The sequence below is a fragment of the Candidatus Thermokryptus mobilis genome (assembly GCF_900070205.1).
In the GTDB taxonomy this organism is placed as follows: Bacteria; Bacteroidota; Ignavibacteria; order Kryptoniales; family Kryptoniaceae; genus Kryptonium; species Kryptonium mobile.
Genome location: NZ_FAOO01000007.1, coordinates 77,866 through 135,536, shown reverse-complemented (window position 1 = coordinate 135,536; position 57,671 = coordinate 77,866). Strand labels below are relative to the sequence as shown.

At 36.8% G+C, this 57,671-nt stretch carries 55 protein-coding genes and 1 tRNA gene (2 of these 56 only partly in view); 20 read left to right on the top strand and 36 right to left on the bottom strand.

Translation table 11 applies throughout. The features are described 5' to 3' along the window. On the top strand, window positions 1-1,497 hold part of the coding region annotated (locus FKZ43_RS06190) for a FlgD immunoglobulin-like domain containing protein (protein ID WP_320415051.1) (this coding region is incomplete at its 5' end). The annotated region extends 2,899 nt beyond the left edge of the window; 1,497 of 4,396 annotated nt are visible. 111 nt (window positions 1,498-1,608) lie between these two features. Here FKZ43_RS06190 and FKZ43_RS06185 read toward each other — a convergent pair. The 3 genes from FKZ43_RS06185 to FKZ43_RS06175 form a co-directional block, all read right to left on the bottom strand. Further along, window positions 1,609-2,124 carry a nitroreductase family protein gene (locus FKZ43_RS06185; protein ID WP_140945001.1) on the bottom strand — a complete coding sequence of 172 codons (516 nt, stop codon included), beginning with the start codon at window positions 2,122-2,124 and terminating at the stop codon, window positions 1,609-1,611. Then, entirely contained in the window at window positions 2,111-3,055 is a 945-nt protein-coding gene (locus tag FKZ43_RS06180) for a radical SAM protein (protein WP_140945000.1), read from the bottom strand. The genes FKZ43_RS06185 and FKZ43_RS06180 overlap by 14 nt, the downstream gene beginning before the upstream one ends. A 66-nt stretch (window positions 3,056-3,121) precedes the next feature. Then, window positions 3,122-3,445 carry a hypothetical protein gene (locus FKZ43_RS06175; RefSeq protein WP_140944999.1) on the bottom strand — a complete coding sequence of 108 codons (324 nt, stop codon included), beginning with the start codon at window positions 3,443-3,445 and terminating at the stop codon, window positions 3,122-3,124. A 197-nt stretch (window positions 3,446-3,642) separates the two neighbouring features. Between FKZ43_RS06175 and FKZ43_RS06170 the strand changes: the two genes are divergently transcribed. From FKZ43_RS06170 to FKZ43_RS06145, 6 genes are read left to right on the top strand one after another with little or no spacing between them, the layout of a single operon-like run. Beyond that, window positions 3,643-4,602, top strand: coding sequence for a site-2 protease family protein (locus tag FKZ43_RS06170; RefSeq protein WP_140944998.1), 960 nt, complete (start codon window positions 3,643-3,645; stop codon window positions 4,600-4,602). A gap of 9 nt (window positions 4,603-4,611) precedes the next feature. After that, a complete protein-coding gene (locus FKZ43_RS06165; RefSeq protein WP_140944997.1) occupies window positions 4,612-5,424 on the top strand; it encodes a hypothetical protein in 813 nt (270 codons plus the stop codon). Further along, on the top strand, window positions 5,421-6,932 hold the full coding sequence (locus FKZ43_RS06160) for a WD40/YVTN/BNR-like repeat-containing protein (protein WP_140944996.1): 1,512 nt from the start codon (window positions 5,421-5,423) through the stop codon (window positions 6,930-6,932). The genes FKZ43_RS06165 and FKZ43_RS06160 overlap by 4 nt, the downstream gene beginning before the upstream one ends. A gap of 37 nt (window positions 6,933-6,969) precedes the next feature. Further along, window positions 6,970-7,848, top strand: a complete 879-nt coding sequence (locus tag FKZ43_RS06155; protein ID WP_219916508.1) for a PorV/PorQ family protein — start codon at window positions 6,970-6,972, stop codon at window positions 7,846-7,848. A gap of 21 nt (window positions 7,849-7,869) precedes the next feature. Further along, a complete protein-coding gene (locus FKZ43_RS06150) occupies window positions 7,870-8,733 on the top strand; it encodes a PorV/PorQ family protein (protein WP_140944994.1) in 864 nt (287 codons plus the stop codon). 4 nt (window positions 8,734-8,737) lie between these two features. Beyond that, window positions 8,738-9,853, top strand: a complete 1,116-nt coding sequence (locus FKZ43_RS06145; protein WP_140944993.1) for a glycosyltransferase — start codon at window positions 8,738-8,740, stop codon at window positions 9,851-9,853. On the opposite strand, the gene FKZ43_RS06140 is transcribed toward FKZ43_RS06145, so the two are convergent. The 26 genes from FKZ43_RS06140 to sppA all read right to left on the bottom strand — a co-directional run bounded on the left by FKZ43_RS06140 (window position 9,848) and on the right by sppA (window position 37,524). After that, window positions 9,848-10,027: a hypothetical protein gene (locus FKZ43_RS06140; RefSeq protein ID WP_140944992.1), complete on the bottom strand. Its 180-nt coding sequence runs from the start codon at window positions 10,025-10,027 to the stop codon at window positions 9,848-9,850. The genes FKZ43_RS06145 and FKZ43_RS06140 overlap by 6 nt on opposite strands. After that, entirely contained in the window at window positions 10,015-10,890 is an 876-nt protein-coding gene (locus tag FKZ43_RS06135) for a prolipoprotein diacylglyceryl transferase (RefSeq protein WP_140944991.1), read from the bottom strand. The genes FKZ43_RS06140 and FKZ43_RS06135 overlap by 13 nt, the downstream gene beginning before the upstream one ends. A 4-nt stretch (window positions 10,891-10,894) precedes the next feature. After that, window positions 10,895-11,302, bottom strand: coding sequence for a hypothetical protein (locus tag FKZ43_RS06130; RefSeq protein WP_140944990.1), 408 nt, complete (start codon window positions 11,300-11,302; stop codon window positions 10,895-10,897). Next, window positions 11,277-12,602 (bottom strand): histidine--tRNA ligase, encoded by a 1,326-nt coding sequence (gene hisS, locus FKZ43_RS06125; RefSeq protein ID WP_320415050.1) that lies wholly within the window; start codon window positions 12,600-12,602, stop codon window positions 11,277-11,279. The genes FKZ43_RS06130 and hisS overlap by 26 nt, the downstream gene beginning before the upstream one ends. Next, a complete protein-coding gene (locus tag FKZ43_RS06120; protein ID WP_140944989.1) occupies window positions 12,562-13,029 on the bottom strand; it encodes a PTS sugar transporter subunit IIA in 468 nt (155 codons plus the stop codon). Before FKZ43_RS06120 ends, hisS begins: the two co-directional genes overlap by 41 nt. 14 nt (window positions 13,030-13,043) lie before the next feature. Continuing rightward, on the bottom strand, window positions 13,044-15,569 hold the full coding sequence (locus FKZ43_RS06115; protein WP_140944988.1) for a sugar phosphate nucleotidyltransferase: 2,526 nt from the start codon (window positions 15,567-15,569) through the stop codon (window positions 13,044-13,046). A 58-nt stretch (window positions 15,570-15,627) separates the two neighbouring features. Further along, window positions 15,628-17,109, bottom strand: coding sequence for an amino acid permease (locus tag FKZ43_RS06110; protein ID WP_140944987.1), 1,482 nt, complete (start codon window positions 17,107-17,109; stop codon window positions 15,628-15,630). 27 nt (window positions 17,110-17,136) lie between these two features. After that, window positions 17,137-18,522 (bottom strand): tryptophanase, encoded by a 1,386-nt coding sequence (locus FKZ43_RS06105; protein WP_140944986.1) that lies wholly within the window; start codon window positions 18,520-18,522, stop codon window positions 17,137-17,139. Window positions 18,523-18,536: 14 nt separating this feature from the next. Further along, the gene (locus tag FKZ43_RS06100) at window positions 18,537-20,468 is read right to left on the bottom strand and encodes a M1 family aminopeptidase (RefSeq protein ID WP_140944985.1); all 1,932 of its coding nucleotides are present in this window, start codon (window positions 20,466-20,468) and stop codon (window positions 18,537-18,539) included. A 10-nt stretch (window positions 20,469-20,478) separates the two neighbouring features. Then, window positions 20,479-21,390, bottom strand: a complete 912-nt coding sequence (locus FKZ43_RS06095) for a DMT family transporter (protein ID WP_140944984.1) — start codon at window positions 21,388-21,390, stop codon at window positions 20,479-20,481. 14 nt (window positions 21,391-21,404) lie between these two features. Beyond that, window positions 21,405-23,957, bottom strand: coding sequence for a M14 family metallopeptidase (locus FKZ43_RS06090; protein ID WP_140944983.1), 2,553 nt, complete (start codon window positions 23,955-23,957; stop codon window positions 21,405-21,407). A 9-nt stretch (window positions 23,958-23,966) separates the two neighbouring features. Further along, complete coding sequence (locus FKZ43_RS06085) at window positions 23,967-24,812, bottom strand: SPL family radical SAM protein (RefSeq protein ID WP_140944982.1); 846 nt, start codon at window positions 24,810-24,812, stop codon at window positions 23,967-23,969. Between the two features lie 5 nt (window positions 24,813-24,817). Beyond that, complete coding sequence (locus FKZ43_RS06080) at window positions 24,818-26,083, bottom strand: DUF1015 domain-containing protein (protein ID WP_140944981.1); 1,266 nt, start codon at window positions 26,081-26,083, stop codon at window positions 24,818-24,820. Between the two features lie 17 nt (window positions 26,084-26,100). Next, complete coding sequence (era, locus tag FKZ43_RS06075; protein WP_140944980.1) at window positions 26,101-27,027, bottom strand: GTPase Era; 927 nt, start codon at window positions 27,025-27,027, stop codon at window positions 26,101-26,103. A 1-nt stretch (window position 27,028) separates the two neighbouring features. Beyond that, window positions 27,029-27,988 carry a diacylglycerol/lipid kinase family protein gene (locus FKZ43_RS06070; protein ID WP_140944979.1) on the bottom strand — a complete coding sequence of 320 codons (960 nt, stop codon included), beginning with the start codon at window positions 27,986-27,988 and terminating at the stop codon, window positions 27,029-27,031. Between the two features lie 15 nt (window positions 27,989-28,003). Continuing rightward, window positions 28,004-29,017 carry an NAD(P)H-dependent amine dehydrogenase family protein gene (locus tag FKZ43_RS06065; protein WP_140944978.1) on the bottom strand — a complete coding sequence of 338 codons (1,014 nt, stop codon included), beginning with the start codon at window positions 29,015-29,017 and terminating at the stop codon, window positions 28,004-28,006. Window positions 29,018-29,057: 40 nt separating this feature from the next. Beyond that, window positions 29,058-29,765, bottom strand: coding sequence for a YIP1 family protein (locus FKZ43_RS06060; RefSeq protein WP_140944977.1), 708 nt, complete (start codon window positions 29,763-29,765; stop codon window positions 29,058-29,060). Beyond that, window positions 29,765-30,745: a methionyl-tRNA formyltransferase gene (gene fmt / locus FKZ43_RS06055; protein ID WP_140944976.1), complete on the bottom strand. Its 981-nt coding sequence runs from the start codon at window positions 30,743-30,745 to the stop codon at window positions 29,765-29,767. The genes FKZ43_RS06060 and fmt overlap by 1 nt, the downstream gene beginning before the upstream one ends. Before the next feature lie 23 nt (window positions 30,746-30,768). Beyond that, window positions 30,769-31,368 (bottom strand): peptide deformylase, encoded by a 600-nt coding sequence (def, locus tag FKZ43_RS06050; protein WP_140944975.1) that lies wholly within the window; start codon window positions 31,366-31,368, stop codon window positions 30,769-30,771. A 13-nt stretch (window positions 31,369-31,381) separates the two neighbouring features. Further along, window positions 31,382-32,794, bottom strand: a complete 1,413-nt coding sequence (gltX, locus tag FKZ43_RS06045) for a glutamate--tRNA ligase (RefSeq protein WP_140944974.1) — start codon at window positions 32,792-32,794, stop codon at window positions 31,382-31,384. Between the two features lie 30 nt (window positions 32,795-32,824). Then, window positions 32,825-34,216: a TrpB-like pyridoxal phosphate-dependent enzyme gene (locus FKZ43_RS06040; RefSeq protein WP_140944973.1), complete on the bottom strand. Its 1,392-nt coding sequence runs from the start codon at window positions 34,214-34,216 to the stop codon at window positions 32,825-32,827. 13 nt (window positions 34,217-34,229) lie between these two features. Beyond that, window positions 34,230-35,162, bottom strand: a complete 933-nt coding sequence (locus FKZ43_RS06035) for a S1/P1 nuclease (RefSeq protein WP_140944972.1) — start codon at window positions 35,160-35,162, stop codon at window positions 34,230-34,232. Window positions 35,163-35,247: 85 nt separating this feature from the next. Further along, complete coding sequence (locus tag FKZ43_RS06030; RefSeq protein WP_082349039.1) at window positions 35,248-35,343, bottom strand: AURKAIP1/COX24 domain-containing protein; 96 nt, start codon at window positions 35,341-35,343, stop codon at window positions 35,248-35,250. 27 nt (window positions 35,344-35,370) lie between these two features. Continuing rightward, on the bottom strand, window positions 35,371-36,207 hold the full coding sequence (locus FKZ43_RS06025; protein ID WP_140944971.1) for a tetratricopeptide repeat protein: 837 nt from the start codon (window positions 36,205-36,207) through the stop codon (window positions 35,371-35,373). Window positions 36,208-36,228: 21 nt separating this feature from the next. Continuing rightward, window positions 36,229-36,591: an HU family DNA-binding protein gene (locus tag FKZ43_RS06020; protein WP_140944970.1), complete on the bottom strand. Its 363-nt coding sequence runs from the start codon at window positions 36,589-36,591 to the stop codon at window positions 36,229-36,231. Window positions 36,592-36,618: 27 nt separating this feature from the next. Further along, window positions 36,619-37,524, bottom strand: a complete 906-nt coding sequence (sppA, locus tag FKZ43_RS06015; protein ID WP_140944969.1) for a signal peptide peptidase SppA — start codon at window positions 37,522-37,524, stop codon at window positions 36,619-36,621. A gap of 144 nt (window positions 37,525-37,668) precedes the next feature. On the opposite strand from sppA, the gene FKZ43_RS06010 reads away from it, so the two are divergent. Together FKZ43_RS06010 and FKZ43_RS06005 are read left to right on the top strand one after the other, a co-directional pair. Further along, window positions 37,669-39,180 (top strand): NOL1/NOP2/sun family putative RNA methylase, encoded by a 1,512-nt coding sequence (locus tag FKZ43_RS06010; protein WP_140944968.1) that lies wholly within the window; start codon window positions 37,669-37,671, stop codon window positions 39,178-39,180. 1 nt (window position 39,181) lies between these two features. Beyond that, window positions 39,182-41,470 carry a DNA polymerase domain-containing protein gene (locus FKZ43_RS06005; protein ID WP_140944967.1) on the top strand — a complete coding sequence of 763 codons (2,289 nt, stop codon included), beginning with the start codon at window positions 39,182-39,184 and terminating at the stop codon, window positions 41,468-41,470. Here FKZ43_RS06005 and FKZ43_RS06000 read toward each other — a convergent pair. The 3 genes from FKZ43_RS06000 to FKZ43_RS05990 form a co-directional block, all read right to left on the bottom strand. Further along, complete coding sequence (locus FKZ43_RS06000; RefSeq protein WP_140944966.1) at window positions 41,467-41,883, bottom strand: cobalamin B12-binding domain-containing protein; 417 nt, start codon at window positions 41,881-41,883, stop codon at window positions 41,467-41,469. The genes FKZ43_RS06005 and FKZ43_RS06000 overlap by 4 nt on opposite strands. Window positions 41,884-42,006: 123 nt before the next feature. Then, a complete protein-coding gene (rpsT, locus tag FKZ43_RS05995) occupies window positions 42,007-42,282 on the bottom strand; it encodes a 30S ribosomal protein S20 (protein WP_140944965.1) in 276 nt (91 codons plus the stop codon). 32 nt (window positions 42,283-42,314) lie between these two features. Then, a tRNA-Met gene (locus tag FKZ43_RS05990) sits at window positions 42,315-42,387 on the bottom strand. A gap of 94 nt (window positions 42,388-42,481) precedes the next feature. Here FKZ43_RS05990 and hflX point away from each other — a divergent pair. Next, window positions 42,482-43,759: a GTPase HflX gene (gene hflX / locus FKZ43_RS05985; protein ID WP_235894705.1), complete on the top strand. Its 1,278-nt coding sequence runs from the start codon at window positions 42,482-42,484 to the stop codon at window positions 43,757-43,759. On the opposite strand, the gene FKZ43_RS05980 is transcribed toward hflX, so the two are convergent. From FKZ43_RS05980 to FKZ43_RS05970, 3 genes are read right to left on the bottom strand one after another with little or no spacing between them, the layout of a single operon-like run. Continuing rightward, window positions 43,756-45,441, bottom strand: a complete 1,686-nt coding sequence (locus FKZ43_RS05980) for a hydrogenase maturation protein (RefSeq protein ID WP_140944963.1) — start codon at window positions 45,439-45,441, stop codon at window positions 43,756-43,758. The two genes, hflX and FKZ43_RS05980, sit on opposite strands and share 4 nt — an antisense overlap. Then, window positions 45,438-46,565 carry a hydrogenase formation protein HypD gene (hypD, locus tag FKZ43_RS05975; protein WP_140944962.1) on the bottom strand — a complete coding sequence of 376 codons (1,128 nt, stop codon included), beginning with the start codon at window positions 46,563-46,565 and terminating at the stop codon, window positions 45,438-45,440. The genes FKZ43_RS05980 and hypD overlap by 4 nt, the downstream gene beginning before the upstream one ends. A 22-nt stretch (window positions 46,566-46,587) precedes the next feature. Then, entirely contained in the window at window positions 46,588-47,613 is a 1,026-nt protein-coding gene (locus tag FKZ43_RS05970; RefSeq protein ID WP_140944961.1) for a bis-aminopropyl spermidine synthase family protein, read from the bottom strand. A 261-nt stretch (window positions 47,614-47,874) separates the two neighbouring features. Between FKZ43_RS05970 and FKZ43_RS05965 the strand changes: the two genes are divergently transcribed. The 4 genes from FKZ43_RS05965 to FKZ43_RS05950 all read left to right on the top strand — a co-directional run bounded on the left by FKZ43_RS05965 (window position 47,875) and on the right by FKZ43_RS05950 (window position 51,066). Next, a complete protein-coding gene (locus FKZ43_RS05965) occupies window positions 47,875-48,192 on the top strand; it encodes a hypothetical protein (RefSeq protein ID WP_140944960.1) in 318 nt (105 codons plus the stop codon). 20 nt (window positions 48,193-48,212) lie between these two features. Next, window positions 48,213-48,473, top strand: a complete 261-nt coding sequence (locus tag FKZ43_RS05960; protein ID WP_140944959.1) for a 4Fe-4S dicluster domain-containing protein — start codon at window positions 48,213-48,215, stop codon at window positions 48,471-48,473. A gap of 79 nt (window positions 48,474-48,552) precedes the next feature. Then, complete coding sequence (locus FKZ43_RS05955; RefSeq protein ID WP_140944958.1) at window positions 48,553-49,629, top strand: 3-methyl-2-oxobutanoate dehydrogenase subunit VorB; 1,077 nt, start codon at window positions 48,553-48,555, stop codon at window positions 49,627-49,629. 9 nt (window positions 49,630-49,638) lie between these two features. Next, window positions 49,639-51,066, top strand: a complete 1,428-nt coding sequence (locus FKZ43_RS05950; RefSeq protein ID WP_140944957.1) for a 2-oxoacid:acceptor oxidoreductase family protein — start codon at window positions 49,639-49,641, stop codon at window positions 51,064-51,066. An 18-nt stretch (window positions 51,067-51,084) separates the two neighbouring features. On the opposite strand, the gene FKZ43_RS05945 is transcribed toward FKZ43_RS05950, so the two are convergent. After that, window positions 51,085-52,128: a glycosyltransferase family 9 protein gene (locus FKZ43_RS05945; protein ID WP_181180284.1), complete on the bottom strand. Its 1,044-nt coding sequence runs from the start codon at window positions 52,126-52,128 to the stop codon at window positions 51,085-51,087. Between the two features lie 89 nt (window positions 52,129-52,217). Between FKZ43_RS05945 and FKZ43_RS05940 the strand changes: the two genes are divergently transcribed. From FKZ43_RS05940 to nuoH, 6 genes are all read left to right on the top strand, one after another. Beyond that, on the top strand, window positions 52,218-52,622 hold the full coding sequence (locus tag FKZ43_RS05940; RefSeq protein ID WP_235894704.1) for a bis(5'-nucleosyl)-tetraphosphatase: 405 nt from the start codon (window positions 52,218-52,220) through the stop codon (window positions 52,620-52,622). After that, window positions 52,619-52,756, top strand: a complete 138-nt coding sequence (locus tag FKZ43_RS11450) for a hypothetical protein (protein ID WP_181180283.1) — start codon at window positions 52,619-52,621, stop codon at window positions 52,754-52,756. Before FKZ43_RS05940 ends, FKZ43_RS11450 begins: the two co-directional genes overlap by 4 nt. Window positions 52,757-52,840: 84 nt before the next feature. Continuing rightward, the gene (locus FKZ43_RS05935) at window positions 52,841-54,160 is read left to right on the top strand and encodes a M16 family metallopeptidase (protein ID WP_140944954.1); all 1,320 of its coding nucleotides are present in this window, start codon (window positions 52,841-52,843) and stop codon (window positions 54,158-54,160) included. Continuing rightward, the gene (ald, locus tag FKZ43_RS05930; RefSeq protein WP_140944953.1) at window positions 54,132-55,253 is read left to right on the top strand and encodes an alanine dehydrogenase; all 1,122 of its coding nucleotides are present in this window, start codon (window positions 54,132-54,134) and stop codon (window positions 55,251-55,253) included. Before FKZ43_RS05935 ends, ald begins: the two co-directional genes overlap by 29 nt. 22 nt (window positions 55,254-55,275) lie before the next feature. Beyond that, window positions 55,276-56,979, top strand: a complete 1,704-nt coding sequence (locus FKZ43_RS05925) for an NADH-quinone oxidoreductase subunit G (protein WP_140944952.1) — start codon at window positions 55,276-55,278, stop codon at window positions 56,977-56,979. Window positions 56,980-57,001: 22 nt separating this feature from the next. Beyond that, window positions 57,002-57,671, top strand: partial view of an NADH-quinone oxidoreductase subunit NuoH gene (gene nuoH / locus FKZ43_RS05920; protein WP_140944951.1) — the 5' portion only. It continues 347 nt past the right edge of the window; only the first 670 of its 1,017 coding nucleotides appear in the window; its start codon is at window positions 57,002-57,004; its stop codon lies off the right edge, out of view.

The window sequence follows — 57,671 nt, the reverse complement described above, 5'->3', positions numbered from 1 at the left end:
TACAATCAAGATGTTTATGTTTATTTTAGGGTCACACCACTTGATATTGACACGGGTAGGGCTATGACAACTGGTAGATTTAAAGTTGACAACCAAACTGGACCTGTTATTATATCTGTTTTGCCATCAGATGTGGCGTTTTATAATGACACGATAAAATTAAAATTTGATCGGAAGGTGCGATACAACTCACTTTTGAGCGCATTAAATATAAACGCTTCAAGGACTGGGGTGCATCATTTTTCGGTTATGCCTTCGGTTGATGATTCAGTATTTAATGTGATTCCTTTGGTAAATTTTGCATCGGCTGAGACAGTTTTTATTTCCATAAGTGGTGATTTCAACTATGGTGTTAAGGACTTGTTGGGGAATCCGCTTGATGGGAATAAAAACGGTGACCCTGAGGGTTCTCCAAGTGATGATGTAAAAATTTCCTTTGTTACAAGTTTGCTTGGTGATTTTAACCTTGATAAAAAGGTCAATTTGTCTGATCTGAACGAATTTAGAAAGATTTGGAACTTTCAGCTCAAACATCGGGAGATCGGTCCAGCACTTGGGCAACCTCCGCAGATGATACCACAACCGGATGGCAAAATAGATTTTGAAGATTTGATGGTTTTTGTGATGAATTGGAATTGGACAGCAAAGACAGGTGGATTTAAACTTGCTGGCAAACTTTCGGAATATCTCCAGAATAACAATAAGGAATTAGTTGCGCTTTCGGTTGAGAATCAAAACAGTGACGAGATTTCAAATCACTTTGATGAAAGGATGATAGAATTTGTCAGGTTGAAAGATAAAAATTTATACGTCCGTGTTGGCGATAATGACAAAGATGTAGTTACATATAAGGTCAGCTTAAATTTCCCGGATTCTATAACAGCGGTAGAGGTCGTTTTGAAATATAATCCAGATATTTTAAAAGTTTTGGAGGTAAGAGACCTAAAAGCTTTTAATGTGATAAACGATGGTAAAAATGTATTTTTGTGCTATGTTGATTCATCAAACGGTTTAATCATCATTAATGTGGCAAACTTCGGCAGATTGGATTTAGTTGAGAAAATTGATATTACGACTTTAACCTTTTCTACTCATATAAAAGACGAAGTTGGTGCTTTACTTGCCTGTGAAGTCATAACAAGTCGTGGGGAAACCTATGATTTATCAAAGGTTGTTAAAATTAACACAAAGCCAGAAACCCCAAGCAGTTTTGAACTATTGCAGAATTTCCCGAATCCATTCAATCCAATTACAGTCATAAGATTTCACGTTCAACAGAGAAGTAAGGTAAAAATTAAAATTTATGATATAATCGGTCGTGAGGTTTTAACTCCGATAGATGGTGATTTTGAAGCGGGATATTATGAGTTTGTTTGGGATAGTAGAGATAAAAACGGGAATGAGGTTGCAAGTGGCGTATATACTTATGTTATGGAGGCGTTTGAAGAAGGTAGATTGTTATTCAGGCAAGTTAGGAAAATGGTCATGATAAAATAAATTTTTTGGGGTTCTTACAGTTAAGATTAATTGAAGTAGTTTTTGATTTCTATTGGTAGGGAAGGTTGAAGTTTACATAATATGCCTTGGGTTGAAATAAAATAGAGGTAATTACAATCCATGAAATAAATCTTCAATTCTTCTCCTTGGGGTTGGTTCGGGTTCCTCATCTGGAAATCCAATTGGCAAGATTGCAACTGGGATTAAATTTTCACTTGCTCCAATTATCTTTAAAACCTCTCTTTCATTAAACGCTCCAACCCAAACGCTCCCAAGCCCAAGTGCAGTAGCTGAAAGATGAGCGTATGTGCAGGCTATCGTTGCGTCCTGAATGCAATATAATTTTCTACCACGCAATCCATATCTAACTGCGGATCTATCAGGATTGGCACAAAACACAAACGCTATTGGCGCTTCAGCTATGAAATCTTGATCAAACGCTGCTTTTGAAATTTGCTTTAATTTTCCCTTATCTTTAACTATAAAAACTTCAAATGCTTGTAAATTGCCAGCAGACGGAGCAAGGTTGATCGCCTCACAGATAAATTTAATTTTTTCTTCAGGTATATCAATTGGTTTAAATCTTCTAATAGAACGTCTTTTTTTAATGACTTCAAAAAATTCCATACCATGAACTTATTTCAATTCTTGAAAGACCAAATTTAATTGCAAGTTTTACAGCTTCACTATATTCTTGCGGGGTTATTCTTCGGGCAAGTTCTGGTTTTAGATATGCATTGAAGCAGGGTCTATATTGTGCCATTATGTTCACATAGGTATTCTTTGAGATTTCGTTCGCCAAGAACTCAAAAACTTTTTCTGAGCCAGCGATATTATTTGGTAAAACAAGGTGACGGACAAGCAATCCCTTAACAGCAACACCATCAACTATTTTCAAGTCCCCAACCTGGCGCCACATCTCTTTTACCGCTTCACGAACAACATCCCAATAATCAGGAACACCAGAGTACCTCAATCCATAAAAATTATCCGAATATTTTATATCGGGCATGTAAATATCAATGATGCCATCAAGCAATTTCAAAGTTTCAACTGACTCATAACCGCCACAGTTATAAACTATTGGAATTCTCAACCCTTTTTTAACAGCGATCTCGATCGCTTCTACAATTTGTGGAACATAATGCGTTGGCGTCACAAGATTGATGTTATGACAACCGATCCTTTGCAAAAAAAGCATTGACTCAGCAAGTGTTTCAACCGTGACAATTTCACCGCGTTTAAACCTGCTTATTTCATAATTTTGACAATAAATGCAATTCATATTGCAACTTGCAAAGAAAATAGTCCCAGAACCATTAGTTCCAACCAAACAATTCTCTTCCCCGAAGTGAGGGTGAACACCTGAAATTATCAGCTCCTTCCCTACCCTACATTTGCCCTTTCTTCCAAGATTTCGGTTAACATGGCAATTTCGTGGACATAGGGTGCAATCATTTAAAATTTGCCTTAAAATTTCAACTCTATCCCTTAAAATTCCCTTTTCATTAAGCTCCACATATCTGGGCTCGTATTTGAATGAAATCAAGGTTTTCATAGAGGTCAGTTTAAAATTCAAACTAAAACAAACCCCGGGGGAAGTTCCCCCAGGGAGTTACTTACTTTACGCTGTGGATTTTGTCAGTGCACCCCAAAATCCAAGGACGATCAAAATAATGCCAAGAATGATTGCGTTTCCGATTCCCTGTAACCCAGAGATAAAGGCAGTGATACCAAGCCATATACCAGCTAATCCAATTACAACCGAAAAAACTTTCAACAAACCTTTAAGCTGACCGAAAAAAAGCCATAATCCAAGGGTGAACGAAAAGATCCCCGTTAGGAGATACAGCACCTCAAAATTCTCTTTTGATACAGAAACACTCATTAAACCTTGACCGAGAAGTAGCCAAAGCCCGATTAGGAAGGTTACCCAAAATTGCCACATGGCGGACCTCCTTAATTTAATTTTATTTCATCGCTCGCTCTTTTTAAGCGAGCGCTATTTTCAAGGGAGACAATTCAAGAGAAAGAAAAAAGCAATATCCAAAAATTAAATTAAAAAATTTTTAACTTATTTTCAAGTCAAGAAATTTGACTTTTTCTCAAATTTTGTTCAAATTCATTAAAAAAGTTAGGCGATAGATGAGTGGTTCTGAATTTTATCAACTTTTTAGCTATCGGGAATATAGACCAAATTACGCACTTCATTTGCTTTTGTTTGTGGTAACTTTCCTAACAGTTGCGATCGCTGGAGTGCAATGGATATTAAAAGACCCATATGAGTTGAGTAATTTACATCTTGGATTGCCTTACGCTCTCTCAATTCTTTTCATAATCGCCTCACATGAATTCGGACATTACTTTGCAGCTAAAAGACACGGTGTTGTAACAACGCTTCCCTTCTTTATTCCTTTCCCTCCTATTCCATTTGTCCTAAACTTTGGAACACTCGGTGCGATCATAAGGATAAAATCAGTTGTCCCTAACAAAAAGGCGTTGTTTGATATAGGGGTTGCCGGTCCAATTTCGGGATTTATTGCTACTTTACTTGTGCTAATTTATGGATTTTTAAACTTGCCTGATGTGGAATATCTTTATCAAATTCATCCTGAGTATCGCTTTCTCCCAACGCTTCCGAAAGGCGATTTAACATTTGGAGATACATTGCTATTTTTGATTTTTAAAAAATTTTTCTCTTTAATAAATCCCGATGCTTTTATCCCCCCGATGAATGAAATTTATCATTATCCGTATTTATGCGCTGGTTGGTTTGGTCTTCTTGTAACCGCTATGAACTTAATCCCGATTGGGCAACTTGATGGCGGACATATAATTTTTGCCATGTTTGGTGAAAACCATAAATATATAGCCAGAGGCTTCTTTTACAGCCTTATCGTCCTTGGTTTATTTGGAATTTTTGAACAAAATATCGGCTGGCCAGGTTGGCTTGTGTGGGCACTGGTTTTATATTTTGTTGTAAAAATAGAACATCCACCAGTCGGAACTTTTGGTGTGCTTGATAATAAAAGAAAAATAATTGGTTGGATAACAATCGCAATATTTATTCTTTCAATTTCTCCTGTTCCCATAACAATAAAGTGATAGCTGAGAATGAAAAAGATCATCCCTGTCTTGCTTTTGTCATTTATTTCCTGTCAGAAGGAAGATACATCTATGTTTGATGTCGTATTTTCAAACCAGCCGATTATAAAATCCGCTACCATAGAGCCCAAAGCTATAAATCTTGATAGCGTTTTAATTGGCGGTGAAAAGAAGCCAGAAGATACAATTTGGGTAAAGTTCAAAGCGACAGCTATCGTCTATGACATAGATGGTCTCAACGATATCGCAACTGTTAATCTTGAGGTCATAAACCCAATCAAAAATTTGACCCTGACTCGTGGAGACCTTCAAAGAATAAATGACTCAACTTTCACTTTACAAGCAAGTTTCAATGTTCAGAGGAAAGACGACGGAAATTATTATGTTAAATTTTCTGCAAGAGATAAAAATAATTTGCCAAGCAACGAGGTTTACTTAAGTTTAAAATTATATAGGGGAAATCGTCCGCCGTTTATATCTGATTTAAAAGCGCCAGATACTGTTTTTGTCCAAGATCAAACAACCTTGATAAAAATCAGCATTAAAGCCACAGATCCAGATGGAATTGAAGATATAAAAACGGTTCAATTCAACTCATTCAAACCTGATGGAACACCTTCATCAGGGAATCCGTTCAAGATGTATGACGATGGTAATTTAAGTGGAATTAGTGGTGACGATATTGCCGGAGATGGTATTTACTCAATTATAATCCAACTCCCCCCTAACACCCAAAAGGGGAAATATAGATTTGAATTTCAAGCAATTGATAAATCAAACACAAGCAGTAATATCTTAACACATTATATCTATGTGCTATGAGATGGAATACTTTATTGATAATTTTTGCTCTAAACTTTTCACTTGCACAAATCAAGCTTAGCTACAAATTGGATTCAACCGACTTTTCCGATCTCCCAGCGGGAAATGTTGTGACGAATATTTCAATTTGTGATGATAAGGTGTGGATAGGAACAAGTAAGGGATTAAGCAGAACAACGGATGGCGGAAAGACATGGAAAAACTATTATAACACACCGGAATTTGGAACAAGCAAAATTTCAGCGATCGCTTGCAGTGGTGAAACTGTTTGGGTCGCTATTGCTAGAACCGTTAAAATTGAAAACAATGAATTTCCCGAAGGGCTTGGACTTTTATATTCAACGGATGGAGGTGAAACTTGGACGAGGGTAAACCAACCTATTGATAATAGAATAGATACTATTGAAATTTACGGCATTAACAAATTAAAAGCATTGCCCATTACAACAACGATAAATAATATAACATATGATATAGCGCTAACAAAAGATGCAATTTTCATTGCTTCTTTTGCTGGAGGACTTAGAAAATCAACCGATATGGGAAGAACTTGGCAAAGGGTCGTTCTACCTCCCGATAACTTAAATCAAATAAATCCTGGCTTGGATTTGAATTTTGAACTTAATCCTGTCAAAAATTATAATCACCGTGTATTCTCAGTTATCGCGGTAGATGATTCAATTTTATGGGTTGGCACTGCAAACGGAATAAACAAATCAACTGATGGAGGAAAGAGCTGGGTTAAATTCAATCACCAAAATCAAACTAATCCAATTTCTGGAAATTTCGTAGTAGCTCTTGGAAATCAAAAAGTGAAAAGAGCAACAATGGAGGAAGAAAATATAATTTGGGGTGCAACGATAAACGCAAACGACCCCGATGAATTCAAAGCTTTGAGCTATTCAAGAGATGGTGGGAACTCTTGGAAAACAACTTTAATTGGTGAATTTGTCCATAACATCGCCTTTAAAGATTCAATTGTTTATGCGGTGAGTGATAACGGATTTTGGAGGTCAAACGATTTTGGAGATTCTTGGGAAAGATACACAAGGATGACAAACATTTTTACAAGGCAGGAAATTTACACAACTGTTTTCTATAGCGTTGGAGTACAAGCCGATACCGTTTGGATCGGTAGCGCTGACGGTCTCGTTAAATTCATTGATTCAGATACGAAAAAATGGGAAGTTATAAGGGCTTATGAAAAAGTTTATAATTCAGATAAAACATACGCATATCCAAATCCATTTTCCCCACTTAATGAAGTTACGAGGATACACTATGCTGTTGATAGAAATAATTCAAATGTTACGATTGAAATTTTTGATTTCTCAATGAGGAAGATAAGAACTGTTGTAAGAAACGCGGTAAGGAATGGTCCGAGGGAATTTGATGAGATATGGAATGGCCGGGATGAATCTGGAAATGTTGTCCCAAATGGAGTTTACTTCTACAGGGTTAAAATAGACAACAAGGAAGTATATGGCAAAATACTCGTTATTCAATAGCATAAAGATCGTTTTAATGACTGTATTATTTCAATCAATGGTTAATTCACAAAATCTTTCAATTGCGTCGTTTTCACGACTTGGCTTTGGGGCTAGAGGAATTTCCTTGGGTAATGCAATGGGAGCAGTCATAGAAGGAGAAGTAAATGGTTACTATAATCCTGCGGTTTTGCCATTCGTTAATTTAAAAAGAGGCACATTGACAGTGGGTTTTCTCTCGCTTGACCGAACCCTTGACTTTGTACACTACACTCAATCACTTTATCCGACGGCTGGCTTTTCCTTTTTTTTGATAAGAGCTGGTGTAAAAAATATTGATTTAAGAGATGTTGATGGTTTTCATATAGAAAATTTTAAAACAAGCGAATATATGTTTGGATTTTCATTCTCAAACAAATTAACCCAGAAATTTTCAATTGGTTTATCGCTTAAATTTTACTATAGCGAAATTTATCATGACTTTAATGCGCGAACCCTCGGTGTTGATTTTGGTTTCATTTTTAAATTACATGATAACTTATTTTTTGGCTTTGTTCTTCAGGACTTAAACGCTAAGTATAGATGGGATTCAACAAACCTATATGGAGAAAAAGGTCATCTTGTGATAGAGCGATTTCCTATTACTAAAAAAATCTCAACTTTTTACAAACTTAAAGATAAAATCCTTTTATCATTTGATTTCAGCTTTGTGGAAAAACAAAAAAGGATAAATTTGGGCTTAGAAACATATCCTATTGGTAGAAATCTTTCACTCAGAGGTGGATTTGACATGTTTAATACCCCTTCTCTATCTTTGGGCTTTGGACTGCGAAGGAAGATTAGCAAAGTTATTATTTCATTTGACTATGCTTATAAATATGAGGTTAATGTTCCATTCGCCTCAGTTCAATTTTTAGGTATTGGAGTAGAGATTTAAAACTTAAAATTTAAACCTGTGATGAAAAAAATAATTTTTATTTTTTTAATTACCTTGAAATTTGTAGCTGTCAGCGGTGGCAAAAGTAATTTTAATTTCTTAACTATAGGCATAGATGCAAAAGCGGTTTCAATGGGAGACGCTGTGGTTTCATCACCAATTAGTTTCGGCTTTATCTATTACAACCCAGCGATTTTATCTATGATTGAATCTCCCAGTGTGATGCTTTCTTATCGCAACTGGATGGTGGACGGCGATATTCTTTATAGCGCAATTGGCATAAAAAATAAATTTATTAACATGGCTTTATCCCTTCACACCTTGATAATATCGCACATAGAATTAAGGGAGAAACCGGGTGACCCAATTAGCTATTTCTCAGCGCGGGATATGGCTATTTCTTTTTCAATTTCTCCAAATTTCAAATCAAAATTTAAAATCGGGCTAACTACGAAATATATATTAGAAAAAATCTATGTATACGAAACCAACACCTTATCTGCCGATTTAGGTTTTTTATATACTTTAAATCTCAAAGAATTTGAACTTAACTTGGGTGGAGCAATAAGAAACATTGGCATTCCTTCATCTATTGTGTCATTTGGAGCATCCACAAAGTATGCCACCAATTTTGCAAAGTTGCTTCTAACTTCCGAATTAAGATATAGAACGCTTGAAAAAAGGTTTTTATACGGCTTTGGCTCAAGCTTTGAATTTAACTCTATCTTAAATTTTCAAGTAGGCTATGAATTTGGTTTGTATGTGCACTCTTTTAAATTTGGACTTGGGGTAAAAGTTGCAAAGTTCATTGTTAACTATGCATATTCACCTTTTGATTATAGTTTACCTTCTTCACATACATTATCATTAATCTATAAACTTTGAGAAGATGAAAAAAATACTCATTGTTTTTCTTGGAAATATTAAAAATGATTCAAGAAGTTTCAAAATTTATAAATCCTTAAAGGAGGCTGGCTATATCGTAAAAGTTATCTGTGCTGCTGAACCTAATGAACCAATTATTGAAAGCAATGATGAAGTAATACATATAAAACTAAGAAAATTCAGAAGAGCGCTTTTTAAAATTTTGTCTTTTTATTTTAAATCACTGCCTCTGATAATAAAAATATGCGCTGATATAGTTATATCATCGGACTTATTTTCACTTCCGATCGCATGGCTAATCTCCGTAAAATGCAATGCCAAAATGATCTACGATTCAAGGGAGTTTTACTCCTCCCTTGCTTCAACCAAAAATAGGCGTTTTGTCCAAAAAATAATATCATTATTTGAAGAAATTTTTACTTTAAGATGTTCAGTAATTTTAACGGTTAATCAATCCATTGCTAAGTTAATTTCAAGTAAATTTGAAAAACCAATTTTTATTGTAAGAAATTTTCCAACTGTTAAATGGAAATCAGAAAAAACATTTATCTACAAAAAGCAAATAGAAAATGCCCTTCTTTATCTTGGTCTTTTTCATCAAGATAGAGGATTTGATATTTATTTTGAGCTAATTCAAAGGTTATCCTTTGAATTTAACGATATCAAACTTTTAATCGTAGGTAAAGGTGAATTAAAAAATCTACTTCTGGAGGAAATTCAAAAGCGAAATCTTGAATCCAAAGTTGAAATTTTAGGTCCTTATTCCCCGGATGAAGAAATAAAATTTCCGAATATCAAAAAAATTGTAGGTCTTTGCATAATAAAACCTGTTTCGCTTAGTTATTTTTTCTCTCTTCCGAATAAAATTTTTGAGTATATACAGGCAAAAATACCATTTATCGCCAGTGACCTGCCTGAAATTAGAGCTATTATTGAGACTTACAAAGTGGGTATACTTGTAGATCCATCAAATATAAGTGAGATTGTTGAATCCACGAGAAAACTTTTGACTGACCATAATTTGTATCTCACGATGAGGGATCATTGTGAGCGTGCCACAAGAGAGCTAACATGGGAAAATGAGATTAAATCCTTATTGGATGTTTTGGAGATACTATAATTTTGCTTTATTTTTCCATCCAATTTTTTCAATTTGGCGTCCAATTACAAAAATTATCACCCCTACACCGGTAAAGATCATCTCATTTCTCATGCTACCTTGCAATCCTGCAATTAATCCAATCATCGTTTCAGTTATTCCAATCGCCTGCAAAATTTTTCCTAAAATGACCATTTTTTCCCACGAACTTTTTTAATTAGAAAAACACCCACTAATAACAGGAAAATTGAAATAACTTGTGCTTCAGTTAGACCTAAAATCAAAGGTGGGTTCAATCGTAAAAACTCTATTGTAAATCTTTCAATAGACGAAAGAACTAAATAAATTCCAAAAAGTTCACCAGAATACTTAACTCTATTTCTAAAGAAATAAAGCAAAATGAAAATTAAAAGCATAATCAGAAACTCATAAATCGGGGTTGGATGGAGTCTGATTGTTTTATCAAACTCCGTGATAAATCCAAATTTGTCTTCTCCTACTATTTTTGAGGACAAAATGTGGTAATTATACTTTTCGGCGAGTTCTGGAAAGCGTTCAAAATATTCACGAAGCGCATATGTTGGCTTTAATGTTCCATTGGCATAGATAGTTCCCCAAGGCAAAGACGTTGGAATGCCATAGTCACCATCACCAGACAGGTGGCATCCTATTCTTCCAATACCATAACCAAGTGCTACTGCAGGTGCTATTGCGTCCAAAACTTTTAAAACCGGCAACTTTTTTCTTATGACATAGACGAATAAAACGATGAAGGCAAGAATAAAACCACCATACCAGGTTAAACCACCAGCTGAAAATATCATTTCAAGAGGGGATTTGATGAAATCGCTAAAATTTTCAAGAAGATATAAAATTTTTGCTCCAATTATACCAGAGACAACGGCTAGAACTACCATTTCGTTTGCGTAATTGATATTAAATCGCAACCTTTTGAATTCGCGACTCACTAAAAAATCCGCTACAAGAAATGCAATCGCCATCATCAAACCATAACTGTAAATTGGAATCGGTCCAATTTGAAATAAAATAGGACGCATTCTATCAACTTACTTTTATTTTTACAAATTTATTTTTTTGCGGTTCACTTTTAACTTTTATTCTGTCATCAGTTATTAGAACTTGAAACCTATTTTTGATTTTTTCCTTTTTAACTACCGTAATTTTATAAATCCCTTCCTTATATCCATAAATTCTATACTCAAAACGAGCCGGACCGAATTGTGAAATTGGAGAGCTAGGCGGTTTAAAACCAAGTATTACAAATGTCAACTGATTGTCTTCTTTTTGAACTTCAACATTCAATTCATAAGAAAACGCAACGAAGTGTTGAGTTGTCTCTATTAAAAATTTTAAAAATTTTTCATCTTTTATCTCATCGTAGTCAATAGATAGATAAAGCGTAAAGTCATATTTGAATTCAGGCTCAATTCTTGGTGATTTCCTTGGCATATTTATCAACAATATATTCTACAATTTTACCAAATGGCACCTCAACTTGTTCACCGCTATTCATATCTCTTACAAGGCAAACATCTTTTTCAATTTCACTTTCACCTATTATAACAACATAGCGTGCCCCTTGTCTATTTGCTTCTTTCATCTGGGATTTCAAACTTCTATTTAAGAGGTCAATTTCACATGGTATAGATTTCTTTCTGAGTTCTTGAGCTATCTTTAAAGAATGAAGTTTAGCTCTGCTCCCCACTGATGCGATAAAGATGAGGTTTTTTTTATCTTGACCGAAGTTGTAATTATTTTTCTCAAGAATTATAAGCAATCTTTCCATACCTAAAGCAAAGCCAACTCCTGGAATATCAGGACCACCAATTAAGCTTGAAAGCATATCGTATCTTCCTCCACCTGCAATAGCATCTTGTGAACCGAGCTCTTTACTTAACACTTCAAAAGCTGTTTTTGTGTAGTAATCAAGACCACGAACTAAGCGGGCATCAACTTCATATGATATGCCAAGCCCATTAAGGTATGCGAGTAATTCTTTAAAATGAGCATCACACTCGTTACAAAGGTAATTTAAAATTTTAGGGGCATTTTGAACTATTTTTCTATCAGATTCATCTTTTGAATCAAGAATACGGAGGGGATTATACTCAAAGCGCTTCTTGCTTTCTTCAGATAAACTATCGTAAAAATTTTTTAAATAATCCCGCAAAACAACTTTATATTTAGGTCTGCACTTCTGACAACCGACGGAATTAATTTTTAACAAATAATTTTTTACACCAAAGCTATCAATTATGTGAAGTGTCAATGAAATTATCTCTGCATCAACCTCAGGGTTTACACTACCGATCGCCTCAGCACCTATTTGATGAAATTGTCTTAAACGACCTGCTTGAGGTCTTTCCTGGCGAAACATAGGAGAAATGTAATAAACTTTGAAAAGGGGGACTTTTTTATTTATCTCATATTGAATGTATGCTCTCATTACCGATGCAGTCATCTCCGGCTTTAAAGTTAACTTGGTTCCACCCTTATCTTTAAATGTATACATTTCTTTACTCACAATATCGGTTAGTTCACCAATACCTCGAGCAAACAGTTCAGTTTCCTCAAAAATTGGCGTTCTTATTTCTTTGTAGTTATAAAGATCAAAAATTCCACGCACTTTTGTTTCTATATGTTGCCATTTAAACGAATCTTCAGGTAAAATATCTTTCGTCCCACGAACATTTTTTAATGCTTTTCTCTCACCCAAGATATCTTTCCTCTTCAGTTTTAAATAATTCAACAACTTCCCTTGGGGTTTTAGCGTTTAACAGTTTTTCTCTGAAATCGTTGTCATTCATCAACTTTGAAACTCGGCTCAATAATTTAATGTGAGGTCCGACCATATTATCTCTCCCAACAATCAGGAATATAAGGCGAACAGGTTCACCATCAAGCGATTCGTAATCAATTGGCTTTTTAGTAACGGCAAAAGCTGCTACTATATCAGTCACGGCGTCTGTTTTCCCATGTGGAACAGCAAATCCTTTTCCAACCCCTGTCGTCATAATCTTTTCACGCTCAAACACCGCTTCTCTTACTTTATTTGCGTTTTTTACCTTATCTGACTTAGCTATAATATCAACAAGTGCATTTATTGCATCTTCCTTTGTGGAAACATCAAGTCCAACAACAACGAAATCCTCAGTTAATATTTCGCTTATCTTCACCTTTTCCCCTTATTTTATTTTTCTTGCAACATTATCCAACTTCTAACCTTCTCTGAGTATTCACCGATCAACTTATCAACCATTTTTTCATCATTTGACTCAACGAAAAGATGAACCTCGCTTCTTTGTCTATCCGGAAGTATTAAAACCCAGGTTAAATCATCAAGGAAAATTTTAACGCCATCAATAAGTTGCCTTTTGGATTTTTCACTTTCAAGTGTAGCATATCTCATAACTTTACCTTTAAGATCACGCGGACATGGAATTGACAACCTTTTCAAAAAAAGCTTTGGCAATTTCTCTTCAATTTCTCCAATCTTAAGTTCAGCTAAAGCCATAAGTTCAAGTATTTTTGAAATGGCGAACATGCCATCAGAGGCAAATAAAAACTCCGGAAAAATAAAACCACCTTTAGTTCCACCGACAAATTTAATCTCTGGATCTTTTAACACAGCTTCCATCATTCCATAATGTGAGTTCTTTGTTCTAACAACTTCAATGCCATACTCGCTCGCGATTAAATCCACTTCAAGCGATGCGGAAATGGGTACAGCGATTTTTTTTACCTTCGTAGCATTTACGCTTAAGAAAAGCTTCGTTACAATTGAAAGCAAACGATTGTCTGATAGTAATTTCCCTCTTTCGTCAATTAACCAAATTCTTTCCGCCCCCGGATTTAGCATAAAACCAACATCGCATTTAATTGAAGTTACAATCTGCGATAGTTCGTCCACCGCCTTTTTAAACTCCTCATCAGACCTTGTTAATTTAGTGGGCTCAAGATATGCGTTTAAGGATATGACCTGACACCCAAGCTGTCCAAGGATATTCGGTAAAACTGTTACAGCTACCCCATTTGAATAATCAATCGCAATTTTAAAACTTTGTTTTCTGATCGCATCAATGTTGAGTGCGGATAAAAATTTTTCAACATATCCTTCAATAGTTCTGACAGGGAAATTAATCGTTCCGACTTTATCATGGGGAACTCTTGGAAAATCCTCTCCAAAAAACAACCTTTCAATTGCTTTCGCCTTTCCTACTGGTAAATCCATACCGTTAGAATCAAAGAATATAATATCGGTTTGATTTTTATCCACTGGAGATTTGCGAACATGTAGACCTCCGGCGTATCTACCGCTGCGAAGCTCATGGCGAACCATTGGGATAGACGCAATTCTTATATCATCAACATTTAATCCTGCCGAGATTAACCCACAAATCAAAGCTCTGTTCATCATCCTTGAGACATTATCTGCATCACGGCTCACGATAACGGTTTTCCCTTGCCCCAGTAAAGCACCAAAAGCAGCCCCAAGCTTTGCACCAAATTCAGGTGTCATTTCTATATTTGAAATACCGCTTACCCTTGCCTCAGTAAAAAGCTCGCTTAACCATTTATCTTCCCAAACTAAACTTTTTGATAAAATAGAACCATCTTCAACAACTTTTAATGGCCATAACTTTATATTTGGAAGCAACTTCGCTGAGCTCCCAATTATACAACGATCGCTTATAAAAACATTCTCGTTTATCTCAGCCCCCTCACCGATAAAATTATCATAGCCGATCACATCAAGTGTTAGCTTCGCTCGTCTTTTAACTTTTGTTCTATCCCAGATAACTGAGTCAATTATCTCGCACTCATCTTCTATTTCACAAAATGAACCTATCACTGAATTAATAATTTTTGCTTTTTTGCCTATCCTTGTATTATTCCCAATCACCACAACACCTTCAAAACGGTCGTAATCCGCAACTTTCACATTTTCCCCGACATAAATTACGCCTTTTGGAGTTTCAATTCTTTCACCTTTGATCTCAATCTCAACCTGTCCAGCTAAACAATCAAGGTGCGCCTCAAGATAGTCACTTAATGTTCCGATGTCCCTCCAGTAACTTTCAGCTATATAACCGTAGAAGGGAAATTTTTTCTCAAGTAGGAGCGGAAATAAATTTTTGCTGAAATCAAATTCTTGTTTGTAGGGTATAAATTCAAGCACCGATGGATCAAGAACATAAATCCCTGTGTTAATCGTATCACTGAAAACCTCCCCCCAGCTTGGTTTTTCAAGAAAACGAATTATCTCTCCACTATCTCTTACAATCACTATACCATAAGGTAGTGGGTTTTTAACCCTTGTTATAACAATTGTCGCTTTTGACTTTTTATCGTGGTGATATTCAATTGCTTTAGATAAGTCAATATCTGTCAAAACATCACCGCTAATGACAAGAAATTCATCCTCACCGATGAAATTTTCGGCATTTTTAACACTTCCAGCTGTCCCAAAATCAGCTTCAGCCTTCACATAAGTTATATTCACACCAAAATCCTTTCCGTCTTTGAAGTAATTCATTATGACATCTGGTTGATAATAAACTAACGCGATGATGTCGGTTATTCCGTTCTTTTTTAGGAGCGTAATTATTCTATGCATTATTGGTATATTTACTATCGGAACCATCGGTTTAGGGATATTCATCGTCAGAGGTCTGAGACGAGTTCCAAAGCCACCAGCCATAATCACTGCCTTCATAAAGACATTATCAAGTTTGTTTTTGCTTAAATATAACACAAAGAGAGAAAATTAACAATCATGATTTGCTCTCCCTCTCAATAAGCTTACTATGTTTAATTCCATAAACGAAGTAAATCGCTAAGCCGATCAACAGCCAAATGAGGAAGCGAATCCAGGTTATTAACGGTAAACTCAACATAAGATAAAAACACGATAAAATTGCAAGGATCGGCACAATTGGGACAAGTGGTGTTTTAAAGTGTCTTTTCGTTTCAGGCGAAGTATATCTTAAAATGAGAACACCACCAGAAGTCAAAACAAAAGCAAAAAGAGTTCCTATATTCGTAAGCTCAGCGGCTTCTCCTATATCTGCAAATGCAGCTGGTATAGCGACAAAAACACCGGTGAGTATTGTTGTCACATAAGGTGTTTTAAATTTCGGATGAATTTTAGCAAACCATTGAGGGAGAAGACCATCCCTTGCCATTGAAAAAAATATCCTTGGTTGTCCAAGCTGAAAGACAAGTAAGACCGCCGTTGTTGAGACCACAGCGCCAAAAGAGACAATCCCAGCTGCCCAATTCAAGCCGATAACACTAAAAGCTTTTGCAAGTGGCTCAGGAACATTTAACTCGGAATAGTGAATCATCCCGGTCAAAACAATCGCCACGGCAATATATAATATCGTCGTTATAATTAGTGAAGCGATTATCCCGATGGGTAAATCTTTTTGCGGATTTTTTGTCTCTTCAGCAGCTGTTGAAATGGCATCAAAACCAATATATGCAAAGAAGACAAGTGCAGCTCCCGTCATTATCCCTTTCCATCCATTGGGTGCGAAAGGATGCCAGTTTTCTGGCTTCACATAAAAAGCCCCAACAATTATGAAGAATAATAAAATCACCAGTTTAATCGCAACCATAACTGCATTAAAAGTGGAACTTTCTCTTATTCCAATCACGAGAACAACGGTTATTAATGCTACGATTCCAAAAGCTGGTAAATTAAAAAAAATCGGTATTGTTTTATTTAAAAATGGTAGAGTTAGCTTGGGCGCTGAGGCTAAAATTTCGGGTGAATTCAAGGCACGCACATAATCAGTTGTGAGCCAAGCTGGGAGCGTGATTCCAAAACCTCGTAGCAGTTCAACAAAGTATGCGGACCAACTTATAGCAACGGCGATGTTTCCAACCGCATATTCAAGTATTAAATCCCATCCTATTATCCAAGCGATAAATTCGCCAAAAGCAGCATACGAATAAGTATATGCGCTACCCGAAATTGGGAGCATTGATGCAAGCTCAGCGTAGCACAAAGCAGCAAACCCACACGCTAAAGCAGTTATGATAAATGAGATTACAATCGCTGGTCCAGCTCCAATATGATGAGCACCACCTGCCGAAGCCGTTCCCGTGAGCGCGAAAATTCCAGCTCCAATTATAGCTCCGATACCAAGGGCAGTTAAATCAAACGCACTCAGTGCCCTTTTTAACCTATTTTCCCCACCTTCCGCTTCTGCCAAAATTTGAGAAATTGATTTTTTTCTAAATAAATGCACTTTTCTTCACCTCCAAAATTTTTGTTTTTACTCTATCGGTTCAAATCTCGCTGTAAAATGCCTTAAAAGTGGCGCCTCCCAAACAATCCTGTACCCTTTTAATTTGTCCCTATTTTTATAAACCTCAGTGATCACCTCAACGACATAATCAATATGACTTTGTGTATAAACCCTCCTCGGAATAGCAAGACGAACAAGCTCCATCGTATGCGGGATGAATTTACCCGTTTCTTTATCTTTTCTCCCAAACATAACGCTTCCGATCTCAACACCTCTTATTCCACCAACTCTATAAAGCTCAACAACGATTGATTGTCCCGGAAATTGCTCTGGCGGTATATGTGGAGCAAATCGCCTCGCATCAAGATATACCGCATGACCACCGGGTGGGATTAAAACGGGAATACCTCTTTCAATCAATTTCTCCGCAAGATATTCAACGGATCTAATTCTATAAACAAGGTAATTTTCATCAATCACTTCTTCAAGACCTTGAGCTATTGCTTCCAGGTCTCTTCCAGCAAGCCCTCCATAAGTTGGAAAACCTTCAGTTACGATCAAAACATTTCTCGCTTTAATAGCAAGCTCATCATCGTTAAGAGCAAGGAACCCGCCGATATTTGCAAATGCGTCCTTCTTGGCGCTCATCGTACAGCCATCAGCATATGAGAACATCTCCTGCACAACTTCAAGAATGCTTTTGTTCTCATAACCTTTTTCCCTCTTTTTTATGAAGTAAGCATTTTCAGCAAAACGACAAGCATCAAGAAACAAAGGAATTCCATATTTACTGCAGACCTCTTTTACCTCTCTTATATTTTTCATTGAGACAGGTTGTCCTCCGTTTGAATTGTTTGTAACCGTTAACATAACAAGAGGTATATTTTCCGGTCCTTTCTCCTTTATAAAATTTTCAAGTCGCTCAACATCCATATTCCCCTTGAATGGATGCCATACATCTGGTTGAACACCCTCAGGTATGGGTAAATCAACCGCTGTTCCACCGACAAATTCAATATTCGCCCTCGTAGTATCAAAATGTGTGTTGTTAGGAATGAATTTACCAGGTCCAGCTACAATTGAAAACAAGATTTTTTCAGCTGCTCTACCTTGATGAACAGGTATAACATGCTTAAACCCTGTTATTCTTTTGACTACTTTTTCAAACCTGAAAAAACTTCTTGACCCAGCGTATGATTCATCCCCATCCATTATGCCAGCCCATTGTTTTGAACTCATCGCATTTGTCCCACTATCAGTTAAAAGGTCAATTATAACATCTTCAGCTGGGATGTTGAAAACATTGTATCCAGCTTTTCTTAAAATTTCCTCTCTTTCCTCTTCCGTTGTAAATTTTATCGGTTCAACAGCTTTAATTTTAAATGGTTCAATGATTGTTTTGAACTTCGTCATGGCAACCTCAAGGTTTATTTTAACAAAACCATTTTGATCCTGCCTTGATAGACAATTTCTCCAATATCTTCTACAATTAGCTCACAGAAGTAAATCCCCGAACCTAAATCATTTAACTTCAAGTTGAGCGAGTATCTTCCAACGGGAAACTCGCCCTCAAAAATATCTTTAATTTTCCTCCCCAATACATCATAAAGTGAAATCTTACACTTGTAGATTTTGCCCACCTTTCCCCCAATTTCAAAATCAATTTTCGTCTCAAAATTAAACGGGTTTGGATAGTTCTGGTAAAGTTTGAAGTTCAAAGGTGTGCTCGCTTCAGCTTTGTTTATAACGATAGCGTTCACCTTCTTCAAGATTTTCTCGTCTGGATCAAATTCAACTTTTAAATCATCTCTGTTAGCGATAAAACCGAATTTCACCACATAAATCGTATCCGGAGTGTAATTCCAGAAAGTTAAAAGTGTATCAAAACTTTGTGTGCTGATTTTAAATTCAATTGGAACTTTGAAAATTCTGCTATTTTTTTGAACTTGCCTGATGTTAATTACAATTTGCGAATCAAGGATGGTTGCGTAAAAATCAAAAACTGGATAACCCGAATCCAAAACCCACTGTTCAAAAAACCAATCAAAATTACTTTTGGTTACCTCGTTTACGATATCGTTGAATTTTCTTGTTGTGCCTGTTCCATAAGCATATCTTCTCCCCCATTCTTGAAGGATTTTGAAAAAGGTTGAATCACCTATTAAATTCCTCAACATATGTAAAACCCATGCACCCTTGAAGTAGACAGCTGTTCCAAAAAGTTTTCCAGGCGGTGGATTATAAATCGCATACCTAATTGACGAATCTTCTTTAAAATACGAATTCGCCCAACTTTTAAGCTTTGAGACAAAAGCTTCTCTTCCGTACTTATACTCGGTATATAATGCATCGCCATATGATGCAAAGCCCTCATTCAGCCATATCTCAACCCAATTTTCACAAGTCACAAGGTTACCCCACCATTGATGAGCAAGCTCGTGAGCGATTCCCCCTTCATAGTTTCCATTGAGCCATCGCCTGTTTATTGTTGTCATCGTTTGATGTTCCATCCCACCATAACTGAATGGGTAAACAGCGACCATTCCATATTTTTCAAATGGATATTCACCAAATCTAACGGAGAAAAATTTCATCATATCAACAACATTTTTAAAAGCGTTCACCGCTTTCAACGAATCCTCACGCCAAACATAGTATTTAATTTCAATTGAATCGGCTGGGTTTGTGACCTTTTTATACCAATCCGAAAATGTTATATACTCGGATGTAGCAAAAGCCATAAGGTAAGTTGACATCGGAAAGATTGACCTCCAATAAAAAATCCGTTCATCCCCAATTATTTCATCCCTTATTAATAGCCCATTTCCAGCGACAAGAAAATTTTTTGGTACCTTTATGATAAGTTCAACGGTTGCTTTATCCCAGGGTTCATCATAACAGGGAAACCAAAACCTTGCGTCAGATGGTTCAGTCATTGTATAAGCGATATCATACGGAATTTGTGCTTCTTCTTTTTTATAAAAGTAATAACCACGATCCAAATTAGAACTTCGCCTGAAATAAACTTTTAACTCAACTGTGTCCCCGGAGGAAAGAACCCTCGGGAAATTTATATTAAGATTTTCGGAATCCTGTTGGAAATTTAGCTCAACATTAAACCAACCCGACAAAAGAAAAACCGAATCAACGGAAACCACATCTTTTACAGCGTGAAATTTGATAGATGAAGCATCCTCTTTCAAGAGAAACTTAATTTTTACAGAGCCATTGTAAAAACCATTCCTTTCAACAAGACCTTTATAAAGGTCAATGTAAATTTCATAATGAAGGACATCAAAAACATCACAATAAACCACTGTAGCGAGGGAAATGGTAATGATTAAAAACCTGAAAAACATAATGTAATGTTCATTTTTTGAAGATGAAATATGAATTCACCATTAATACGCCTGTTAAAACCAAAGATGCGCCACCGAGAATGTTTGCTGAAATTTCCTCCTTTCCCACAAATACACCGATAAGCACCGCAAAGACAGGTGTTAAAAACGCTGTCAGCGACATTATCACTGCTGGAACTTTCTTCAAAAGCCAGTAATACACCGTGAATGTAACAATTGAACCGAACACACCAAGATAAATTACACTCCCAATGCCTTTAATTCCTAACTTTACCGTTCCCCAATCCTCAAAGATACTTGATAAAACAAGAAGCATAAGACCGCTTAATGTCAAAGGTAAAAAATTAATGGCGAGAGGGTGAATTTCAATGCCATACTTCTTAACAACAATTAAAACAGAAGCATTTAAAAGTGCGCTTAAAATGACAGCTAACATGCTCAGAACAAATTTTTTATTCAGAACGAAAGAACTTCCGTAATTAGCTGTGTCCATTTTAAAAATTAACACCACTCCAACAAATCCAAAAATTAGTCCGATGCGTTGTAATAAATTAAGCTCTTCCTTTAAGAATAACCTTGAAAATAAAGCAGCGAAAAAAGGCAAAGTTGAGAAAAGGATGCTCGCAAGGTTGCTCGGTATAGTCACCTCAGCCCAATAAACAAGTGAAAAAGGAATTAAAAAAGAAACGAAAGCAAGGTAAAGATATAGAAAGATGAACTTTTCATTAACTGGAATAGATATCCTAAAAATTCTTAGTAAAAGCAACAGAACGATGCTTGCCGTTAAAAATCTCATTGAAAGCGAGAAAAAAACGGGCAATTCTTGCAGTCCAACCTTTATCACAAACCATGTTGAACCCCAGATAAAACAAATCAAGAAGAAAAGGAAAACCTTAACGGCTGTCTTTTCCAAAATTTTCATCAATTCACAGGGTTTTAATTTAGAATTGCATTGAATAAAAATTTAAATGTTGCCCAAGTTTGGGACCTATGTTGGGGTCTGAACGCAAACAACAAAATTTTCCCCTTCTCATACGGGACTTCACAAAGTGCAATTTTCCCTTTGATCTTATCCGAGCCAAGCAGATAACCGCTGAGAAGGACATTTTCATCGTCAAATGTTGCAATCGCGCTGATTTTATCAGAATAAACAGAGGTTGAAAAAGCAATGGGATTTATAATATAAGCCGGAACTTGTTTTGTTAAGCCGTAAGAAATTGGATTATCAGGGTCATTTAGTTTTAAATTTACAATTGTCCCAGGTGCGAAAAATTCTTTCGGGCCTAAATTTTTCAAATCATTTCTAACAGATATGCCCAATTGTTCTATTGCGAAGTTGCTTGCTTCTCCAAGGGTTATCAAAGTCCCACCTCGTTTTAAAAAGTTTTTTATATTTTCAACACCCTCTTTTCCAATACCACCCTCATATTCCTCAGGCATACTTGGGAAATCAATCCTTTGTGTTCCTCTGAATCCTCTCCCCTCAAGAATAGCATTTGCCCCCATGCTCGGAAGAATTAGCACATCAATTTCATCAAATGTCTTTTTATCCTTCATTTCTTTATTGTGAAAAACCCTGTAATCAAAATAAAAGCTGTCAAGGACAAGCCGTGTCCAGCCCTCATCCATGCTCGTTATCCACGGTTGATAAATACCAACATTCTTTTTCTTTATCTCAACAAGCTCGCTCTCTTTCAAGTCGTTAACTATTTTAAGCTCAATCCCAAGATTTTTTGAATACGTCTTTATCTTATCAATTGTAACTTTATCGTTTTTCAAGACAAAATTCCCTTTAAAGTCACCAGCTTTTGCTGTGAAGACCTTAATTCCATCTTTCATAAGCAAATTGACGAGACGATATGAATTTATAAACCTCCTTTCAATAACAATGAAATTTCCCTTTCCTATGAATTTTGATTCCCCAAAATCAATCAAGCTAACCTTTTCCATTTGTATTTCCTTTTTCTCTTTCAACTCAAAGACATTGACCCCCATCTGCAAAGGCAAAGTCCATGCAGTTACATCGTAAGGTCTTTTTGGAGGTCCATCGGGATAAAGCCGAATATCAGGATAATTTTGAACTTCCATCACATCTTTAATGAATGGCCTGCATGGCTGTGAGAGAGGGATGATGAAAGTATTTTCAGAAAACACTTTGCTTTCCACAATGAAAGATTTTTTAGCTTTGTAAATTTCAACCCCTGCGAATTGCAAACGCTTTAAAAGTTCAATAGCAGAATTTGGGTCATTTTGTTGGTTTAGGTCAATGATATAGGCAAATGGAGGTTCATTCAAACCCTTTTCAATTGATTTTTTATTCGCATTGTAAAATGTCCAAAGAATTTTCTCTCTGTTATTTGCCGAAAAGTTTAATATCGCATATGTTGCTGCTTTCTCATATTCAATTATATCCCTTAATCTCCACCATCCCTCCTCAAACGGATTCAAATTATTATTTGACAAGCTATTATCTGGTATTTCATCCCCAAGACCCCTTACACTACCATAAGGGATGTAAATCGGGGTGGCAATTCTCACGCTCGCTGCTTCAGATAGAATTCCAACGCGATTATGCCAAAGCGGTGTTTTTGACATTGTCCCTTGAAAGTACGCGTTGAACCTTCCACCAGTTACAACACCTTTAAACCCTTTTTGTACCATATCAAACACAATATATTTCCCAAACAAATTCGTCAAAGCCATTATCTCAGGTAAAACATTCGGATTCACTGGGTCAGAATATGGTGGCACAAAAAACCTTGGACCATCAGAACCCATTTGATGTTGATCGTAAACGACCTGTGGGAACCAATCGTGATATAAAACCTTTGCCGTGAGTCGCGTCTCAACTAAACTAAAAAAGTGCCAATCCCTGTTATTATCGTGCCCAGCATAATAATGATAAAGCCAGGGCATCGGGGATGCTTCATACTTTGTCCCGACATATTTTTTATACCAATCAACAACCATCTGTTGCCCGTCAGGATTTAACGATGGAATTAGAAGAATTACGCAATTTTCAAGGATATTCTTCATTTCATCATCATTTCTCGTCGCAAATTCATAAATTAACTCAACCGATTCTTGACTTGAAGCTATTTCAGTGGAATGAATGTTCATCGTTATTAAGACAAAGACCTTTCCATTCCGTGTTAATCTCTTTGCTTCGTCTTCACCGAGCGTATATGGTTTGGCAAGTTTTCGTTGAATCTCTTTTAAATTTTCAAGATTTTTTATATTCCTCTCTGAAGAAGCAATGGCAACGATAAAGGGCTTCCCAAGCGTTGTCTTACCAAGCTCTTCAACGATTACTCTATCTGAATTAGCAGAAACATATTTAAAATAGCCAACGATTTCACCCCATCCGATTAATTTCTTATCCTCCCCCATTCTGAAACCGAAATATCGCTCTGGCGAATTTATCTGCCCAAAAATCAAAACCGGATAAAGGAATAAAAACAACCAAAAAAGGCGAAGTTTTGCTCTCATTTTTCCATTTCAACCTTTGTTTTGGAAGAGAACTTCAACTGCTATCCCTTTTGACGAAAATTCCTCAACAAGTGCTTCAGAGACAACATTAAAATAACTATCGCTCATCGCAAACTCAATTGAATTAGCTCTATAAATTGCCGCAGTTCGCCAAACATAATTCATTCTATCAATTAACACATAATCAACAAAATCACTAATTTGATTTGCAAGTTCTCTCGCATCCATCGGCAAAATTGGTCCAATAAAAGCAAATGTCTTTAAGTTGTTTTCCTTTAATTTTTCAAGCGTTTTAATGCGACTTCTTATCGTCGGAGCTTCTGGCTCAAAAATTTTCCTAATGTTATCATTGTCCGTCGTGATTGAAATTCCAATTTCAATGCTTTTCTCTCCGATGAATTGTTTAAACAAATCAATATCCCTTAACACAAGGGGTGAGCGCGTTAAGACCCCAACATTTAATTTAAATCCTTCACCGCTGTATTTAAGCAAAACCTCAAGGCATCTTCTTGTCAATAAAAATTTCTTTTCGGCAAATTGATACGGATCGGTCATTATACTAAACCAAATGTTAAATTCTTGTTCCCCAAGCAATGAACTTTTTGCGAGAATTTTTTTCAATTCAATTTCCAACCTTTCAACGATGTTTATCTTAACGCCAACAAAGTCGCCCCATTCAATGTCATCTGGGAAAACCTTGCGAAATTTTGAAAAACGTGACATAAAATCCGCATAGCAATATGAGCAACCAAATTCACACCCAAAATACGGGTTTATTGTATAATCAATCCCCGGAATCCTTGACTTAGAAAGGGCTTTATTTGTCTCTATCAGCTTTAAGATCTTCCTTTTCATTGAGTTTAAAATCTCCTCATTACTATTCCTGACAAAATTTTGGGGTAAAAATATGTTGATTTTTGAGGCATCGTTGCTCCTGAAAGAGAAACATTCTTGACATCATTTATACTCGGTGGATTTAAAATAAAGGCAACTTTATCAACTTCCTCCGAAAGTTTAAGCGCTTCATCTAAATTGTGGGTATAGCTAAGTTTAATTTCCGAGGTATTTAACCCAAGCAAATTAAAAATAAATTCGTGGAGAATCGTCACATCAAGCAATTTGACCGGCTCGGGCAAATGATCAGGCAAAATTGAGTTTATCATATCCTTGTCTTTTATTTTCAAAATTAAAAAATCATCCCGATCAAGACAAACTCCAAAAACTCCCTTCCGGAAGTTTTTAAGAGGAAAGTGTTTTTTGAAATCTTGGCTTGAATTAATTTTAATTATCTCAAATTGTGCTGAAATTTTCTCGGAGTTGAATTTATGTCTGAGCTCAACTTTGTCCACATTTGAAATTATCCTATGCGTTGGCAGGATAACAAGACCTTCTGCCTCCATGTTTGTTAAATATGTCAAGATATAGTCATACGAACTCGGGTAATTCCCCCCATGAAGAGAAGCGATATAATCCCTGAACATCAAGCCCGTTTCATATCTATGATGACCGTCAGCGATGAAAATCTGTAAATTTTCAAAAATTTCGCCGACTTTTTCAAAAAATTCCGCATTTTTTATATCATAAAGATAATGCCACACCTTACCCCCAGATGGAAATTCAAAATTGAAAAGTGGCGAGCTTGGCTTGAACTCATCAATTAATTTTTCAAGTTTGAATTGTGGGTCGGAGTAAATTCCAAAGATATGGTCAAATTGCGCGTTGGTTGATTTCAAAAGGTTAAATCTATCTTCTTTTGGTTTCGGGAAGGTTTTCTCATGTGGGAAAATGTTACCCTTGCCGAACTCCTCAAGCTTCATCAAGCATATAATCCCAACCCTTTTGTAAAGCTCCCCGTCAACTTCAAATTTTTGCTCGTAGATGTAAATCGCCTCTTCATTTTGCTCAACCAACACATTATTTTTTAACCAATCATCAAAAATTTTTTTGGCTCTTTCATATCTATCAGCGTCTCTGTTCAAAATCAACCTTATGACATTGAACTCATGCAATTCATAAAGCTCGTCTCTTTCCTTTTCGCTTATCACATCGTATGGCGGTGCTACAACTTTTTCAATTGGCAAACTTTTGTTATAAGAGATGCCTCTAAATGGCTTTATTTTAGGCATTTTAAAATTTCCTTTTTTTAGTCAACTGTATATCCCAATCTCTTTAGCCACGCTTTACTATCACGCCATTTCTTCCTTGCTTTAACATAGAGGTCAAGATAAACTGGACGCCCGAGAAACCATTCAATTTCTTCCCTGGCAAGCGTTCCAACCTTTTTAAGCATTTGTCCATCTTTCCCAATTATAATCCCCTTTTGTGATTCCTTCTCAACATATATTTCAGCCCGAATATAATCACGCTCCCCTTCTTCTTTTGCTTCTCTAAACTCAACTATTGAAACAGTGGTTGAATATGGTATTTCTTGTCTAAAGATCTGAAAAATTTTCTCACGAATTATCTCAGCCACGAAAAATCTTTCTGGATGTTCAGTTACCATATCGGGTGGATAAAATGGTGGATGATTTGGCAGGTATTGAAGCAAAACCTTTTTCAATTCATCTATATTTTGACCCTTTAACGCTGAAATTGGAACGATCTCTTTGAATGGGAAAACTTTGCTAAAAAAATCAATTATCGGAAGAACCTCAAGTTTATTGACCAAATCAACTTTGTTTATGACAAGTATTATGGGTTTTTGATCAGCATAGCGCTTTAAAATTTCAAACGGCAAGGTTTTCGTTACAGCTTCGTTAGTTTTCACCTTTTTGACATCAACCATAAAAAGAATTATATCAGCGTCATTAAGCGCTGACTCTGCATATCTCATCATTACCTCTTGAAGCAAGTACCTCGGTTTTATCAAACCAGGTGTATCAAGGAAGACAATTTGATAGTTCTCACCTGTCATTATTCCAATTATCTTATGCCTTGTCGTCTGCGGTTTAGGTGTCACAATTGATATCTTATGTTGAAGCAAAGTGTTAAGCAGGGTTGATTTCCCTACATTTGGTTCACCTACGATTGCAACGTATCCAGCTTTGAAATCTTTAAATTCGTTTTCCATTTTAACTTTGCATATTTGATATCACTTCAACGGCTTTTGGAATAATTGAAATTCTAATCCATCTTAAATTAGTTCCAAGTATTTCACCATCTGCGTGAAGAACAAGATCGGAGTCGGACTTTATTTCAATCTCTCTTGCTTTCATCATCGTCACTTCTGGATATTTGGTATGTTTTCCTTTCAAAACGGTTGGCAATACCTGAAGAACCCTAAAAATGGGAAGATCATTCACCAAACAAACATCAAAAACTTCATCATTTATTCTCGCATCTGGCGTCAAAAGAAAGCCACCTCCGGCAGACTTCCCATTGCCGATAGCTACAAGGAAAATCCGCCCCGATATGTTCTTCCCATCAATCTTGATGTTCATCTCAGGTGCTTTATACTTTGCGAGTGTCTTCAAAAGAGCAAGAGTATAAAGCGGAATCCCGCGAAGATGTTTTATCTTTCGGCTTTCATCGGCAGCCATTGCATCAAACCCAATCCCAACTCCATTTATAAAAAACCTACTTCCGGATGTCCCGTCATTTCTTAAAAATTCAATCAAACCAACATCAGATGTAATCGTTGTTTTCCTTCTTAAGGATTCAATTGCCATCTTGATTTTAAACGGTTTCAAATTTAACATCTTGGCGAAATCATTACCAGAACCAATTGGAATAACCCCAAGAAGTTTTTCAGATCCACTTTGAAGAATGCCATTGACAACTTCATTTACTGTTCCATCGCCTCCGGCTGCTACGATAAGCTCTGCCTTCGTCTCCTTTGCTATTTGAATCGCCTCACCCGGCGCCGTGGTCAGTTGAAATCTTTCAAGATATTTTATCGCCCTCGCATACTGGAGGATTTTTTGGTATAGTTTAGCACCCCTCCATCTCCCTGCATAAGGATTTAAAACTATGTGAGTTTTCAGCTCATTTCCAAGTTTAAACCATTTTGATAGAACAAACTCGTACGCCAACTTAAAATCCTAAATTTATTTTTGACTAAAAAATCCATGTGGCAAACCAATATCTGCCATGGTCAACAACCCTGGTTTGGCATTGAAAATTAAATATCCGCAATTTATTAAACTTCCAACTGTCGCTGTATCACCAAAAACACCATTTAAAATTTTCATCTTTATCGGTGGTTCACCATCTATGTAAACTGCGTCATAATCTCTGTGATCTCCAATGAACATCTTTAAATCAAGCTCTATAACCTCATTCCCATCCTTAAAGCCGATAGCTCTATGATGTATGCCAGCAACCCTTCCTTTCTGAATTGTTAGGTAATCCGTTCGCAAGTTTTTATAGGTTACAATTGGATCAAGCTCCTCTTTAATCTCATCAAGTTGAATGTTAAGAACATAAGCAAGAAACTGGAGCGATTCCACAAGTCCAATGTGACCAAATCTACCCGTTGCCTTTTTTTCTTTGAATTCGCTTACCTTCAGCCCAGCTCCAATTTTAAGTTGAAGTGGCAAACGCCTTTTTGACGCATTTACAACTCTTTCAACCCTTATTCTTTTAACGCTCGTGCAGACCTGTGTTAAAACAGAGGGTAAAACATCCATAACGAAACCCGGATTTACACCAGTGCCAAGTACTCTAACTTTAAATTTTTTCGCAAGATTGTCAATTTCCTCTGCAATCTCACGGTTTCTATACCTCGGGAAAAACAATTCCTCGGTTGACGAAACTATGTTCAACTTTAACTTTATCAAATCAATAAGTTGCTTTCTGACATCGCTCATAAAAGATGTGGTAGTGTGAAAAACCAAATCAACCTTTTTTTTCTTCAATATGTTTTTAATATCGCTTTCAACTTCAATCCCCGTCTTATCAATCCCAAGAAGTTCGCCCAGTTCTTTTCCGACCTTTGATGGATCAATATCAACAGCACCAACGAGATTGATCCTTTCACTATGCTTTTGTAAAATTGTTTTAGCGCAAAGTTGTCCTATTGGACCTAAACCAAACTGAACTGCGTTGATTTTTTTCTTCATTTTTCTCCCAATTTTGATTTTTAAAATGTGCTTTTATATCTCAATAAAAGAGAAGCAATTTTACTGCCTCTGTTAATAAATTTAATAAAACGACCATACAAATTGAAGTTAAAACCATAAAGAGAACCGTCTTTGGTAAACTTTCCGCTATGTAATTTACCGCTATAAATAAAAGCGATAACGAGTAAAGTTTCAAGATTAAATCAATCAAGGCAAAAATATAGAACGGGATCGGTTTTAGATCGTAAGGTTTTGGTGTCTCTGTAAAATAGTAAATTCCGAATACAGAAAGTTTTGCTGGCAGAAGAAATGCAATTGATATGGACATCGGCGCAGTTATATATGATAAAAGCGCAAAAAGTGATTTAAAATTAGGTTTTTCATCCCCGAATTTAAAGAACAACTTTAATACAAGTGAGATACAGAAAATAAAGATTAACCCAATAACTGACCCGATAGCGAAAATAATAAATATCAAAGAGATCAAATTGTCAAACTTTTCCCCAGCATGAAGCAAGTAAAATATATCAATTGACAAATACACGCCAGAAAGATAGACAAGTAAAACTACAAAATTTTTTCTCTCGGAGATCATAATCTTATGAAAAGCGATCTTTGGGCTGGAGAAAAGCAAATATAAAATTTCAAAGAAATTTAAAACCCTCACTGGACTTTGAAGGAAAGCAGAACAATTTCGGCACTTAACGTCAAATTTTGAATTTTTAACACCACAAACTGAGCATATCATCACTCCCTCTTCAAAATTTTTCTGAGTTCATTTATTTCAATAACTTCAAAATTGTCCCCTGTTTTTAGTTTATAACCTCTCAAAAATTCCTCGCTTTTTAATTTTTTCTTTCCCTCAATTTGAATCTCAAGTATTTGAACCAGCTTTAAATCCGAACAGACAGCAAATATTGAATCTCCATCAACTATTATTTGCCCTGGTTTCAAATCGGCAGCTTCAGATGTTTTTTCAACGAGTTTTGTCCTGTATATTTTTAAAATTTTCCCATTTAAAAATGTAAAAGCACCGGGATTAGGAGAAAGCCCACGAACGAAATTATGAACATGTTCTGCTTTCATTTCAGTCCAATTTATTTGGCACATTTCCTTCTTGATTTTTGGAGCTGGTGTTGCGAGCGATTCATCCTGTTTAACTGTTTGAACTTTCCCTGTTTGAATAATTTTCACGGTCTCAAGCAATGCTTCTGCTCCAAGTTTTGCAAGTTTATCGTGAAGTTCTCCAGCCGTCTCATCCTGTCCTATCTCAATTTTCTTTTGAAGGATGATATTCCCAGCGTCAACTTTCTCATCTATAAAAAATGTCGTCACACCTGTTTCTTTCTCCCCGTTGATTATTGCCCAGTTTATAGGTGCTGCTCCCCTATACTTCGGCAAAAGTGAAGCATGAACATTAATTGTCCCAAGTGGTGGAATTGAAAAAACCTCCTTTGGGAGTATCCTGAAAGCAACAACGACTATTAAATCGGGAGATATTTTTTTAATCTCGTTTATGAAATTTGGATCTTTCAAATTTTGAGGTTGAAGAACTTTCAAATTGTTCTGCAAAGCAAAAACCTTAACGGGGGGTGGGGAAAGCTTATATCCACGACCCTTCGGCTCATCCGGTGCAGTCACAACCGCGCATATCTCATATCCGTTTTTTAAAAGAACTTCCAAAGATGGAATTGCAAATTCAGGAGTTCCCATAAAGATTATTCTCATTGAAGCGATACAATTTCTTCTTTTTAATCACTGCTTTGTCTTCTACTTGTTGCCTCAACTTCAGGAAAAATAACCTTCTTTGTCCCCGGAACAACCACTGGATAATGTGCCTTCACATTGCCTCTTCGTATCTTAGTTAATTTCGGCTTTAATGTCTTCAACCTCACTGGAGAAAGATAATCAATAAAGAATTTCCCGTAAAGATGATCAACTTCGTGCTGAACGACCCTTGCAAGCAAACCTTCACATTCAATTTCGTTTACCTTCATATCAATGTCCTGATAACGCAAGACAACTTTCGCAGGTCTTATTATCTCGGCTCTTATTCCCGGGATGCTCAAACATCCCTCTTCCATTACATCTTCACCGTCAGAATGAACAATTTCCGGGTTAATTATAACCATTCTTTTAAAATCTTTATACTCCTCATAAACTGAAACATCAATTACAGCAAAAGAAAAAGGAATCCCAACTTGCGTCGCTGCAAGCCCAATTCCGTCAGCAACTGTCATCGTTTCAAACATATCTTTAAGCGTATCAATGAATTTCTCGTCCACCCACTTAACTTTTTGAGCCGGCTTCTTAAAAATTGGATCGCCATAAAGATATATTGGAAGTATCATTAAAGCTCCCCTGTTAATTTTTAAATTTCTCCACAAATTTTTTTATTCTTCTCATAACCGTATTCTTCCCAAGAACTTCCATAACTTCAAAAAGCCCAGGACTTACTTTCATCCCAGTAATAGCAAGCCGTATCGGATGGATTAATTCAGCAGTTTTTATGTTTTTCTCCATAGCTAAAGCCCTTAGTCTCTTCTCAATTTCAATTGCGTTGTAATCTTCTAAGTTTTCCAACCTCTCAATAAAACTTTCAAGTATCTCTGCTGTATTCTCTTTCCAGTATTTTTTTAACCCTTCCTCATCATATTGAAGCGGGTCTTCAAAGAAATATCTTCCGAAAGTTACAAAATCCTCCAAAACCTTAACCCTACTCTTCATTAAACTTATAACTTTGAGAAGATAATCCTCACTTTCAACTTCATAGCCATACTTTTGAATGAACGGTTTCAAAAGTTTCAATAATTCAAAATTATCCTTCCTCCTGATATATTCACTGTTCATCCATTCAAGTTTAGCTTGATCAAATATAGCGCTTTTCTTTTGAATTCTTGAAATGTCAAATGCCTCAATGATTTCCTCTACGCTCATTATTTCACGGTTATCACCGGGCGACCAACCAAGCAAGCAAAGAAAATTGAACATTGCTTCGGGGAGAAATCCTCTCTCCCTATACTCAATAACAGCAGTTGCTCCGTGCCTTTTGCTTAACCTTTTTTTATCGGGTCCCAAAATCAAGGGCACATGCGCAAAAACAGGTATATCCCAACCAAGTGCCTGATAAATTAAAATCTGTTTCGGGGTATTTGAAATATGATCATCACCTCTGATGACATGAGTAATTCCCATATTGTGGTCATCAACAACAACAGCCATATTATAAACAGGTGTTCCATCTGATCTCAAAATTATAAAATCATCTATTTCCGAATTTTTAAATTTTATCTCTCCATGAACGACATCATTAAAAATTGTTTCGCCGTCGGGAACTTTAAACCTTATAACCTTGGCTCTTCCCTCTTTTTCAAACTTTAATTTTTCCGCCTCAGTAAGGTATAAGCACTTTCTATCATACTTGTATGGAATTTTCTTCTCTTCCGCCTCTTTGCGCTTCATTTCAAGCTCTTCTTCACTACAGTAGCAGAAATAGGCATGACCACGATTCAACAAATCGTAACAAGCTTTGACATGTTCATCAATATGTTGCGATTGAAAATACAAATCACCATCCCAATCAACACCAAGCCATTTTAAACCATCTACAATTGATTGTACCATTTCCTCACTTGACCTTTCCTTGTCGGTATCTTCAATTCTAAGATAAAATTCACCTTTATTCTTTCTTGAAAAAAGCCAGTTGAAAATTGCTGTTCTTGCTCCTCCAATGTGTAAGTGACCTGTGGGGCTTGGTGCAAATCTTGTTTTTATCAATTTGCAATAACGAAATTAATTTTTCTTAAATTAAGGACGAGGGTAACCGGCTAATTTACGAGTTAATTCCTCTATTTCAGCATCTGTTAAAACAACATCTTCAAGCGCACCACTTAAGTAATCTTGATATGCACTCATATCAAAAAATCCATGACCAGAAAGATTAAATAAAATCACCTCTTCCTTGTTTTCCTTCCTTGCCCTAACCGCTTCATCAATTACCGCTCTTATAGCATGAGCAGATTCAGGCGCTGGAACAATTCCTTCAGTTTGTGCAAATTTTAAAGCAGCATCAAAAATCTCATTCTGTGTGTAAGCTCTCGCTTCAATTAAACCATCCGCATATAACTTGCTTACAATTGGACTCATACCGTGATACCTCAATCCACCTGCATGAATTTTTGGTGGTATAAAATCATGACCAAGCGTATACATCGGTAAAAGTGGTGTCAATTTACTTGTGTCACCGTAATCGTAACTATAAATTCCCTTAGTAAGCGTTGGACAAGCAGAGGGTTCAACCGCAAGGATTCGCAGTGATTTTTTCTTTTCGTAAAGTTTATCCATCAAGAAAGGAAAACTTATGCCTGCAAAATTTGAACCACCACCAACACAACCAATTATAATTGTCGGATATTCATCAATTTTTTCAAGCTGTTTTTTTGCCTCAAGCCCTATGATCGTTTGGTGCAACAAAACATGGTTCAGAACACTTCCAAGCGAATATCGGTTTTTTTCATCTTGAATTGCGACTTCAATCGCTTCACTTATAGCTATACCAAGGCTACCAGGCGAGTTCGGATCCATTTCAAGAATTCTTTTACCGACTTCTGTCTCATTGCTTGGACTTGGCGTCACATCTGCACCCCACATTTGCATGAGAACTTTTCTATACGGCTTTTGTTCATAACTTGCTTTAACCATAAAAATTTTACACTTCAAATCAAAGTAATTACAAGCAAAAGCGAGAGCACTTCCCCATTGACCAGCCCCAGTTTCTGTAGTTAAAACTTCTATCCCCTCAAGTTTATTATAATATGCCTGAGCGACAGCTGTGTTGGGTTTATGACTTCCCGAAGGACTGACACCTTCATACTTATAATAAATTCTAGCCGGTGTATCAAGCGCTTCCTCTAAATTTCGCGCTCTTACAAGTGGCGTTGGTCTCCATAATAGATATATCTTCAAAACCTCCTCAGGTATTTCTATCCATTGCCTTTCGCTTATTTCCTGCTCAATCAAACTTTTCGCAAAGATTATACTTAATTCGTCAATTGATACCGGTTGACCTGTCTTAGGGTTTATTGGAGGTTTAGGTTTCTCCGGCAAGTCGTAAACTATATTATACCATTTCTTAGGTATTTCTCGTTCACTTAAATATACTCTGTTACTCTGCGCCTTAACTCTCTTCGTTTTCTTCATTTTAACTTAAATTTTATTTGTAATAGTTGATCCAAACATTTAACCAAATATAAGCAAGCCGAACAGCTGATTTTTCCATTCTGGAAAGAACAAGGGAACCGAGTCGCTCGTTCATAATTGAATAATAATCTTCGGAATAGATATATCTCGTCCTTCCATCTCGCTTTTCAATCCTATAGAGTTTCTCAATCGGTATTTTATCCTTTGTAAATCTATCCGCCTCAAGTATTGGCTCAATATATCTATAACTTTCAAGGACGATATCAAATGCAAATTTAACTTTGTCGGAGATCGGTTCAAAATTACCCAGCTCACTCGCAAGTCGCTTCGGATTAAAATTCAACCCATTCTTGGAAATCATATACTTCACAAGTTCAGTTTCAAACCTTGAGTGAATTCCCGGTTGATTTGTCAACTGTCCGTCGTAATTTTCAGTGACATGTAAAGGTTGATGTGCATCTTCAACATAGTGCGCAATCCACGAAAAATATCTCAACATTTTTTCATTGTCCTGCTTTGAAATCGCCTCACCTAAACTATCCATCACCTCAGCGATTCTCCATGGTAAAAGACCATTTTTCTGAACATTTTCATATCCAAATTTCTCAATCGCTTTTCTTTTATCCCGAGGTAATTCCCCAAAAGGATAACTTCCATATCTATCAATATCAATAAAGTGATTGAATTGCTCATCTTTAAGCTCATTTCTAACCAAATCGGGTTCAATGCATCTCTCAATTATGGTTGCTTTGTTCACCTCAAGAAACTTTTTAAGTGAGTTGAGCTTCTGTTGCTCAACACCCTTTACGTTTTGAAGGTTTAAAATTATATCAATTGCAAGTTCAGTGATCTTTTTGTGTGCATCAAAACCCCAAGAATCAGCATTTTCAATCTCAAATTGAAAGATCAAAAAAAGTGTAACTAAAGAAAAAATGAATTTTCGCATTTAAATGAAATTTTTGTTTTTCAATTTGCAATAACGAATAAAAATAAAAAGTGGCGGTTGCCTTATAGCAACCGCCCAAATTAAATTATCTTATCTTCTTCTTATGCCTCATCTTCCGACGTCTCTTCTTCCACTTATGTTTGTTCATCTTCTTTTTCCTCTTCTTCCTGAGGTTAGGCATAAGTTTCCACCTCCAAATTAATTTTATTTAGAATTTATGTTGCTCAAGCATCCTCTTTGCCTTTTGAGCAACATCGGCATTCGGATTAACATCAATGCATTTTTTAAAATATTCCCTCGCTTTTTCAACATTTCCTATAGCGAGATTTACAACCCCAAGATTATAAAGCGCCAATTGATGGTTTGGGGCATAAGATAACGCCTTCTCCATCTCAGCTATAGCCTCATTAACCCTGCCGAGCTCAAAAAGGCAAATTCCCATATCAACCCTCGCATCTGGGTCTGATTCATTTCTTTCAAGATATCTCCTGTAGTATTCAACAGCTTGATCAAAGATATGGACATCGTGAAGTAAATTTGCAAGTTTCAATGTCGCTTGCATATCATCTGGATTTGAATTAACACGCTCACGCAATTTGTTTATCTCAGCCATAATTTCAGAGTTTATTTCAGGAAGTTGATGTACATCCACCGCTTTTTCCTTTTCCTTCCTCATAACGCCATAAGCCACCAGTCCCAAGAAAACAACTGCAAGCCCAACATAAAAAATCTGAGTTGATGAAACTTTAAATCTCTTCCGCTTTCTTTGTTTAACTTCTTTTTCTTTTTTATGCTCCTGAACTTTGGATGGCTTAAATTCAATATCAATTCTTCTTCCGCTCTCTTTTTCAGCTGTGGATTCCAATGCACCGGTCAAAATAGAACCACAACTTATACAATACCTGCTTCCAACTTCATTTTCATATCCGCAAACTTCGCAAACCAAAACTTTGATCTCTTCAACTAACTTTGAACCACAATTATAGCAAAACTTTGCTTGTTCAGGCAAAGTCACACCACAAACGGGACAAATTTTTTCGCTCATGATAAAAATTTCCTTGACTTTTTAAACATTTGATTCCCCTTCTACACTTGAGCCAGACGACGAACCTTGAATTCCCTTCTCCTCAAGAATTTTATGCCTCAAGCTTTCAATGACCATCTGTTTGAATTCCCTCGTTGGTTTAAAATCAGGTACGTATCTGTCCTCAAGTGGGACAATTTCACCTTTTTTGGGATTTCTCGCAATTCGTGCTTTTCGTTTCACAACTCTAAAAGTCCCAAATCCGCGAATCTGGACATAATCGCCTCTTTTTAAAGAATCCATTATTATAGAAATAGCCCCATCAATTATCCTTTCAATATCAGCAACTGAAACTATAGGTCCTATTCTTTCGGCTAAAATTTTAACTAACTCTGTCTTCGTCAATTTCTCATCTCAATTTTGTTTTTAATTTTACGGAAGAAACTCACACCGATATTGTAAAATCGGCTGATTTAAAATTGCTTCTTTTATCTCATCAAGAGTTTTTGACTCAAAAAGTATATCAAGAAGCCCTAGTTTCTTTTTTCTCTCTTTAACAATTTTGGGCTCTCCTTTTATACCAGCCATTTCCCCAGCGATTTTTATAGCAGTTTCAAGTGTCCCAAGTGTATCAACAAGTCCAAGTTCAAAAGCTTGTTTGCCCGTGAAAATCCTGCCATCAGCTATTTTCAAAACATCCTCCCGCTTCATTTTCCGCTCATTTGCAACATGGTTAACAAACTGCTCGTAAACATCATTTATTACACTTTGAAAATACTTTCTTTCTTCTGGGGTTAAACCACGATAGGGATTCCCTGAATCCTTAAACTTTCCACTTTTCACTATTTCAAAATCAACGCCGATTTTATCAAGCAACTTTTTAAAATTGGGAAATTGAGCTATCACACCAATACTTCCTGTTATAGTCCCCGGGTTTGCAACTATTTTATTTCCAGCAAGAGAAACATAATAACCACCACTTGCAGCAACAGAACCCATAGAAACAATTACAGGTTTTTTCTCCCTTGCCTTCTTTAATTCCTGAAAGATTTCCTCACTTGCCGAAACCCCACCCCCTGGAGAATCAACATAAAACACAATCGCCTTCACAGACGAACTTTTCGTGTATTTTTTTATCTGCCTTACAATCTCCTCCGAATTTAAAATAACCCCTTTTAATTCGATCAAAGCAACTTTATCCTTTCCAGTGTCAATTTCTTCTTCAACTTCAATCTTCATAGATGAGACAAGCGTATAAAAAGTCAGTGCCACTAAAAGCACCGCCAGAGATAGAATTATACCAATTATTCCCAAAAACCATTTTGCTTCCTTGCTCATCTGTAAAAGTTACTTATGTTTTTCTTGAATTAATTTTACGAAAAATTTCATTAAAAATCAATCAAAATAACAAAAGGTAAATTTTGCCTTCCATCTCCAAAAATCATATATTTAGAAAAAATCCCATTTTGCATTAACGAATTTATGAGAACGAAAATTCTAAACTATCTTCTCAAAATCCTTGACCCAATTTCAGCTGAAAAAATGATAAAATCGCTGAAATCAAGTCCCCCCCTTTGCCTAAGAACAAATACATTAAAAATTTCACCGGATGAATTAAAAACTCGTCTTGAAAACATCGGATTTAAATTAAATGAAATTGAATTAGTTCCAGGAGCTTTCCTAGTGCTTGAGGAACCAGTGCCGATTTCAAAGACGATTGAACATTTTGCGGGCTTGTTCTACATTCAAAGTTTATCATCTATGCTCCCAGCAATTGCTTTATCACCTCAGCCCGGGGAATATATTCTTGACATAGCCTCTGCCCCAGGTTCAAAAGCAACGCATATTGCCCAGTTAATGAAAAATTCCGGTGTGATTTTTGCGAACGATGTTATCCCCGACCGTTTAAAAGTCCTCGTTCATAACATTGAACGACTTGGGGTTTTAAATACTGCTGTCACATCAATAGATGGAAATAGATTTGGGAACATCCTCCCTGAAATTTTTGACAGAGTTCTCGTTGATGTGCCATGCTCAGCGCTTGGGATAATTTCAAAAGCGAATGAAGTTTTAAATTGGTGGAGTGAGAACGAGGTAAGAAGGTTCAGCAACAAACAAAAACAACTTCTGACAAGTGCTATAAAGGCAGCAAAACCAAATGGGATCATCGTCTATTCAACTTGCACCCTTACCGTTGAAGAAAACGAACTCGTCATAGAAGACGCATTGAAGAAATTTCCAATTGAAATTGAAGAGATAAGTTTCAAAAACATTGACTTTGATGAAGGGATTACATTTTACAACGAAGTTCAACTTGATGAAAGATTGAAAAAGACTATCCGCATTTATCCTTTTAAATTTAATTCCGAGGGATTTTTCATCGCAAAAATAAGAAAAACAGACATAACCGTAACGAGAACAACCGCCTTAAACGATTTTAAAATTTTATCCTCTCAAAAGGGAACAACCGATAAATTCAAACTTTTAACATATAAAAATCAAGAAATTAGATCGGTGCTAAATTTCCTGAGCAATAGATTCGGTATAGACGAAAGTGTATGGGAAAAATTCGCATTCCACATAAAAGCAGATGAAATTTGGTTTTCTTCAATTGATTTTATCAATTTCTTCTCAAACGATGATTCAACCATAAACCGAAACCTCAAAACTCACCTTTTAAACCAAATAATCCAGCGACTCGGTATAAAACTTGCAAAGCATGTAAAAAAGGAAAGATGGAAGATCTCCACAAGTGCTCTTCAACTTCTTGCGCCATATGTTAATAAAAATGTCATTGACCTTGAAAACGAAAATGACGTAAAGGTTTTCCTTAACGGTGGAATCTTAAAAAACTACAATGGAAATTTTGAACTCGGTGAATATATCGCAGTTAGATTCTCAGGGATAATGCTTGGCTGTGGACTTGTCACCAAAGCTGGGATAAAGAGTCAAATTCCAAGAGGAAGAAGAACAATTGAAATTGAAATAAGTTGATATGGACGAATTAATCTACGGACATAATACCGAAAAAAACATCGTAGCGGTTCAACAGATTGATGAATCCAGAGTCAAACTTTACTTTAGAGAAGGAAACCTTGTAAGGGAGGAGATAAGGAATTTTTATCCATTCTTTTTTATAAGCGATAAAAGTTATCTTGAAGGTTTCAGGAAAAATTTCTGGTTGAAGAAACTTAAAGGTAACAACTTTTATCAATATGTTTGCGCCTTTAACGATTTAACAGACATGTGGAATGCTGTAAGAGTTATATTGAGAAATTACAGCGCAAGACATATGGTCAAAGTGGAGACATACGCAGATGCAGAAATAATTTATTTAAGACCCGACCCAGTTCATCAGTTTTTACTTCAGACAGGCATAACATTATTCAAAGGTATGGAATTTAACGATATATACCGAATCCAACTTGACATTGAAACATACACGAGGCATAGATTCAGCAACCCCGAAAGGATTGAGGACAGGATTGTTTTAATTGCTCTTAGCGATAACCGTGGTTGGAAACACATAATTGACGGGAGAAGAAAAAACGAAAAACAAATGTTATCAGAACTCGTTGAGATAATTCAAAAAAAGGACCCTGATGTAATTGAAGGGCATAACATTTTAAATTTTGATCTTCCTTATCTTATCAAAAGAGCGGAGTTAAACGAGGTTGAACTTTCACTTGGGAGGGATAAAAGCAAGCCGAAGGTAGCGACGATAACCTATGATAAAGAAACCGTTTTTACAGGTATAGAAATATACGGAAGGCATATAATTGATACATTGATACTTGTCCAACTCTATGACTTTGTTAAAAGAGAGCTGGAAAGTTATTCGCTCAAATATGTTTCAAGATACTTCGGTATTTCATCTGCCAATAGAATTTTCATTCCAGGTGAAAGAGTTTCCTGGTATTGGGAAAATGAACCCGAGACGCTAATTAAATATGCAATTCAAGATGCGGAGGAAACGAGAAAACTTTCGGAGCTTCTCACCCCACCTTATTTTTATTTAACACAAATGTTACCATTTTCATTTTGGCAAGTGATTAAATCAGGTTCATCATCAAAAATAGAGTCAATGCTTGTAAGGGCATATCTTCGTCAAAGACATTCGCTTCCGAAACCAGATGTGGGTTTTCAAACAACGGGCGGTTATACAGACATTTTCTATACGGGAATTTTTGAAAATGTGGTTCACGCGGATATTGAATCCCTTTATCCTTCAATAATGATAAACTTCAAAGTTGCGCCTAAAAAAGATGAACTTGGCGTATTCTTGAAGATGCTTGAGGGTTTGACAAAAATGAGAATTGAAGCAAAGCACAAAATGAAGACAGCTGAAACACCTAAGGAAAAAGCGAAGTACGACGCAATACAATCCTCATTTAAAATTTTGATAAACTCATTCTACGGTTATCTCGGCTATAGTCGCGCTATTTTCAATGATTATGAAAGCGCGGACAAAGTAACCTCAATTGGACAGGATATTTTAAAACATCTCATCGCGGAGATAAAAAAACGCGGTGGCAAGGTCATTGAAGCCGATACAGATGGCATTTATTTCCTTCCGCCGGAAGAGTATTCAACCGAGGTAAAATCTCCGGATTTCGTGAAACAGGTTTCATCAATTTTGCCAGAAGGGATAAATCTCGTCTACAACGGATTTTACAAAAAAATGTTAAGCTACAAAAAGAAAAACTATGCCTTGCTTGATAAAGATGGAAACATTGAAATTAAGGGTGCTTCTTTAATCTCGCGCGGTATGGAACCGTTTGCAAGAAAATATATCGCACAGTGTATAAGATATTTACTAAATGGTGAGATAGAAAAAATTCACGAGCTTTATAAATCTCTTTTTAAAGCAATCTCTGAAAGAAAAATTGACATATTTGAACTTGCAAAAACTGAAACTTTAAGGGAAAAACCCGAAAGATACATTGAAATGGTTAAACTTGGAAGGAGAAATAAAAGCGCTGGTTACGAGCTTGCGATATCAAGGGGGAAAAATTACCGCCCCGGTGATAAAATAACCTATTACATTACAGGTTCAACCCCTGATGTTAAGTCGTTTGAAAATTGCAAACTTGTAGAGGAATGGAATCCTTTCCGAAGGGATGAGAATGTTGCTTATTATCTGTCAAAGTTGAACGAATACTCAAGAAGATTTGAAATTTTTTTCAAACCAGATGATTTCAAAAAAATTTTCTCTTTAAATGATGGGATAAACTTTGATAATGTAGAAATCATCACAAGAAAATTGAAGGAAGAGATAAGTTAAGCCACTTTTTGCTTTTTATTTTTCTCAAACCACTCTTTTATAAATTGAACTATCTCCGTCGTAAGAGTCCCAGGTGTAAAGACCTCAGCAACCCCCATTTCCTTAAGTTTAGGTATATCCTCGTCTGGAATTATTCCACCAGCAAGTAAAAGAACATCGTCAAGTCCTTTTTCTTTCATTAGTTTTATTATCTTGGGAAAGATCGTCATGTGAGCACCACTTAATATGCTCACCCCTATTACATCAACATCTTCTTGAATAGCTGCGGAAACTATCATCTCGGGCGTCTGTCTTAATCCAGTATAAATAACCTCCATACCTGCATCTCTAAGCGCAGCTGCTACAACTTTAGCCCCTCTATCATGTCCATCAAGCCCTGCTTTGGCGATAAGAACTCTTATTTTTCTTTCCATGTTTTGGAAAGTTTTTGTTTTTTCAGTTTGCAATAACAATTTAAAAAATTTTATGCACTTTTTCAATTAGGTTGGATGAAAGCGACATAGCCATCAAAAGCTATGTCGCATCTTTTAAAACCCTTATGACTGGCTTGTTGATGAGGAAGGCAAACTATTAACGAACTGGGCGAGCTTTGACTTGTAAGATGCTGCTCTGTTTTTGTGGATTATTCCTTTTACAACAAGTTTATCAAGGATGGAATAAACTTTTTTAAGTGCAGCTTCAGCCTCCTCTCGTGTAGTTGCGTTTTTCACTTTTTTTATAAAAGTTTTCATTGTTGATTTGTAATGGCGATTCCTCCTCCTGCGTTTTTCAGCTTTCCTCATTCTGCGTTCAGCAGATTTAAGATTCGGCATCTCCCACTTTTCTTTGTTTATAAAAATTTTTGTTGCGGGGGCGGGATTTGAACCCGCGACCTTCGGGTTATGAGCCCGACGAGCTACCAGCTGCTCCACCCCGCGGTGTTTTGCGTTATAAATATAATAAATCAAACCGAAATTTTCAAGTTTTCAAAATTCCGCTTAAATTTATTAAAAAAAGATCAAGAACCAGAAGTTGGTTAATTATACCAAAGAACGAGAAAGAGCAATAATTGTCGGTGTTATATTTCCAAATCAAACAAGAACACAAGTTGAAGAATATCTTGACGAACTTGAATTGCTCGCAGATACCGCAGGCGCTGATGTGGTTTGCCGTGTTTATCAAGAAAGGGAAAGACCAGACCCTGCTTATTTTATCGGTAAAGGTAAGGCGGAGCAAATAGCAAAAATTGTTGAAGAAGAAAAAATTGACATAGTGATTTTTGATGATGAACTTTCAGGAGTTCAAGTGAGAAACCTTGAAGGGATAATAAACTGCAAGGTCATAGATAGGACAACTTTAATACTTGATATATTCGCATCGCATGCGAGAACAGCCCCAGCGAAAATTCAAGTCGAATTAGCACAGCTTGAATATCTTCTACCAAGGTTGACCGGTAGATGGAGACATCTATCAAAACAATACGGTGGCATTGGAACGAAAGGACCGGGCGAAACCAAACTTGAAACAGATAGACGACTCGTCAAAAGGAAAATAGCGGTTTTAAAAAGGAAGTTAAGCGAACTTGACAACCAAAGAAAGGAACAAAGAAAAGGAAGAAAAGATATATTTAGAATTGCTCTTGTCGGATATACGAACGCAGGCAAATCAACCCTTTTAAATGCCTTATCTGATGCAGATGTATATGTTGAGGATAAACTCTTTGCGACGCTTGATGCTACAACAAGGATAGTAAAACTTTCTCCAACGCGAAAAGTTCTTCTTACAGATACAGTTGGTTTCATAAGAAAACTTCCACATCATCTTATCGCTTCCTTCAAATCAACTCTTGATGAAATCGTTGAAGCAGATATATTGATCCATGTAGTAGATATTTCTTCCCCAAATTTTAAAGAGCAAATACGAGTGGTTGAAGAAACATTGACAGAGTTGAAAACATCTGATAAACCTACAATCATTGCTTTTAACAAAATTGACAAACTTGAAAACAGAGATATGATTTATAGATTATCAAATGAGTACAAAAATGCTGTTTTCATTTCCGCCTCGCGTGGGGTCAATATACAAGCGCTTAAGGATAAAATATCTCAAATGATAGATGAGCGTTATGTCGAAGTTGAACTTAAATTCAATCTTAGCTCAAAACAAACCTCTAACTCAAATGCCATATCCCTTATTTATAAATTTGGGGAAGTTCTTGATGTTAAATATGAAGACGACGGACACCTAATCTTAAAAGTAAAAATTGAAAAACGCTTTCTCCCCAAAATTTCCCCGTTGATCCCAGTTTAAAGCTTAAAATCAAGCCTTCTATGTATCGCAAGATATGGAGGGGTTCTGAAAGGAGGAATTCTTCTCACAAAATAGTAACGGGCTATATGATAGCTGGTATCAAAGCCATAGAAATTTATCCTCATCATCTCCAACTCTTCATTTCTATACTGCGTTAACGGTTTTATTGCTTCATCTCTCAATCTTTCTTCTCTTTTCTTTCTTAGGAAAGATTCAAATTCAGATGTTTTTACAATTTTAGTTAATTTTTCCACAAGCAGAATTCTAAACTCTTTCGGAGTTTTACCGAAAACACCATCTATTAACCCTAATTCAAGAGCCCTCCTTGAACTTATAGGCATTCTATTCCCCATTATTTCTCTTCCCTTTTCCCAACCTAATCTTTTGGGCAATGTGTAAGTCCAAAATTCAGAACCGTAAAGATTTCCTATGTTCTTATAGTGGGGATTAAGGATTACTCCTTCCCTTGCAAAAATAAGATCACAAGTTAAAGCCAGGTAAACCCCACCGGCACCCGCATTCCCCTGCAAACCGGCAACAGTTAGTTTGTCTAAGGTTCGTAAAATTTCTTCGCATACATCGTCAATGGCATTTATATTTCTCCAAGATTCATCCGCAGGACTTTCCGCATTTTCTATGGTGTTTAAATTCATACCGTTTGAGAAGAAATCTTCCTGTCCAAGAAGGACAATAGCTTTAATTGGTCTTTTTTTAGCAAACTTTATAATCTCTAGGAGTCGCTCGCATTGCTCAGTTGACATAGCTCCATTATAAAAATTAAAAAATATAAACCCAATTTCATTTTTTTCCTCATAAATGAGTTCCCTGTAAGTTCTAAAATCAACTATTTCCCAAGGTTTTATAGGTTCCTCCTTCACATGATTTAACATATTTCCAATAACTCTTAATGCTGGCAGTTTGATAGAGTTTTTCTCTTTCTTTCTCAAGTGAGTTACCCAAATCGCAGCATCTTTTGTCCCTATGCAAATTGCTTCATCCCTAACGGCTAAAATATCTCCAGGTTTCCCTTTAAAATAATCTTCAGGATAAGCGTTAAAAAGATAAAACTCCATATCTAAAATTTTTGCCAAAGCACCCGGTTGACTATCTGCGGAATAAATTTTTCTTAAAATATCATTAGTTGAATCCAATTCCCAGTTTATCCGTCTTGTTTCTTCAGACATCAAAGGATTCCAAATTTTATCTTTCGGGGTGAATTTTCTTATACCATCTGGAAAGGTTTCTAAAACTTCCAAGACACATTCCACAGCTGCTTCGGTTGTCTCGTTTCTATATATGCTGGATTTTTTAGAGAATCTTAAAGGGAAAGTTCTATAAGCCCAGATATCCCCAGCATCATATTCTTCTACTGCTTCAAGTAGAGTTACACCCCAAAGGGTTTCACCTCTAAATATAGCCCAATCCAAAGCTGAAGGACCCCTATCCCCAGGAGGTCCTGGATGTATGATAAGGGTCGGGAAACGGTTAAAGACATCAGATGGAACTTTTCTCTTCAAAAAAGGAACGATTACTAAATCAGGTTTATAAATTTCCGCAGCTTCTATCATTAGATCTGGATGAACATCTAATTCAATTGAAACCTCATGTCCCCTCTCTGTAAGCTCACAATAAAGCCGCTGTGACAAGGAATTAAACCTGTGGCAGTAGAAAAGAATTCTCATACTTTTTCCATTACTTTATAATTATAGTATGCTGCACATGTGCCCTCGGAAGAAACCATACATGAGCCAATAGGATTTAACGGATTACAAATCCTCCCAAAAAGTTTACAATCTGTAGGCAAAGCCACACCTCTTATAACTTTTGCACATATGCAGGCGGGATGTTCTCTGGATTTTGGTAAATTAATAGGAAATCTCTTCTCAGCATCAAAATCAGAATACTCTTTCCTTATTTTTAATGAACTATAAGGAACTACACCAAGACCGCGCCATTCAAATTCCTTCCTTAACTCAAAAACCTTAGATACCAACAATTGAGCTTTTAAATTTCCTTCCTTTGATACAAATCTACTGTATTGAATTTCAACCTCAGCTCTCTTTTCTACTATTTGTTTAACTATCATAAAAACCGATTGCATTATATCTAATGGCTCAAATCCAGAAATAACAACAGGTTTTAGGAATTCCTCTGCAAAATATTCATAAGGTTTAGTGCCTATTATCGTGCTTACATGACCGGGACCAATAAAGGCATCTATCTTTACTTTACCGATTTCCCTCATCTCTGGGGCATTGAGAATGTGTTGTATTGCAGCAGGAGTTATAACATGATTGCTTACCACAGAAAGATTTTTAGCTCCCTTCTCATTTGCTTGCAAAATTAAGAGCGCTGTCTGTGGTGTTGTCGTCTCAAAACCTATTGCAAAGAAAACTACTTGTTTGTCGGGATTTCTCTCAGCTATTTTTATAGCGTCAAGACAAGAGTATAACATTTTAATATTATATCCCTCTGCTTTCAAAACAAGTAAACTTTCCTTGTTTGAACCCGGAACCCTCATCACATCCCCATAGGTACAAAGAATCAAATCTTTTTGCTTGGCTAACTCTATGGCTAAATCCACCCTACTCATAGGAAGCACACATACTGGACATCCAGGGCCGTGAACGAATTTCACATAATCACTTAGAAGTTCATCTATACCGTATCTCATTATGACATGGGTATGTCCTCCACAAAATTCCATAATATACAAAGTTCTTCCAAGCTTTTCTATTTCCCTTTTTATAATGCCCTCTAAGACCTTAATTTTCCCAACATCCCTAAAAAGCTTGTTTATATCCATTGCTTTCCCGCTTCAGATCTTTTTAATCCCATGTTTCATATTCAACTGTGCACCATGCTTCATCATCAACATAAAGTTCATGTGCCGACTTTAACCTCGGTAATTTCCTTAATCTAATTTTGTCATAAGCTTCAACCCTGAAAAATGATGATCTGAACCAATTAACATTTGGCAGTCCGATTTTCAACTTTTTATTTATCAAATAATACTGGTAATTTTCGTTCCACTGATTTTCATCTTCTGGATAATATGAAAAATCACGCAATATATCGGTTATTACCATCCCCGTTGAAAGTATAAACTTTTGTATGCGATACCATTTTTCAAGGTTTGCTTCAATATGTGTTAAGCCGAAATACCCTGCTGAATTTTTCTTCTTCAATGCTTGAAGACATCTATAAATGAAGAGTATAAATCCATGCAATGTCTCAACCGGGTCGGTTAAAAATGTATCATATTTATTCATCTCGTTTCTTGGGAAAGAATCAAGGACATCGTGAGTTATAGTTGAGATGTTAAGGTTATATTTCTTGCTCACATCGTTGATGAAATCGGTCAATCGCTTATCAATTTCAAGGACTGTTATTTTCTTTGCCACACCAAGCAATCCAATTGCAATGCTCACAAGGTCATCATCACCGAGGATAAAGATTGACTTCCCTTCAACATCCCCTCTTTCATACATAAAAATTGCTCTCCTTATAGCATCTTCAGCGCTAATGAAGCCTTGGTCAAATTCAATTGAGGGTAAAGGTCTATTTTTTACAATTTCTTTGTATGTCTCAAAAATTTTTAAATACTCACCTTTTATTTGAATTCCGCCACGACAATTTTCACATCTCGGATCAGGAAACACTTTTAGCGCTGCTTGACCATTAAGGTAAAAAAACTCGCCATCCCTTTTTACTGTGTTTTCTTTCATTAATTTGTTTAATGTTTGGTATAATTCCTTAAGAGTCCCATCTTGGCGATTGACAATCTCCCAAAAAGTTTTTGGTCCGGTAGAAAGGACACGCAACACCTGTCTTTCTATTCTTTTATCAGCCATATTTCCCTTTCTTAAAACTTTTTTAGTAAATTTACAACAAGTGATATTAATTTTCAAGGGGGATAGGATATGGTTTAATCAAATTCCTCAATGTAAAAATTTTTCACAATCGGATAATTCGTGTGGCGTTTTTGCATCTAATCACTTTGAAAACTACGCCTTTTCAAGTCCTATTTCAAAATTTATCGCTGGCACGGAGTTTGCAATTTAATCTGATCGGAATTAAATTAAAATGAAATTCAAATAAACGAGATGCTAATAATGAAAAGAATTAACTTTTCGGAGAGGTTTCAGAGGGTCAGAAGTTACTTTAAGCGGACATCAAAGGAGGAAATTATACTACTTATAAACCAGGCGATTCGTGAGCTTTCAGAGATAGAGAGGCGAACGGATGAGATATGGAATCACATAAATTCTTTGAATGTCAAAGGGAAAAAGAAGATTTACATTGAACTTGCTGGTGAGGAGCTTGATAAAATATCCGAGAGCGTTGAGAGAATAAAGGAACTTTTAAACAAAGCCAAGGGAAATGTAAAGTTATCTCACAAGAAGGAATACGAGATTGAACTTTGGATTTAAAAATCAACCAGGAGGGATTGATGCCGATTACACTTGAAAAAGCATTTATTAAAATTGAAAAAGAACAGTGTAAGGGTTGCACGCTTTGCATTGAGGTTTGCCCAGTGAAAGTTTTGAAAATTTCAGATAAGTTCAATTCAAGGGGTTATCATTACTCTGAATATGTTGGGGATGGTTGCACTGGTTGCGGGGTTTGTTTTTACGCTTGCCCTGAACCAGGGGCGATAACAGTTTATAAACGTGGCGCTGTCGTTGATGAAAAAATCTTCTCATTAAATTAAAGGCGAGGTGAAATATACCTCGCCTTTTTTGTTTTGACTGCTAAAAGCAGTTGAAGGAAAACAAAAAGGAAATTTGAAGATGGCAAAACAACTGATGAAAGGGAATGAGGCGGTTGTAAGAGGGGCAATACTTGCTGGATGCAGGGCATTTTTCGGTTATCCAATTACGCCCGCAAGCGAAATAGCTGAAGCTGCTGCTCTTTTAATGCCAGAGGTTGGTGGCGTCTTTATCCAAGCTGAAAGTGAAGTTGCTGCAATCAATATGCTCTTTGGTGCAGCAAGCGGTGGAATAAGAGCCATGACAGCATCATCAAGCCCAGGCATTAGCCTCATGCAGGAAGGGATATCATATGCAGCTGGGGCTGAACTGCCAATGGTTATAGTTGATATTATGAGAGGCGGACCAGGACTTGGAAACATAGCTCCAGAGCAAGGGGATTACTATCAAGTTGTCAAGGGTGGTGGACATGGAAATTACAAAGTTATTGTCCTTGCACCAAATTCTGTTCAAGAAATGTGTGATTTAACTTATCTTGCCTTTGATTTGGCTGAAAAATACAGAAATCCAGTTTATGTTCTTGCTGATGGATTCATCGGGCAAATGATAGAACCGGTTGAATTTCCTGAGCCGAAAATACCGAAAATTGACAAGTCATGGTGTGTTGATGGCACGGCTGAAACTCGGAATAATTTAATTACATCAATTTACCTTGCCCCTGAAGACCTTGAAAAGCACAATCTGAAATTGAAAGAAAAATACGAGAGAATTAAAAGGGAAGAGGTAAGATATGAAGATTATAAAACTGAGGATGCCGAATTGATTTTGGTTGGTTATGGTATAGTGTCAAGAATTTTAAAAAGTGTTGTTGATATAATGAGAAGCGAAGGATATAAAGTAGGTCTATTAAGACCGATAACTTTGTTCCCATTCCCCGAGAAAAAAATTCGCGAGTTAGCCCAGACAGCGCAGATTTTCTTAGTTGTTGAGTTGAGCACCGGGCAAATGGTTGATGATGTTAAGCTTGCCCTTGATGGGATGAGACCAGTTAAATTTTACGGAAGGTGTGGTGGGATGGTCCCATCCGCTGAGGAAATAATTGAGCAGGTTAAAACTATATTTGTTGAAATTGAAAAAGAAATTGAACATCAAAAGTGAGGTGAGAAAATGGCGGTGACAATTTTAAAAAAGCCATCAACTTTTTATAACATATTTGAAAGAAAGCCCGACGCAGATAAAATAAATACACACTACTGCCCGGGATGCGGTCACGGAAAGCTTCACAAACTTATCGCTGAAGCGATTGAGGACTTCGGCGTTCAAGATCGTGTCATTTTCATTAATCCTGTTGGATGTTCTGTATTTCTTTACTATTATTTTGATGCCGGGCATATTCAAGTTGCGCATGGAAGAGCCCCTGCGGTTGCAACTGGTATAAAAAGAGTTCATCCACATAGTATTGTTATAAGTTATCAAGGTGATGGAGATCTTGCAGCTATAGGTGGGAATGAAATTTTACACGCAGCAAATCGTGGTGAGCATATAACTGTGTTTTTTGTTAACAATGCAATTTACGGGATGACGGGCGGACAAATGGCGCCAACGACATTGCCGGGCATGAAAACGACAACAACCCCAAGAGGCAGAGACATTCGTAACGAGGGATATCCACTTCGCATGGCTGAGCTCATAGCAACGCTTGATGCACCGGTGTATGTTGAAAGAGTTGCTTTGACCGATGCTAAAAACATGGCAAAGGCGAGAAAAGCCGTTAGGAAAGCAATTCAAATTCAGATGGAGGGTAAAGGTTTTGCTTTCGTTGAGGCGCTTTCAGCTTGTCCGACGGGTTGGGGAATGAATCCACCCGATGCGGAAAAATGGATAAATGAAGTTATGACTAAATATTTCCCGCTTGGTGTTTTCAAAGATATCTCGGACAAGGTTGAGCCAGTGAAATTTGAAAGGAAAATTTTAAACGCCGAGGAAATAAAAAAAGCCATTGGTATTGATAGTGCAATAGTTCAACCCAAAAAATACAAAAGAAATGTAATCACAGAAAAGTATAAAAACCCGAAGATAAAAATCGCTGGATTTGGAGGTCAAGGTATTTTACTTCTTGGCTTAATGTTAGCGCAAGCTGGAATGCTTGAGGAATATCATGTGTCCTGGTTGCCCTCGTATGGACCAGAAATGAGAGGTGGAACTGCGAATTGTCATGTCAACATATCTGAAACAGAAATCGCTTCCCCGCTTGTTTCAATTCCAACTGTCTTAATTGCGATGAACAGACCATCACTTGAAAAGTTTGAGCCGACGGTTAAAACCGGTGGTATCATCTTTTACGATGATTCATTAATTGACATTAAACCATCAAGGGAAGATGTTGAAATTATCCCTGTCCCAGCTACGAAAATTGCCGATGATATCGGTTCAACCAAAGTAGCGAATATGGTCATGCTTGGAGCTTACATTGGATACACTGGTATATTGACCAAGGAAAGCGTATTTGATGCGCTTGACATCGTCGTCAAAAGGAGGGAATTAAATGAAATGAACAGGAAAGCCATTGAGGCGGGCATTGAATTTGTCTTATAAAAACAAGGGGCTGAATCCTCAGCCCCTTCTCATTATTTTTAATGCTTCGTTCAAAACCATATCAACAGTTAAAAGTTTCATACATTTCATGTAATTCTCCCCTTCCCTATTGCAAAAGTTAAGATGGCAGGGATGACATTCAACATCAACTCTTAATGCTTTGTGCCCCATGCTTTCAGGATAAGGAAACCAAATATCTTCTTCACCTGGACCGAAAATACCTATCGTTTTTGTACCCACAGCCACTGCAATGTGCATCGGACCACAATCGTTTGAGATATAAAGGTCAAGATGAGATAATACAGAAGCAAGTTCTCTCAGGTTGAGGGAGTCAAGAAGGTAAATTCTTTTTCTCAATGTAAGGTTATAAACTTCCAAAGCAAGGTTTGTTTCTTTCTCTGAGTGGGTTATCACAACTGAGGCGTCCGTTTTTGAGGTTATTTTATCAGCAAGGCTTGCGAAGTTTTCTTTAAACCACATTTTCGCTGGCCAAGTTGCCCCGGGGTGAATCCCAACAATTTTTTTGCTCAGATCAACACCCTTGCTTTTTAGATAATTTAAAGCCCAATCCTTTTCTCTTTGTGTTAAAAAAATCTCCGTCTTGAGCTCCTGGTTCAAATTTCTCGCATCAATTCCGAGGGGTTTTAGATAATCAAGGTGAAATTGAATGGCATTTTTCCTTTCATTTGTTCTCGGAATTGGATGCGTATATAAAAATTTTCTCCAGCCGAACGCCCCACCTATCCTTGTCCCAGCACCGCTTAGAAAGCTTAAAATTGCACTTCTCGGGTTTCCAAAAAGGTCTATAACAAGGTCAAATTTTTTCGCCCGTAATTTTGAAATAAATTTTACCTGCTCAAAAAATCCCCAGTTAAAATCAAGAGGTATTAACTCATCAAGGAAAGGATTGTTCTCAAGTAGTGTTATCGCGTCTTTATCGGCAAGATATGCTATATAAGCGTGCGGGAATTTCTCACGAACAGCTCTTATGACTGGCGTTGTCAAAACGACATCACCAATAAAGCGAAGTCGCGTTATAAGAATCCTTGAGTGATTTTTCAACTTTGGAATTTTATTGTTTTTTTGACAAATTTAAAAAGAAAAACAATTTTGAAAAAGTCACCTTGACAAGAGAACACTCAGCTGGAGCGGTGATTTACAGAGTTGAGAATGGCCAGTTGAAATTTTTGATCTTAAAGTATGGTCTCGGGCATTGGGATTTCCCAAAAGGAAATGTTGAAAAAGGAGAAAGTGAAATTGAAACTGTAAAAAGGGAGATTGAAGAAGAAACGGGGATAAAAGACATTGAAATTATCGGTGGTTTCAAAGAAAGTGTGGGTTATTACTACCGAATGCACGGGAAATTAATTTATAAAACGGTGAATTATTATCTTGCAAAGACACAACAAAAAGATGTTCGTCTGTCTTATGAACACGAGGACTATGCCTGGGTCACGCTTGATGAGGCGTTAAAGTATTTGAAACATAAAAACAGCATAAATGTCCTTACCAAAGCGTATACTTTCTTAAAAACAAATTTAGGTGATTTTAAATGAGAAATGTGATAAATTTCCTTCTTTTTGTTATTTTGCCGATCGCACTTATAGTCGCTTTGTTAGTTTTAATCTCAAAAATTTCATCCCCGGAAAGGGAAGAAGAACTTTTTGACGAAAGTGGTTTGTTCATTTAAATCTCCTTGACTATTTGAAGATGACTTGATATATTTTGTAAAACTAAAGCTGTGTTTTGAAAAGAAAAAAGAAGAAAGGAACCGTTGATAGCAAGCAAAGGTGATGAAAAATTAGATATCGTTTCACTATACAACCGAACCGTTCTTGAAAATGGAATAAGAATTGTTTCAGAGTCAGTTCCGCATGTGCGAAGTGTTTCGCTTGGTGTTTGGGTTGATGTTGGCTCAAGAGATGAGAATGAAACTGACAATGGAATTACGCACTTCATAGAACACATGGTTTTTAAGGGGACAAGGAAAAGGAGCGCCCAAGAAATTGCTGAATTTGTTGAGGACATAGGTGGTTATTTGAATGCCTTCACGACGAAGGAACATACCTGTTTTTATGTCCGAATTTTGGGGGAATGGCTTGAAAAAGGAGTTGAAGTTTTAGCGGATTTGGTTCAAAATCCAACATTTGAAGAAAATGAAATAGAAAAAGAGAAACTCGTTGTTTACGAGGAAATAAATGACACAGAAGATGACCTTGAAGAATATATCGGTGACCTTCTTGAATATCAACTTTTATATCCGCATCCTTTAGGTTTTCCTATCATTGGAACGAGGGAAACGGTTGGAAGTTTTACGAGAGAAAAGCTATTTGATCATTTAAACAAGTTTTACACCGCTGAGAATATCGTCATTTCAGCTGCTGGAAATTTAAGGCATGATGATTTAGTTGAACTTGTGCTCAGGTATTTCAGAGACACAAGGTCAAAGAATGGAGTTTACAAAACAAGAGAGGCGCCGAAGATTTCAAATCCTAAAAAGTATGTTATAGAAAAGCCATCAAGTCAATCGCACATTTGTATGGGGGTTTTGACATACGGTGCGAAAGATGAACGAAGGGATCAGGTACTTTTACTTAACACATTGCTCGGAGATGGAATGAGTTCAAGGTTATTTCAAAATGTCCGCGAAAAATATGGGCTTGTTTATTCAATTTATTCATTTTACTCAATGTTCAACGATTCGGGAATTTTTGGAGTTTATTTCGCCTCGGATGAGAAAAATGTTGATAGAACGCTTGATATAATTTTTAGGGAGTTTAGATCAATTGTTGAAAATGGGATTTCAACTGAGGAGCTAAAAAGGGCAAAGGCACAGGTTAAAAGTTCAATTTTGATGGGTCTTGAAAGCATGTCAAACAGGATGCAACGCCTTGCACAAATAGAGCTCGTCTATAATGGGAAGTATTCCGAAGTTGAGGAAGTAATAGAAAGGATTGAAAAGGTTGAGCCAGAAGATGTTCAACGCTTGGCTCAAGAAATTTTGAAAGAGGAGAAATTTACAACAGTAATAATCAATCCAAGTAAAAACAATTTGGAGAAACACCATGATAATAGGAGTCCCAAAAGAAATTAAAAGGATGGAAAACAGGGTAGCACTTTTACCAGCGGGTGTTTCAATTCTGAGAGCTCATGGGCACACAGTGCTTGTTGAGAAAGGAGCTGGACTTGGGAGTGGCTTTAGCGATGAACTTTACCGTGATGCTGGCGCGGAAATCGTTGATGACCCAAGGGAAATTTACGCAAAGGCGGATATGATAGTTAAAGTCAAAGAGCCGATTGGATATGAGTACGAGCTTTTGAGAAGGGATCAGATAGTTTTCACATATTTTCACTTTGCAGCAAGTCGTGAATTGACTGAAGCGGTTATTAAATCTGGATGCATTGCGATTGCTTATGAAACGGTTCAAAAAGATGATGGAAGCTTGCCTTTGCTTGAGCCGATGAGTGAAATTGCGGGAAGAATGGCACCGCAAGAGGGGGCAAAATATCTTGAAAAATCAATGGGTGGGCGTGGCATCTTACTTGGTGGTGTTCCAGGCGTTGAACCCGCAGATGTTGCAATCATAGGAGGTGGTGTCGTTGGAACAAACGCAGCAAAAATTGCAGCTGGACTTGGTGCAAGGGTTACGATACTTGATGTGAACTTGCAAAGATTGAGATATCTTGACGATATAATGCCGAAAAATGTAGTAACTATGGCTTCAAATGAATATAACATTTTGAAAGCGGTTAAGCGTGCTGATGTCTTAATTGGAGCGGTTTTAATCCCTGGGGCAAAAGCACCTAAACTTGTTACTAAGGAAATGGTTGCTCAGATGAAAGAGGGCGCAGTTATAATTGATGTCTCAGTTGACCAAGGCGGTTGCATTGAAACTATAAGAGCAACAACACACGACGACCCGGTTTACATTGAATACGGCGTTGTCCATTACGGTGTAGCAAATATGCCAGGAGCCGTCCCAAAGACATCAACAATCGCTCTTACAAATGCTACCTTGCCTTATATAATTGAACTTGCAGATAAAGGTTTTGAAATTGCGATAAAGGAGAACAAAGAATTGCGAAGAGGTGTTAACATCATAGAGGGCAAAGTTACCCACAAAGGTGTGGCTGATGCCTTCGGACTTGAATATACACCAATTGAAGATTTGATCAAATTTGATTAAGAATAAAGAGAAAACCTTGAAAATGGCCAAAATAACAATAGATGGGAAAACAGTTGAAGTAAAAGATGGACTTACAATACTTCAAGCTGCTCAAGAAATTGGAATTGATATCCCGCATTTCTGTTATCATCCCGCTTTGTCAATAGCTGGAAATTGTAGAATGTGTCTTGTTGAGGTTGAAAAAATGCCCAAGTTAGTCATCGCCTGTGCCACAAGGGTCACGGATGGAATGGTCGTTTATACCAAAAGTGAAAAAGTCGTAAAAGCAAGACAAGCTGTTCTTGAATTTATACTTATAAATCACCCGCTTGACTGCCCGATATGCGACGAGGCTGGTGAGTGCAAACTTCAAAACTATACATATATCTATGGACCTGGGCACAGCAGATTTGATGAAGAAAAAGTTCATAAACCGAAGAGAGTTCCTCTTGGCGCAAACATAGTCCTTGATGTTGAAAGATGTATAATGTGCTCAAGATGTGTTAGATTTTTTGATGAGGTCGTGAAAGACCCGCAATTGACATTTACTCAAAGAGGAGATAGAGTTGTTTTGACAACTTTCCCCGGGAAAAAACTTGACAATCCGTATTCAATGAATATCATTGACATCTGTCCAGTTGGAGCTTTAACTTCAAGGGATTTCAGATTCAGGGAAAGAACTTGGAATATGACTGCGATTGAAAGCATTTGTCCGGGTTGCGCTCGTGGTTGCAATGTTTATCTTTGGGTCAGGAATAATCAAATTTTAAGAATCACACCAAGGCAAAATATGGAAGTGAATAAATACTGGATGTGTGATTATGGAAGATTTACATATATCCCCGTTAACTCGGATGACAGGATTAAATCTCCTATGGTTCGCAGAAATGGCGATTTAATTGAAGTTGATTGGGAAACAGCCATATCTGAAGCGGTGTCAATTTTAAAAAATGTAAAACCTGATGAAATTGCCGTCATTGGTTCCCCATTCGCAACGAATGAAGATAATTTCGTCCTTCAGAAATTCGCCAAGACAGTTTTAAAAGCGAAATATATTGACTTCATTAAGCATGTTAAAGATGGTGACGAAGATAATTTCCTTATAAGGGCTGACAAAACTCCCAACTCACTTGGAGCTTACCTTGTTGGAATACGACCGGGAAATGGATATGGACTTGATGCGATTTTGAATGGTTTAAAAGAGCGAAAGTTTAAAGTTATCTATGTCATGGACGATGATATTGTCCTTGATGATGAGCTTTACAATCTACTTGATGGGGTCAAGGTGATTGTCCACGCCACAAATAAAAATAAGACAGTTGAAAAGGCGAGCGTCGTTTTCGCAAGCGCATCATTTGCCGAAAAAGAGGGAACTTTCACAAACTTTGAAGGCAGGGTTCAAAAAATTAACATCGCCGTTCTCCCATCGGACATTGAACCGTATATGCTTTACAAGCCGAGGAAATTCGGAGAGGCGAAACCTAACACCGGTGAAATAAACAAGGCTGAACTTGCACACGCAAGATTATTTAATTTTGGGACACCGTTTGACAGATGGGCAAGCGGTGAAAGGAGAAATGTTAAGCCATCTTGGAAAGTCATCACAGAATTAGCGAATAATCTTGGAGCGAAGTTTACTTACACAACCGCAAAAGACGTCTTTGAGGAAATCACCACCGTTGTCCGTGAATTTAGAGGACTGTCTTACGAGAACTTGAAAAACGGCGCAATGATAAAAAAGGATTAAAAAATCAAAAACGAAAGCACTTATGGAATTAATTTTAATTGCCATCTTAAAAGCCATCGCTTTTATTCTCTTGTTCTTGACCGTCGCTGCGATCTTAACATATGTTGAGAGGCGAATCTCTGCTTTTATCCAAGACCGACTTGGACCTAATCGTGTTGGTCCATTCGGGCTTTTTCAGCCTGTTGCTGACTTGATCAAAATACTTTTCAAAGAGGAAATCATACCCGCAAATGCAGACAAAACATTGCACACAATAGCTCCTATAATCTCACTTTTCGTCGCATACAGCCTAATAGCCGTTTTGCCCATCGGAGAAAAAATCGTAATCGGCGGAAAAGAGATTAAACTTATCGTCGCTGATGTGGATGTTGGCTTTCTTTACATACTTGCATTAAGCTCTATGGGTGTCTACGGAGTTACTTTGAGCGGTTGGTCGTCAAACAACAAATACTCGCTACTTGGAGCCCTAAGAGCATCCGCGCAGATGATAAGTTACGAACTTTCGCTTGGACTTTCACTTATTGGAGTTGTTCTAGTCAGCGGTTCAATTAGAATTGATGAAATAATAAAATCACAAGCGAATGTTTGGAACATTTTTTATCAGCCGGTTGGATTTATAATTTTCCTCGTTTCAGCTTTTGCTGAAACAAACCGTCTACCATTTGATCTACCCGAAGCAGAACCTGAGCTTG

Coding starts and splice junctions, on each gene's coding strand:
- FKZ43_RS06025 (WP_140944971.1), bottom strand. CDS start 36,207: ATGAGCGAAAAAATTTGTCCCGTTTGTGGTGTGACTTTGCCTGAACAA.
- fmt (WP_140944976.1), bottom strand. CDS start 30,745: ATGAGAATAATCTTTATGGGAACTCCTGAATTTGCAATTCCATCTTTG.
- era (WP_140944980.1), bottom strand. CDS start 27,027: ATGGAAAACGAATTTAAAGATTTCAAAGCTGGATACGTTGCAATCGTA.
- FKZ43_RS06135 (WP_140944991.1), bottom strand. CDS start 10,890: ATGCGTCCTATTTTATTTCAAATTGGACCGATTCCAATTTACAGTTAT.
- FKZ43_RS05950 (WP_140944957.1), top strand. CDS start 49,639: ATGGCGGTGACAATTTTAAAAAAGCCATCAACTTTTTATAACATATTT.
- FKZ43_RS06090 (WP_140944983.1), bottom strand. CDS start 23,957: ATGAGAGCAAAACTTCGCCTTTTTTGGTTGTTTTTATTCCTTTATCCG.
- FKZ43_RS06145 (WP_140944993.1), top strand. CDS start 8,738: ATGAAAAAAATACTCATTGTTTTTCTTGGAAATATTAAAAATGATTCA.
- FKZ43_RS06035 (WP_140944972.1), bottom strand. CDS start 35,162: ATGCGAAAATTCATTTTTTCTTTAGTTACACTTTTTTTGATCTTTCAA.
- FKZ43_RS06180 (WP_140945000.1), bottom strand. CDS start 3,055: ATGAAAACCTTGATTTCATTCAAATACGAGCCCAGATATGTGGAGCTT.
- FKZ43_RS06030 (WP_082349039.1), bottom strand. CDS start 35,343: ATGCCTAACCTCAGGAAGAAGAGGAAAAAGAAGATGAACAAACATAAG.
- FKZ43_RS05925 (WP_140944952.1), top strand. CDS start 55,276: ATGGCCAAAATAACAATAGATGGGAAAACAGTTGAAGTAAAAGATGGA.
- ald (WP_140944953.1), top strand. CDS start 54,132: ATGATAATAGGAGTCCCAAAAGAAATTAAAAGGATGGAAAACAGGGTA.
- def (WP_140944975.1), bottom strand. CDS start 31,368: ATGATACTTCCAATATATCTTTATGGCGATCCAATTTTTAAGAAGCCG.
- FKZ43_RS06160 (WP_140944996.1), top strand. CDS start 5,421: ATGAGATGGAATACTTTATTGATAATTTTTGCTCTAAACTTTTCACTT.
- FKZ43_RS06010 (WP_140944968.1), top strand. CDS start 37,669: ATGAGAACGAAAATTCTAAACTATCTTCTCAAAATCCTTGACCCAATT.
- FKZ43_RS06080 (WP_140944981.1), bottom strand. CDS start 26,083: ATGCCTAAAATAAAGCCATTTAGAGGCATCTCTTATAACAAAAGTTTG.
- FKZ43_RS05960 (WP_140944959.1), top strand. CDS start 48,213: ATGCCGATTACACTTGAAAAAGCATTTATTAAAATTGAAAAAGAACAG.
- FKZ43_RS06095 (WP_140944984.1), bottom strand. CDS start 21,390: ATGAAAATTTTGGAAAAGACAGCCGTTAAGGTTTTCCTTTTCTTCTTG.
- FKZ43_RS06115 (WP_140944988.1), bottom strand. CDS start 15,569: ATGAAGGCAGTGATTATGGCTGGTGGCTTTGGAACTCGTCTCAGACCT.
- FKZ43_RS06130 (WP_140944990.1), bottom strand. CDS start 11,302: ATGCCAAGGAAATCACCAAGAATTGAGCCTGAATTCAAATATGACTTT.
- FKZ43_RS06150 (WP_140944994.1), top strand. CDS start 7,870: ATGAAAAAAATAATTTTTATTTTTTTAATTACCTTGAAATTTGTAGCT.
- FKZ43_RS06165 (WP_140944997.1), top strand. CDS start 4,612: ATGAAAAAGATCATCCCTGTCTTGCTTTTGTCATTTATTTCCTGTCAG.
- FKZ43_RS06085 (WP_140944982.1), bottom strand. CDS start 24,812: ATGAAAAGGAAGATCTTAAAGCTGATAGAGACAAATAAAGCCCTTTCT.
- FKZ43_RS06065 (WP_140944978.1), bottom strand. CDS start 29,017: ATGAAGAAAAAAATCAACGCAGTTCAGTTTGGTTTAGGTCCAATAGGA.
- FKZ43_RS06100 (WP_140944985.1), bottom strand. CDS start 20,468: ATGTTTTTCAGGTTTTTAATCATTACCATTTCCCTCGCTACAGTGGTT.
- FKZ43_RS06175 (WP_140944999.1), bottom strand. CDS start 3,445: ATGTGGCAATTTTGGGTAACCTTCCTAATCGGGCTTTGGCTACTTCTC.
- FKZ43_RS05965 (WP_140944960.1), top strand. CDS start 47,875: ATGAAAAGAATTAACTTTTCGGAGAGGTTTCAGAGGGTCAGAAGTTAC.
- FKZ43_RS05955 (WP_140944958.1), top strand. CDS start 48,553: ATGGCAAAACAACTGATGAAAGGGAATGAGGCGGTTGTAAGAGGGGCA.
- FKZ43_RS06170 (WP_140944998.1), top strand. CDS start 3,643: ATGAGTGGTTCTGAATTTTATCAACTTTTTAGCTATCGGGAATATAGA.
- FKZ43_RS06185 (WP_140945001.1), bottom strand. CDS start 2,124: ATGGAATTTTTTGAAGTCATTAAAAAAAGACGTTCTATTAGAAGATTT.
- sppA (WP_140944969.1), bottom strand. CDS start 37,524: ATGAGCAAGGAAGCAAAATGGTTTTTGGGAATAATTGGTATAATTCTA.
- FKZ43_RS05980 (WP_140944963.1), bottom strand. CDS start 45,441: ATGAGAATTCTTTTCTACTGCCACAGGTTTAATTCCTTGTCACAGCGG.
- FKZ43_RS06140 (WP_140944992.1), bottom strand. CDS start 10,027: ATGGTCATTTTAGGAAAAATTTTGCAGGCGATTGGAATAACTGAAACG.
- FKZ43_RS06000 (WP_140944966.1), bottom strand. CDS start 41,883: ATGGAAAGAAAAATAAGAGTTCTTATCGCCAAAGCAGGGCTTGATGGA.
- FKZ43_RS06105 (WP_140944986.1), bottom strand. CDS start 18,522: ATGACGAAGTTCAAAACAATCATTGAACCATTTAAAATTAAAGCTGTT.
- FKZ43_RS11450 (WP_181180283.1), top strand. CDS start 52,619: ATGAGAAATGTGATAAATTTCCTTCTTTTTGTTATTTTGCCGATCGCA.
- FKZ43_RS06155 (WP_219916508.1), top strand. CDS start 6,970: ATGGTTAATTCACAAAATCTTTCAATTGCGTCGTTTTCACGACTTGGC.
- FKZ43_RS06040 (WP_140944973.1), bottom strand. CDS start 34,216: ATGAAGAAAACGAAGAGAGTTAAGGCGCAGAGTAACAGAGTATATTTA.
- FKZ43_RS06005 (WP_140944967.1), top strand. CDS start 39,182: ATGGACGAATTAATCTACGGACATAATACCGAAAAAAACATCGTAGCG.
- rpsT (WP_140944965.1), bottom strand. CDS start 42,282: ATGCCGAATCTTAAATCTGCTGAACGCAGAATGAGGAAAGCTGAAAAA.
- FKZ43_RS06060 (WP_140944977.1), bottom strand. CDS start 29,765: ATGATATGCTCAGTTTGTGGTGTTAAAAATTCAAAATTTGACGTTAAG.
- hypD (WP_140944962.1), bottom strand. CDS start 46,565: ATGGATATAAACAAGCTTTTTAGGGATGTTGGGAAAATTAAGGTCTTA.
- FKZ43_RS05970 (WP_140944961.1), bottom strand. CDS start 47,613: ATGGCTGATAAAAGAATAGAAAGACAGGTGTTGCGTGTCCTTTCTACC.